Source organism: Paenibacillus sp. ISL-20 (assembly GCF_018613005.1).
Lineage (GTDB): Bacteria > Bacillota > Bacilli > Paenibacillales > Paenibacillaceae > Paenibacillus_AQ.
On record NZ_JAGGRD010000009.1, the window covers coordinates 230,687 to 288,357 of the forward strand.

51 protein-coding genes (2 of these 51 running past the window's edge) are annotated in these 57,671 nt (G+C 50.5%); 17 read left to right on the plus strand and 34 right to left on the minus strand.

Going from position 1 to position 57,671, the window contains the following annotated elements:
• Positions 1-365, plus strand: partial view of a YhgE/Pip family protein gene (locus tag J7E85_RS06565; protein ID WP_215156114.1) — the 3' end only. 1,783 nt of this gene lie to the left of the window's left edge; 365 of the gene's 2,148 nt are visible here — the last part of the coding sequence; its start codon lies beyond the left edge, outside the window; its stop codon occupies positions 363-365.
• 128 nt (positions 366-493) lie between these two features.
• On the opposite strand, the gene J7E85_RS06570 is transcribed toward J7E85_RS06565, so the two are convergent.
• The 12 genes from J7E85_RS06570 to J7E85_RS06625 form a co-directional block, all read right to left on the minus strand.
• Entirely contained in the window at positions 494-1,582 is a 1,089-nt protein-coding gene (locus J7E85_RS06570; RefSeq protein WP_215156116.1) for a glycosyl hydrolase family 18 protein, read from the minus strand.
• 29 nt (positions 1,583-1,611) lie between these two features.
• The gene (locus J7E85_RS06575; RefSeq protein ID WP_215156118.1) at positions 1,612-3,369 is read right to left on the minus strand and encodes a polysaccharide deacetylase family protein; all 1,758 of its coding nucleotides are present in this window, start codon (positions 3,367-3,369) and stop codon (positions 1,612-1,614) included.
• 32 nt (positions 3,370-3,401) lie between these two features.
• Positions 3,402-5,273 carry a glycosyltransferase family 2 protein gene (locus J7E85_RS06580; RefSeq protein ID WP_215156120.1) on the minus strand — a complete coding sequence of 624 codons (1,872 nt, stop codon included), beginning with the start codon at positions 5,271-5,273 and terminating at the stop codon, positions 3,402-3,404.
• 19 nt (positions 5,274-5,292) lie between these two features.
• Positions 5,293-6,606 carry a nucleotide sugar dehydrogenase gene (locus tag J7E85_RS06585; protein WP_215156122.1) on the minus strand — a complete coding sequence of 438 codons (1,314 nt, stop codon included), beginning with the start codon at positions 6,604-6,606 and terminating at the stop codon, positions 5,293-5,295.
• A gap of 1 nt (position 6,607) precedes the next feature.
• Positions 6,608-8,059 carry a polysaccharide deacetylase family protein gene (locus tag J7E85_RS06590; RefSeq protein WP_215156256.1) on the minus strand — a complete coding sequence of 484 codons (1,452 nt, stop codon included), beginning with the start codon at positions 8,057-8,059 and terminating at the stop codon, positions 6,608-6,610.
• Positions 8,060-8,511: 452 nt separating this feature from the next.
• The gene (locus tag J7E85_RS06595; protein ID WP_076320819.1) at positions 8,512-9,438 is read right to left on the minus strand and encodes a hypothetical protein; all 927 of its coding nucleotides are present in this window, start codon (positions 9,436-9,438) and stop codon (positions 8,512-8,514) included.
• Positions 9,438-10,799 (minus strand): nucleotide sugar dehydrogenase, encoded by a 1,362-nt coding sequence (locus J7E85_RS06600; protein WP_098742906.1) that lies wholly within the window; start codon positions 10,797-10,799, stop codon positions 9,438-9,440. Before J7E85_RS06600 ends, J7E85_RS06595 begins: the two co-directional genes overlap by 1 nt.
• Before the next feature lie 176 nt (positions 10,800-10,975).
• Complete coding sequence (locus J7E85_RS06605) at positions 10,976-11,782, minus strand: response regulator transcription factor (RefSeq protein WP_215156124.1); 807 nt, start codon at positions 11,780-11,782, stop codon at positions 10,976-10,978.
• Between the two features lie 61 nt (positions 11,783-11,843).
• A complete protein-coding gene (locus tag J7E85_RS06610; RefSeq protein WP_251035523.1) occupies positions 11,844-13,211 on the minus strand; it encodes a glycosyltransferase family 2 protein in 1,368 nt (455 codons plus the stop codon).
• Between the two features lie 43 nt (positions 13,212-13,254).
• The gene (locus J7E85_RS06615) at positions 13,255-14,448 is read right to left on the minus strand and encodes a HEAT repeat domain-containing protein (RefSeq protein WP_215156128.1); all 1,194 of its coding nucleotides are present in this window, start codon (positions 14,446-14,448) and stop codon (positions 13,255-13,257) included.
• A gap of 18 nt (positions 14,449-14,466) precedes the next feature.
• Positions 14,467-16,725 (minus strand): hypothetical protein, encoded by a 2,259-nt coding sequence (locus J7E85_RS06620; RefSeq protein ID WP_215156130.1) that lies wholly within the window; start codon positions 16,723-16,725, stop codon positions 14,467-14,469.
• Between the two features lie 771 nt (positions 16,726-17,496).
• Positions 17,497-18,018, minus strand: a complete 522-nt coding sequence (locus J7E85_RS06625) for an HPP family protein (protein WP_215156132.1) — start codon at positions 18,016-18,018, stop codon at positions 17,497-17,499.
• A 148-nt stretch (positions 18,019-18,166) separates the two neighbouring features.
• Here J7E85_RS06625 and J7E85_RS06630 point away from each other — a divergent pair, with 148 nt between their 5' ends.
• Positions 18,167-19,123, plus strand: a complete 957-nt coding sequence (locus J7E85_RS06630) for a GntR family transcriptional regulator (protein ID WP_215156134.1) — start codon at positions 18,167-18,169, stop codon at positions 19,121-19,123.
• Positions 19,124-19,273: 150 nt separating this feature from the next.
• Here J7E85_RS06630 and J7E85_RS06635 read toward each other — a convergent pair whose 3' ends face one another.
• From J7E85_RS06635 to J7E85_RS06675, 9 genes are all read right to left on the minus strand, one after another.
• Positions 19,274-20,296 (minus strand): potassium channel family protein, encoded by a 1,023-nt coding sequence (locus J7E85_RS06635; RefSeq protein WP_215156136.1) that lies wholly within the window; start codon positions 20,294-20,296, stop codon positions 19,274-19,276.
• Positions 20,297-20,332: 36 nt separating this feature from the next.
• A complete protein-coding gene (locus J7E85_RS06640; RefSeq protein WP_215156138.1) occupies positions 20,333-20,725 on the minus strand; it encodes a DUF350 domain-containing protein in 393 nt (130 codons plus the stop codon).
• Positions 20,722-21,393 (minus strand): hypothetical protein, encoded by a 672-nt coding sequence (locus J7E85_RS06645; RefSeq protein WP_215156140.1) that lies wholly within the window; start codon positions 21,391-21,393, stop codon positions 20,722-20,724. The genes J7E85_RS06640 and J7E85_RS06645 overlap by 4 nt, the downstream gene beginning before the upstream one ends.
• Positions 21,394-22,593, minus strand: a complete 1,200-nt coding sequence (locus J7E85_RS06650; RefSeq protein WP_215156142.1) for a glutathionylspermidine synthase family protein — start codon at positions 22,591-22,593, stop codon at positions 21,394-21,396. It abuts the gene before it with no gap.
• Positions 22,590-23,270: a hypothetical protein gene (locus tag J7E85_RS06655; protein ID WP_215156144.1), complete on the minus strand. Its 681-nt coding sequence runs from the start codon at positions 23,268-23,270 to the stop codon at positions 22,590-22,592. The genes J7E85_RS06650 and J7E85_RS06655 overlap by 4 nt, the downstream gene beginning before the upstream one ends.
• A 24-nt stretch (positions 23,271-23,294) precedes the next feature.
• Positions 23,295-23,510 (minus strand): hypothetical protein, encoded by a 216-nt coding sequence (locus J7E85_RS06660; RefSeq protein WP_144023399.1) that lies wholly within the window; start codon positions 23,508-23,510, stop codon positions 23,295-23,297.
• Between the two features lie 379 nt (positions 23,511-23,889).
• Entirely contained in the window at positions 23,890-24,129 is a 240-nt protein-coding gene (locus tag J7E85_RS06665; RefSeq protein WP_215156146.1) for a glutaredoxin family protein, read from the minus strand.
• Positions 24,130-24,152: 23 nt separating this feature from the next.
• Positions 24,153-25,025 carry a hypothetical protein gene (locus tag J7E85_RS06670; RefSeq protein ID WP_215156148.1) on the minus strand — a complete coding sequence of 291 codons (873 nt, stop codon included), beginning with the start codon at positions 25,023-25,025 and terminating at the stop codon, positions 24,153-24,155.
• A 192-nt stretch (positions 25,026-25,217) separates the two neighbouring features.
• Complete coding sequence (locus tag J7E85_RS06675) at positions 25,218-26,849, minus strand: cobyric acid synthase (RefSeq protein ID WP_215156150.1); 1,632 nt, start codon at positions 26,847-26,849, stop codon at positions 25,218-25,220.
• 191 nt (positions 26,850-27,040) lie between these two features.
• Between J7E85_RS06675 and J7E85_RS06680 the strand changes: the two genes are divergently transcribed.
• From J7E85_RS06680 to J7E85_RS06690, 3 genes are all read left to right on the plus strand, one after another.
• Positions 27,041-27,709 carry a Crp/Fnr family transcriptional regulator gene (locus J7E85_RS06680; protein WP_215156152.1) on the plus strand — a complete coding sequence of 223 codons (669 nt, stop codon included), beginning with the start codon at positions 27,041-27,043 and terminating at the stop codon, positions 27,707-27,709.
• Positions 27,710-27,795: 86 nt separating this feature from the next.
• Entirely contained in the window at positions 27,796-28,353 is a 558-nt protein-coding gene (locus tag J7E85_RS06685) for a redoxin domain-containing protein (protein ID WP_215156154.1), read from the plus strand.
• A gap of 426 nt (positions 28,354-28,779) precedes the next feature.
• A complete protein-coding gene (locus J7E85_RS06690) occupies positions 28,780-29,754 on the plus strand; it encodes a hypothetical protein (RefSeq protein WP_215156156.1) in 975 nt (324 codons plus the stop codon).
• On the opposite strand, the gene J7E85_RS06695 is transcribed toward J7E85_RS06690, so the two are convergent.
• The 4 genes from J7E85_RS06695 to J7E85_RS06710 form a co-directional block, all read right to left on the minus strand.
• Entirely contained in the window at positions 29,749-30,831 is a 1,083-nt protein-coding gene (locus J7E85_RS06695; protein WP_215156158.1) for a Gfo/Idh/MocA family protein, read from the minus strand. The two genes, J7E85_RS06690 and J7E85_RS06695, sit on opposite strands and share 6 nt — an antisense overlap.
• Positions 30,832-31,035: 204 nt before the next feature.
• Positions 31,036-32,655 (minus strand): extracellular solute-binding protein, encoded by a 1,620-nt coding sequence (locus J7E85_RS06700; RefSeq protein ID WP_215156160.1) that lies wholly within the window; start codon positions 32,653-32,655, stop codon positions 31,036-31,038.
• Between the two features lie 45 nt (positions 32,656-32,700).
• Positions 32,701-33,621 (minus strand): carbohydrate ABC transporter permease, encoded by a 921-nt coding sequence (locus J7E85_RS06705; RefSeq protein WP_215156162.1) that lies wholly within the window; start codon positions 33,619-33,621, stop codon positions 32,701-32,703.
• Between the two features lie 20 nt (positions 33,622-33,641).
• Positions 33,642-34,571: an ABC transporter permease gene (locus J7E85_RS06710; RefSeq protein ID WP_215156164.1), complete on the minus strand. Its 930-nt coding sequence runs from the start codon at positions 34,569-34,571 to the stop codon at positions 33,642-33,644.
• A gap of 39 nt (positions 34,572-34,610) precedes the next feature.
• Between J7E85_RS06710 and J7E85_RS06715 the strand changes: the two genes are divergently transcribed.
• The 3 genes from J7E85_RS06715 to J7E85_RS06725 are packed head-to-tail and all read left to right on the plus strand — an operon-like array spanning position 34,611 to position 38,242.
• On the plus strand, positions 34,611-34,841 hold the full coding sequence (locus J7E85_RS06715; RefSeq protein ID WP_215156166.1) for a hypothetical protein: 231 nt from the start codon (positions 34,611-34,613) through the stop codon (positions 34,839-34,841).
• 45 nt (positions 34,842-34,886) lie between these two features.
• Complete coding sequence (locus J7E85_RS06720) at positions 34,887-36,623, plus strand: sensor histidine kinase (RefSeq protein WP_215156168.1); 1,737 nt, start codon at positions 34,887-34,889, stop codon at positions 36,621-36,623.
• Positions 36,620-38,242: a response regulator gene (locus J7E85_RS06725; protein WP_215156170.1), complete on the plus strand. Its 1,623-nt coding sequence runs from the start codon at positions 36,620-36,622 to the stop codon at positions 38,240-38,242. Before J7E85_RS06720 ends, J7E85_RS06725 begins: the two co-directional genes overlap by 4 nt.
• 140 nt (positions 38,243-38,382) lie before the next feature.
• On the opposite strand, the gene J7E85_RS06730 is transcribed toward J7E85_RS06725, so the two are convergent.
• From J7E85_RS06730 to J7E85_RS06760, 7 genes are all read right to left on the minus strand, one after another.
• On the minus strand, positions 38,383-39,459 hold the full coding sequence (locus J7E85_RS06730; RefSeq protein WP_215156172.1) for a Gfo/Idh/MocA family protein: 1,077 nt from the start codon (positions 39,457-39,459) through the stop codon (positions 38,383-38,385).
• Positions 39,460-39,683: 224 nt separating this feature from the next.
• On the minus strand, positions 39,684-40,601 hold the full coding sequence (gene rbsB, locus J7E85_RS06735; RefSeq protein WP_215156174.1) for a ribose ABC transporter substrate-binding protein RbsB: 918 nt from the start codon (positions 40,599-40,601) through the stop codon (positions 39,684-39,686).
• Positions 40,602-40,616: 15 nt separating this feature from the next.
• Positions 40,617-41,585, minus strand: a complete 969-nt coding sequence (gene rbsC, locus J7E85_RS06740) for an ABC transporter permease subunit (RefSeq protein WP_215156176.1) — start codon at positions 41,583-41,585, stop codon at positions 40,617-40,619.
• 1 nt (position 41,586) lies between these two features.
• Entirely contained in the window at positions 41,587-43,068 is a 1,482-nt protein-coding gene (locus J7E85_RS06745; RefSeq protein WP_215156178.1) for a sugar ABC transporter ATP-binding protein, read from the minus strand.
• Positions 43,069-43,083: 15 nt separating this feature from the next.
• Positions 43,084-43,482, minus strand: coding sequence for a D-ribose pyranase (gene rbsD / locus J7E85_RS06750; RefSeq protein WP_215156180.1), 399 nt, complete (start codon positions 43,480-43,482; stop codon positions 43,084-43,086).
• Positions 43,483-43,484: 2 nt separating this feature from the next.
• Positions 43,485-44,363, minus strand: a complete 879-nt coding sequence (gene rbsK, locus J7E85_RS06755; RefSeq protein ID WP_215156182.1) for a ribokinase — start codon at positions 44,361-44,363, stop codon at positions 43,485-43,487.
• Complete coding sequence (locus J7E85_RS06760; RefSeq protein ID WP_215156184.1) at positions 44,363-45,346, minus strand: LacI family DNA-binding transcriptional regulator; 984 nt, start codon at positions 45,344-45,346, stop codon at positions 44,363-44,365. The genes rbsK and J7E85_RS06760 overlap by 1 nt, the downstream gene beginning before the upstream one ends.
• A 235-nt stretch (positions 45,347-45,581) precedes the next feature.
• Here J7E85_RS06760 and J7E85_RS06765 point away from each other — a divergent pair, with 235 nt between their 5' ends.
• From J7E85_RS06765 to J7E85_RS06785, 5 genes are all read left to right on the plus strand, one after another.
• Entirely contained in the window at positions 45,582-46,562 is a 981-nt protein-coding gene (locus tag J7E85_RS06765) for a carbohydrate ABC transporter permease (RefSeq protein WP_215156186.1), read from the plus strand.
• Entirely contained in the window at positions 46,559-47,383 is an 825-nt protein-coding gene (locus J7E85_RS06770) for a carbohydrate ABC transporter permease (RefSeq protein WP_215156188.1), read from the plus strand. The genes J7E85_RS06765 and J7E85_RS06770 overlap by 4 nt, the downstream gene beginning before the upstream one ends.
• A 124-nt stretch (positions 47,384-47,507) precedes the next feature.
• A complete protein-coding gene (locus J7E85_RS06775) occupies positions 47,508-48,869 on the plus strand; it encodes an ABC transporter substrate-binding protein (protein WP_215156190.1) in 1,362 nt (453 codons plus the stop codon).
• A gap of 243 nt (positions 48,870-49,112) precedes the next feature.
• Positions 49,113-50,018 carry an arginase gene (gene rocF / locus J7E85_RS06780; protein WP_483311303.1) on the plus strand — a complete coding sequence of 302 codons (906 nt, stop codon included), beginning with the start codon at positions 49,113-49,115 and terminating at the stop codon, positions 50,016-50,018.
• A gap of 95 nt (positions 50,019-50,113) precedes the next feature.
• The gene (locus J7E85_RS06785; protein WP_215156194.1) at positions 50,114-51,304 is read left to right on the plus strand and encodes an ornithine--oxo-acid transaminase; all 1,191 of its coding nucleotides are present in this window, start codon (positions 50,114-50,116) and stop codon (positions 51,302-51,304) included.
• 164 nt (positions 51,305-51,468) lie between these two features.
• Here the strand turns inward: J7E85_RS06785 and J7E85_RS06790 are convergent, their stop codons facing one another.
• Positions 51,469-52,434: an arsenic resistance protein gene (locus J7E85_RS06790; RefSeq protein ID WP_215156195.1), complete on the minus strand. Its 966-nt coding sequence runs from the start codon at positions 52,432-52,434 to the stop codon at positions 51,469-51,471.
• Between the two features lie 192 nt (positions 52,435-52,626).
• On the opposite strand from J7E85_RS06790, the gene J7E85_RS06795 reads away from it, so the two are divergent.
• Positions 52,627-53,535: a TIGR01777 family oxidoreductase gene (locus J7E85_RS06795; protein ID WP_215156196.1), complete on the plus strand. Its 909-nt coding sequence runs from the start codon at positions 52,627-52,629 to the stop codon at positions 53,533-53,535.
• Positions 53,536-53,611: 76 nt separating this feature from the next.
• Here the strand turns inward: J7E85_RS06795 and J7E85_RS06800 are convergent, their stop codons facing one another.
• Positions 53,612-54,202 (minus strand): YdhK family protein, encoded by a 591-nt coding sequence (locus tag J7E85_RS06800; protein ID WP_215156197.1) that lies wholly within the window; start codon positions 54,200-54,202, stop codon positions 53,612-53,614.
• A 206-nt stretch (positions 54,203-54,408) separates the two neighbouring features.
• On the opposite strand from J7E85_RS06800, the gene J7E85_RS06805 reads away from it, so the two are divergent.
• From J7E85_RS06805 to J7E85_RS06815, 3 genes are all read left to right on the plus strand, one after another.
• Positions 54,409-55,341 (plus strand): helix-turn-helix domain-containing protein, encoded by a 933-nt coding sequence (locus J7E85_RS06805; protein WP_215156198.1) that lies wholly within the window; start codon positions 54,409-54,411, stop codon positions 55,339-55,341.
• 123 nt (positions 55,342-55,464) lie between these two features.
• On the plus strand, positions 55,465-57,342 hold the full coding sequence (locus tag J7E85_RS06810; RefSeq protein ID WP_215156199.1) for a class I mannose-6-phosphate isomerase: 1,878 nt from the start codon (positions 55,465-55,467) through the stop codon (positions 57,340-57,342).
• Positions 57,339-57,671 carry the beginning of an ROK family protein gene (locus tag J7E85_RS06815; protein ID WP_215156200.1) on the plus strand. The gene runs 672 nt beyond the window's last position, so the window shows 333 of its 1,005 coding nt (coding positions 1-333); its start codon is at positions 57,339-57,341; its stop codon lies off the right edge, out of view. Before J7E85_RS06810 ends, J7E85_RS06815 begins: the two co-directional genes overlap by 4 nt.

Here is a 57,671-nt window from a genome sequence, read left to right on the forward strand (position 1 = left end):
TGCTGATCAGCACCATCTTCATGCTGATTGTATATACGCTGGTGTCCGTATTCGGTAATGTCGGAAAAGCGATGGCCATCGTACTGCTTGTGCTGCAGCTTGCAGGCGCAGGCGGAACGTTTCCGATCCAGATGACACCGCCGTTCTTCCAAGCATTGCATCCGTATCTGCCATTCACCTACGCTATTAGCATGATGCGGGAAGCCGTTGGCGGCATTCTATGGGATATTATCGTCCGGGATGTCCTGTTCATGCTGATCTTCGCGGCAATTGCGCTGATGATCGGGATTGCACTCAAGAAGCCGATCAACCGGGCCAGCGGCGGTCTCGTCCGCAAAGCGAAAGCCTCGAAGCTCATCCATTAACCCAGCCTCCTTTCGGTCCGTATACTCGTACAGAAAGACTGTTTGACTACAACATAAGTCATTTTACGCAAAAGGACACCCCAAGCGGCTTCTTGGAGCCATGGGATGTCCTTACTTTTCGTATACATTCACTTATGTTGGGATTGCTGATGATATGCCTTCAACTGTTTCAACGTATCTTCTTCCATATCCCCAAGCCGCCAGATCGCAATCTTCGAAATACCAGCGTCTCTCGCCGTATCTATCCAGCCGGCAATAGTCATTCCATCCGCATACCATACGGTATGGCCGAAACCTTGGTCGTCCGTATATTCAAAATACAGGGCACCGCTTGACGGATCCCGCTTCGGCACTTCCGAGATGGAACGCGCCAGCTCCACCGCACGCTTTTCCGTTAATGAGACAATCTTGCCGTTCTTCGCCCAGTCAAACCCGCCAACTGACAATGCGATGGCATGGTCTCCCGGAATCCCGTGCAATTTGTCTGCCAGCTTCCTAATCATGGCGTGATCCGCCTTTGGCCCCGGTCCGCTATGCCCTCCGTACAAGTTATATGCCATCAGGACATAATCCGGACCTACCGGCAACAACTCCATGGATGACTGGGAAATCCCCGGCTCCAGCACGATACGAAGTGAGAACCCGTCCGCTTGCAAACGTTCATACAGCTCCTTGTACAGAGCGCAAAGATTCGCCCAATCTTCCTTGCGTACCCTCTCGTAATCCAGTTCCACACCGCTAAAGCCATGCTGGGATACCACAGCCAGAATGTGCCCGATATGCAGGTTGCGGCTTTCCGGAGTAGCCACGATCCGGGAGATGAGCTCAGGATCCTTCTGGTCCGCCGTCCCATCAGTATCAAAGCGATCGTTTACGATGGTCAGGACCCGGCGAAGCTGCTTCCCTTTCCGGGAAATCTCCAGAAACCCAGGCAGCCCCTCCCGAAAATCCGAAGTAAAATGGAGTTCATCTTTATGATTGAAGTAAGCTGCAAAAAAATGAATTTCTTCAAGCTCACTACCAAGCTGCTTCAGATCCGTAACGCCCGTTCTCCACTGCCAATCGGTAATCCAGGCAGACAGCTTCACTCCTGTTTGCGGTAACTGAACCTGCAGCGCTTTCTCCTGCTCTTCGGTGCGCAGCCACCAGAAGGAGACTGCAGCGCACACAGCCATCAGTACCACAGCTCCTGCCCACTTCCTCCTGCGATTCTTCATTCTTGTTCACGTCCTACGCCATCCGAATTTTAAAAAGTCTCCACAGCCCAGTCAACCGCCCGGCTCAAACTTCTCTGCACGCCTGTCAGGACACCGGTCAGTCCGGACGGCTTGTTCGTAAACAGCAGCTTCATATCACCGCTCGCAGGCTCGGATGCAATGGCGACATCTTCAAAAATAGCGTCATAAATATCATCTTTCTCATTCTGCTCATGATATTGCGATTCAAACGCCACGCCCCCTGCACCAATCGAAACATCCACAGGCTGCTGATCCAGAATCAACTGTTGATCGACACTCACGGACAGGGAATGGCCTTTCACCGAAACCTCCAGCCAACGGTTGCCAAGTATGTTGACCGGATACTCATTCTCATCATCCCGGTCTCCGGACTGCGTCTGCTCCTTGGTATATATCGATGCCTTATCGAATTGCAGGTCCTCTTCCCCCCACTCGACCTTCGGCAAGGTATAGGTGAACAGCTCCTCGGGTGCTTGACCCGCTTTCTTCTGTTCTACCACCACGTTATTGTTCTCCAGAAGAAGCCTTAAGTAAGAGCCCTTCGTCCGGTCGTAACGGACATAGATGGACTGCCGTCCTACCACATTACCGAGTGCCTTCGCCGAGACGGTTATGTCAGACTCTTCGCTGCCCTTCAAATAAACGATCCCTGCCTGGGCCGGGGGCGATGTGACCACGAAACGGTTATCCGCAAATTCAGCCGCTCCGCCAAGCAGCTCCCACTTATCGGCCTGCTGCTTGTCCCCTCGCACAAACTGCATAGGTTGTCCTTGGTCCTTGTGCAGCTTCATCAACAGGTGATTGGTAGACCAGTAAGGAGCAGGCTGAACCCGAGTCAGATTATAAAGATCGCTATCCTTCGAGTTAAAGGCCATTCCTTCCCGGTTGAAATTCATCCCAAACAACTGCCGAATCTGCGCCGTATTGGCATTGGCTACAAGCTGATTCATGCCTCCGCCCAGCGCATTGGCGTGCATGATCATATACGTGCCTGGAACGTAACCAAGCGCTTTCGTGTAAACCTGATTCATCGCTTCATAGTCCGCTTGGATCCGTTCTTCCATCTCCGCGCGGTTCTCGAGCGGAATCATATTCCCATCACGTATGAAATCCATCAAATAGTGGTTGTAATACTCCACGTTGGATTTGCTGGTCAGTTCACTTTCGTCCTTAACGCCGATATAACGGCCTTCATGATCAAAAATATTAATATAAGTCAGCCGGTTGCCGTTGGTCCCAAGCTCCCAATAACCGGTGCGGGCCATCTTCAGCATATCCTTCGGCTGCAGAAATTTCCGTTCACTGTTGCCCATTTTGTTGGCATAAGACAGGAAGGTGGCCTTATAGTTGTATTTCTCCAGCAACGGCTGCGCGAACAGCGCGGAGTCATTCCGTCCATCTTCAAAGGACAGGTACAGCGCTTTATCCGGCAGCTTCTTGCCATTACGATAATAATCCATAATATCTTGCTGCGAAATCGTGGTGTAGCCCTGTTCATATAAAGCCCTCAACTGGGCGTCCAGCTGGCTCTTGGATACGAGCTTGGATGTCCCGGTGCGACCGACTCCAAAATAGGATAGCGCAATAAAGCCCTGATCCTGACGCCAGGCTGATTTGTCCGGCTCCTTATAGGTGCGAAAATCGAAAATTGCATTCGCCAGCAGGACGACAACTACGGCCAATACAACAACCTGTGCCGTAACTTTGATGATTTTGCGGCGATTTTTTCGCTGAACATTGAGGGCTGTATTTCGTTTTTTACCCATTTGTCATCCTCACTTCAACCGCTTTGACACGATCAGAACGGTAATCCGAATTTTTTGCCTTTGCGCTTGCGTGCTTCCTTCTTCTCTCTCGCTTCAATATCCTGCGGCGTTTCCCGGGTTCCCCATGTCGACTTCCAGAAGGTAAACCAGGCCACCGGCATCTGCCATAACAGGACAAATTCATAGAACAGACAGAACACGAAGCCGAACACCCAGAGCCTGCTCTTGCGAAACAGCAGGTGGGCAAGACTCATCAGCAGCGCCATCAGCAGCAAGCCCATCAGGAAGGTCCCGGGGAAAATGCCATGAACGATCGGCACGTACATCAAGTTATAGGCAACCACAACAGGCGCGGCAATCGGCACGATCAGGCCTATGTAGAAAAACAATGCCATAAACGGCTCTTTGCGCCAAATAAAGCTTCCGGCCCGGAGCGACTCGCGCAGCCAGGAGCGCTTCCAGCGCATCTGCTGCTTCAGGAACACCTTCATCTGTGAAGGGACAATTGTCGAGCATATGGCGGAATCCTGGTAACCGGTACGATGTGTTTTCAAAATAAAGTTTGTCATGCTTCGGTCATCCCCGAAGGTGGCGGGTCTGCCCAGAAACTTCTGATTCAGCCAGGCGTCCGCATGCTGCATAATCAGCTCTTTCCGGTAGCAGGATAACGGGCCCGACAGGCAGGTCACGCTATCAAACCAAGACTCTGCCGCTTTCATGATCCGGAATGCAATATAATAACGGACCGTCTGCAGCTTCGTCATGTTATTGGTATATTTATTCTCGACGTCTGTCCGGCCGGCAACGCCGCCCATATTAGGGTCCTGAAAAGGCTGAACGAGGTGGCGAATCGCCATCGGGTCCAGAAAGCTGTCGGAATCCACAAAGACCACCAAATCATGCTTCGCCATCTCCACACCTTTGACAAGGGCGACCCGCTTGCCCGCATTCTCCGGCAGCACCGTATAGGACAAGCGCTCGCGGGTAGCGTAACGCTCCGCCTCGGAGTGAATCACTTCGATCATATCCTTGATCTGCTGTACCGATTGGTCTGTCGATCGGTCATCCACGACAATGACCTCCAGCTTATCTACCGGATAGTCCTGATTAATACAGCTGAGAATCGTACGTTTGATCCAATCTGCTTCATTGAAGCAGGGGATAATAATCGAAACCCCCGGTGTATAATCCGGATTGATCGGCACATCGCGATACAACGCCCCGAACAGGTAGCGTGTCAGCAGAAACAGAGCTGCGATTAAGCTGTACAAATACAGCACCATGTTGTATTTGAAATAAATAATGCTCTCGGCCCGCATCAGCATGATGAAGAGCACCGCCATGAACATCAACGCGCTGGCAGAATACACGGAATAGCCCCACCGTTTGCGCTGAAAATATTCCGTCAGCGGCTTCTCAAATTCTAAGGCCAGCATATGCTCTTCACCGGATTCTGCCGAATTCGTGGCCCGACGAACGACGCTTGCATCCATCCTTACGGCGGATTCGAAACCCTCGGGCATGGAGCCCGGCGGGATACGGAATCGGGCCTTCACTGTGTCACCCACTTCAAGGCCTGAAGCGTCGTCCGGCAGCCTGAGCAGCAGGCCGGTGGCCGAAATATCGGCAGCCTGTCCCTTAATTCCCGCTTTTTTCTTTTTCCCCTTGGGAACGATCCATACTTCAAATTCCGCTTCATAACGCAAGCTGAGCATACGCAGCTTATTTAAATATTCAGAGCTGGACACATCATCCCCAGGCTGCTGTTCTCGGTTGCCTCTTCGGTCCGCGTTCAAACGGATCTGCTCCGGATCGGGTACATAGGAAAGAGTACGTCTATCTGTACGCGGAACCGCAAGAACTTCCTTGGTGCTCTTCGGTTGCTTTCTTTTTATAATCCTCATTGCTTTCTCCCATCGTTATCTACAAACTCCAATAATGAAAGCCATTCGCTTCATATTCGGTTTTTGGATAAGCTCCCTTCACGTCGATCAGAAGCTTCGCCTCTTCAGAGCTGAACATGTCCTTGAATTCGGCAACCCCAAGCTGCTTGAACTCCCGGTGAGCAACGGCAACAACCGCAATCTGGATGTCTCTCAGTTCACTCATGTCCGACAGCTCGATACCATATTCCTCATACGCCTGATGTCGGTCCACGTGCGGGTCCGCCACCATCGGCTGGATCCCATAGTCTTGCAGCTCCCGGATAATATCGATGACCTTGGAGTTGCGGATATCCCGGCAGTCCTCCTTAAACGCCAGACCCATTACCGCCACCTTCGCCCTCATCAGATCAATACCATGGCGAACCGCAAGTTTAATGACATGCTGGGCGATGTATTTCCCCATTCCGTCATTGATATGCCGCCCGGCCAAAATAATCTTGGAATGATATCCCGTGTCCTCGGCCTTATACGTCAGATAATAAGGATCAATTCCGATGCAATGACCACCAACGAGCCCCGGCCGGAACGGGAGGAAATTCCACTTCGTTTCCGCTGCCCGCAGCACGGCATTCGTATCGATATCCATCTGATTGAACAGCATGGAAAGCTCATTCATGAAGGCGATATTGATATCGCGCTGGGCATTCTCGATAACCTTGGCCGCTTCCGCCACCCGGATGCTTTCCGCCCGGTGGACCCCCGCATCAATGATCAGCTCATATAGACTGGAAACCATTTCCAATGCCTCCGGATCATTGCCGGACACAATTTTCACGATGGTCTCGAGCCGGTGCACCTGATCTCCGGGATTGATCCGTTCCGGGGAATACCCCACCTTGAAATCCTCGCCCAAGCGTAGGCCGGACTCCTCTTCGAGAATCGGAATGCACACTTCCTCCGTAACGCCCGGATACACCGTCGACTCATACACAACAACCGCTCCCCGGGTTAATGCGCGGCCGACCAAACGGCTGGCATTGCGCACGAATTTCAGGTCCGGGACATTTCCGCTTTTCACGGGTGTCGGAACGGCCACAATAAAACAGCGAGCCTCCTTAAGCTTGTCCTGATCCGAAGTGAAGGCAGCCGTGCAGTTCGTAAGCAAAGCATCTCCGATCTCACCAGTAGCATCGAATCCGCTGCGATACTGCTGCACCTTGGCCTCGCTCAGATCGAAGCCGATGACATCCAGCTTTCTTGAGAATGCGACCGCCAGCGGCAGGCCTACATATCCAAGACCGACGACCGCCAGTCTGTCTACACGGTCCAGCATGTTTTCATATAATTCCATCTTATTCCATCTCCATTGCGGCTTTGTCCTGCAGTTGCATCATGTCCGCCATTTTTACAAACGTATATCCTTTATTCTTCAGCCCTTCCAGTACACTTGGCAGAGCTTCAATGGTATGAATGTCATCCAGCATATGCAGCAAAATGACGCTTCCCCGTTGTGTCTTTGTCATTACCCCGTTCACAATATCGTCGGCACTATTGGAAACATCCCAATCCAGCGTCGTCACATCATACATCGCAATGACCGGGTAACCGGTAGCCGCCAGCGCTTTGGCCCGTTCATCATCAACCACGCCGGTCGGCGGACGAAACAGCATGACAGGCTGCTGCTGTATGGCCTCCGTAATGACCTGGTGGGCCTTGACGACATCCTTCTGCAGCTCTTCGGGCGTTAGCGATGTCACGACGGGATGACTGTAGGAATGATTAGCCACATCATGTCCGCCCTCCACCATCGCCCGCGCCAAATTCGGGTTGCTTTCAACTCCTTTGGCCCGCAGGAAGAAGGTGGCTTTCACATCATGCTCCGCCAAAATATCAAGGATGCGGGTAACCGTTTTGTCACTTCCGAAATCATCAAACGTCAGGGCAATTTCTTTTTTATTGGTATTGACTTTATAAACCAGTTCATATTTCGCCTGTTGATAATCCGGGTTCATTCTCGCAGCGTCGTATCCCGGAATTAACTCGAGCGGTTTTCGCTCTCCGCCATTTCGCACCAGCTCATCCAGCGTGACCAATCGATATCCGATATCGTCCACGGCCTGGGCGATGTATTTAATAGAAGATATCACTTCCGGATTGACGTCGGTATTCATGGAAATAATGCCGCCTCTGGAGATGAACCTGGTCACATACTCTCCAATCTCTTCAGCACTCTGCATACTGCGATCCTTGGGATTAATGTTATAACTTACAACAGCCTTCATCCCGAGATGCGCGGCTGCCAGTGGCACTTCTTCCGGATAATCGCCGGAGCGTGTCCGAACATAGCGGGGCTGGGCGCCCGTTTCCCGCTCAATGACATCGTTCGCAAGCTTGATCTCCTTATAGATCTGATCGTAATCAAGCTGATTCATATCGAGCTGATTGAGCGTATTGTTCTCAATTTCATGACCTCTGGACAAAATGGCTTCAGCAATGTCCGGTTCCTCCGCTACTCGGATGCCCGGAAGAAAGAAGGTCGCCTTGATTCCGTACGCATCCAGCTCATCGATCAGTGCCATCATGGTCGCTTTATCGCCCATGCCATTAAAGGTAAGCGCTAATTCTTTCCTGGCCGTATAAACAAACGGGATTTCCCTGCTCTTCTCCCCCGTATACCGTTCCACTTGTTGAACAGTCGCTGTCGAACCGCCCGTCTCATCACTGGGAGCTTGCTTACCTCCAAAAAGACCGCAGCCACCCAATAACGTCAGGGATAACAACAGTCCGGTCATTCTCGTAAGCATGTATAACATTCGGGTTTTACTAAAATCTCTTTTCATCTGGATACTCCTTTTAAATTTCAAACAGGGTTTTTCTTAAAGCCCTTCCTGAATAAACCAATAGAATATAACACCAACATATCATAATTGCTATTACTTTTTTGAAAAATTCATGAATTTTCATCATTTTCATATCTTTGAATTACAATAACGAACCCCGGTCGTCCAGCTTATGTAATCCGTTGTCCCATGTTTTTTCAAAACCGACTCTTACCCCTTGCCGCTTGATGATTCACATTATAGAATTCAGTTCTATACAATTTCTAAACAATTTCCGTTTCCACCACCCTTATCAGACAAAAAAAACACCTCCGAAAGTCTCTAAAGACCTTCGAAGGTATGTTGAATAGTGAATGATTCATGTTGTTCATGCTGTTACCATTTAACCTGGAAATCGTAATGGAATCTCATGCAAATCAAGGCTCTTCCCCAGCCATCGCGGTTCGTTTGTGAACCCAAGCCTGGTAGTGATGGACGGCCATTCCCGCAAAGGAGGAATGGTCACTGCCAAGTTTGGCGGCACGCAGGGCTTCGTCCTCCATCTCCTGTTCGCTCTTGGCAAAGAAGGTCAGATGCTCGCCTTCCTCCGTATCCCCGAGCTCCATGCCGATCCAGACGGACTTGCCGAGTTCATCCGCCTGCTCCAGCTCTTCCTTGGACAACTCATACATCTGCTCCCCGCTGTCCCGGTACGCCATAACGGCAATCGCGTCCGTGTTCTGGATCATCCAGCGGCTGAAGGAGTCGGCATCCGCGCTGCGCGGTCCAGGTACCTTGTCCAGCCAGAATGGAACGGCGGCACTGAACGAGAGCCCCTGACGCTTCGCCTCCTGCACCCAAACCTCCATGTTCGCGCTCCATTCTTCCACCACCTGTGCCTGTTCGCGGCCCCATCTCCGGAGCACATAGGGCTCGACATCGAACTGCACGCCCTCGAATTTCTCCTCAGGCGCAGCCGTACGATTGTACGCTTCCAGCCAGGTCAGCAGCTCCATCCCTTTTCGCCGGCCTTCTTCATAAGCCCAATCCGGCTGACCGTTCAAGGCGTGAACACTGATCCCCTGCTGATGTGCTGCGGCCACAAAATGGCGGTACTCCTCGTCCGTCACCTCTTGTTGAATCTGCAAAAAGATCGTTGTAATGCCTTCCCTGCCGCTAAAGGCTACAATCTCCTCCGTTTCACTTCGGATCAGACTTGCATCCCACAGCCATGTAGCCTTGTTCTGATTCACCTTGCCTGACGGGAGAAGAAAAAGGATCAGCAGCAAAAGACAGATGCCGGCAACCAGGATGATCCACTTCGCTTTTGCATGTATAGGCCTCATTCTTCTCGTCCATTTCATTAGATCAAGACAGCCTCACCCGGCTCAGCTACATGCTGAACAGAATGGCCGATCTTGTAAATATGAGGTTCGGCGAACGCTTTAAATGCATTTCGCGTATCTAAGATCGGCACGCCGGTCGAAGCGATTGAATGATAATCCAGATTGCTGTGGTTTGTGATGAGGACGATGCAATCGTAACGGCTGAATTTCGCAAGATCATACTCCACGCTGTGAATCGTCCCGCCTTGCTTATCCACAAAACTGTGGGCATACGGATCGTAATAATCCACATAGGCACCATTTTCCTTGAACTGTTCATATACTTCAAGACCCGGAGATTCACGCAAATCGCTGATATCCGGTTTGTAAGCCATGCCTAACAGCAGGATATTGGAGCGCTTGATCGATTTGGCATATTCATTCAGAATCGTAGCCGTCTTGTTGATCACGTAGTAAGGCATATTATCGTTGGTGGACTGTGCCAGCTCAATGAATTTGCTATAGAAGCGGAAGCCCTTGGCCTTCCAGGACAGATACATGGGATCCAGCGGGATGCAATGGCCGCCGATGCCCGGTCCCGGATAGAACGGCATGAATCCGAACGGCTTGGTTGCCGCTGCATTGATCACTTCCCATACATCAATGCCCATGCGGTCACACATCATGGCCATCTCGTTGACAAAGGCAATATTCACGCTGCGGAACGTATTCTCCAGCAGCTTGGACATTTCCGCCACTTTCGGGTTGCTGACGGGTACCACCGTCTCCACGTATTGCTTGTACAACGCTTCGCCCAGCTTTAGGCAGGCTTCCGTCGTTCCGCCGATGACCTTCGGCGTATTCCGTGTATTGAACCGGCTGTTGGATGGATCGACCCGTTCCGGCGAGAAGCACAGATAAAAGTTTTGGCCAACCTTATAACCGAGCTTCTCAATCGGCTGTTGAATCAGTTCCTCCGTGGTTCCCGGATAAGTCGTGCTTTCCAGCGTAATTAACAGATTAGGTTTCATAAAGCGTTTGAGCTGATCGACCACCATTGTAATGTAGGAAGTATCCGGGTCCTGATTCTCACTGAGCGGAGTTGGCACGCAGATGCTGACCGCGTCAATCACAGCAATCATGCTGTAATCCGTTGTCGGTTTAAAGCGTCCGGTTTCCATGCATGCCGCAAGCTCTTCGGACGAGATGTCCGTAATATAGGACTCGCCGCGGTAAATACGGTCAATTTTGTCAGAATCCAGATCGATACCGATGACCGTGAATCCCTGTCTTACCATTTCTACAGCCAGCGGCAATCCTACATAGCCCAGTCCCACAACACCCAGAACAGCTTTCTTATTCTCAATGGCACTCAATAAAGTTTCATATTCCTCATTCACAAGTATTCAACCTCCATCGGATGTATAGTCTATTTGTCTATTTCTTTTGCCTATTCGCCAAAAGACAGACCTCGTTTTGTTGAACTCTCTCCTTGCGATTAAAGAACCTCTCAGCTCAACTAATCACGTATCATTCATCAATTCTGATCAAACTAAAAGCGTTAATAACGATGTGTTTAATGAAGGCAGCGGCGGATGCGGGCATCCAGCTCCACCGGCGAGAACGGTTTGGTTACGTAATCATCCACCCCGTTTTGGAAACATTGGCTGATCGTTTGCTCCACACGTTTTTCGGTTAATACCACAATTTTCGGCGGTTCCTTCACATCCAGCTGCTGGATATGATGAATGAAAGGCAGTCCATCGATGCCATGCAGATTGAGCTCGGTCAGCACAAGATCCGGCTCCCATTTCGGGATGAGATCCAGCGCCTCCAAACCATCTACCGCTTCAAGTGTTTCATAACCTTGCATGGTCAAGCGGATCTGTAAAAACTCCCTCACCGTAGCATCTTGATCCACGATGAGAATGCGGTTTTGACCGCTGTCTGCTTCCTCCTGCGTAAATATATGAATATCCGAAGAGGTGCTGAGCTTGGCCGCTTCCGCCATCTGCTTCAACGTCAGCGCTGACGGCGCTTCAGTAAGCGCTGCAAGCGTAATACGCGGATCTGCTTGCTCCAAACGGCCTTGCAGATGCTGCTTCAGGAGCAGCGCCTGATAATGGACGGCATCCAGCGAATATCCAGGCAAGGTAACGGCCAATACACCGGTATTGGTGTCTTGCAGTACCTCACCATTCACGCCGGACAGCTGGTCCACAAAGCTTTGAACCTCCATCAGCCCAGCCTCCATCTCGGACGGATTGCCTGCACAGTACAGGAACAGCAATGCTGTCCCATGGCTATGGTTTCTCACTTCCTCCTCCAGGCGGCCGTAAAAATCAACGGCCTGCACGCGTTGCAATGTTGCGGATTGAGACATAACTGTAGGTCCCACCTCTCTTTATATTTTGATGCTGTTTCATATGAACCGGGCCTTGAAGTCAGGCAGCCTTGTTCTTATCTTTCCAGCTCTGCCGGGTCATGGTACCCCATGAATTGTTGTTTTGCAGATATTGAATATGCCCCTGCACTCTCCACAGCACACCTAACTGGTGGTAACCCACGAATTTGAGTGCCGAGAAGAGGAGCATCTTCACCAGATCGGACAATTTGGTATACCGGCGGAAGGCCATCTCCTCCAGGATGAGAGCGCCCACGCTGAGCAGGTACCCACTTAAAAAATTGACGAGTCCAAACACGACCAGCACATGCCAATTTGTCATATCCAGCAATACATATCCAAGCAGAGCCAGAAGGCCCGTAATTCTGAAGTAAGGGTTTAGCGCTTCAAAAATAACGTTGTAAGGCATCGTCAACAAGCCCATGACCTTATATTTCGGATTGAATAACATATCGCGGTTCTCGATCATGTTCTTCAAGTTTCCCCGTCCCCAGCGCTTGCGCTGATTGGACAAAATGTTGTAGCTGTCCGGCGCTTGCGTCCAGCACACCGCTTCCGGGCAAAAGGAAACGCGATATTTAATTTTATTTTCCAGCATATAGCGGTGCAGCTTGATAATGATGTTCATATCTTCGCCGGGATAACCTCCCCGATAGCCGCCCACCGCAATGACATAATCTTTGCGGAACAAGCCGAAGGCTCCCGACACGATGATGAGCCCGTTGAAATGACTCCACCCGATTCGTCCTCCCAGGAAAGCTTTCATATATTCGATTGATTGGAACATCGGCCATATCCGGCGCGGCAAGGATACGTCCTTAACCTCTCCGTTCTCAATCACGCAGCCATTGGCGATTCGAACATCCCCGCCGATGGCCACCGTTTCCTCGGGATTCTCCATATACATGCGGGCCATCCGAATCAGCGCATCCTTCTCCAGCAATGAATCGGCATCGATGGAAGAAATCAGCGGATAACGGGACAGGTTAATGCCCGCGTTCAATGAATCCGCCTTACCGCCGTTCTCTTTGTCAATGAGGTAAAGCTGCGGGTACTGCGGATTATAATAAATGCCGCGAACCTTGTTCGTATTGATGTTGCCGCGGACCTCCGGATTGGGCAGCAGTGTCAAACCGTACTCCTCAATCAGCACCTTCAGGGTCTCGTCGGAGGACCCGTCATTGATGACGATGACCTCGTAGGTTGGATAGTTCAGTGTCATCAGACAGCGGACATTCTCCGCAATGGTCAGCTCTTCGTTATAGGCCGGAACCAGCAAAGATACCGATGGAACCAGTTCCGAACCCGAGAGCGTATTGTATTTGGAATACGTCGCGCGTCTGAAAATATCTTTAATATTTCTGAAAGAAAACATCAGAATTACAAAATAAAGCGCGCTAACGATCATGACGTAATATATCGCCACCATACCGTAAGTGAGCAGGATATCTCTAAGCAGTGTAATCTCCTCCTACTCCTGCAACTGTGCCGATCCGTTTGTTCGTTTGAACACCGAAATAACGATCGTACACCAGTTTCTTTTTATTAAAGGCCACCATTTGCTCAACTTGCTCGTATTCGCCTTCGTTGGACATGATCCGTTCGATCCGGTACAAGGCCGTTTCCCTGGCCGGACCTTCTCCTGTCAGCGCGGCTTGGCACAATGTCTCGAAGCCTTGTTCTCCCAACATGGCCAGGCTCTCCGCGCTGTTGTTGCGTACATGCCAATTCTCGTCCTTTAAGGCGGAAGCCAGAATCGGAATGCTGCCTGCGGCATGAAGCCGTCCCAGCGCTTTTGCCGCTGCTGCGCGTACTTCCCACTCATGATCATTCATGAGTTCCGCAATGGTATCATCCTTCAGGGCCGGGTAGGAGCCAAGATACAGCTTGACCGCCTCCGCACGCACGTCCTTTTCCTCGGATCCGACCAATCGATCGAGTGCCGGCACGACAGCCGGAATGGCCTGCCCCCACATGGCTACAAGCGAAACCTTGACCAATCCAGGATCGGGATCATCCAAGAGCTTGCGCATAAGGCTGGCCGAATCCAGCCGGGTTTCAAGCAAAATATCGGCAGCCATATGATGAATGGCTTTATCGTAGGACAGCAGCTTGGACAACATTTCTCGAATTTGTTGTGACTGAACTGCGCTTTTGGCAATCGCACGTGCAATGATGATGGTCATCGGACCATATTTCGTACGGTTCATCAGATGCTGAAGCTGCGGCACGGCCTCTTCCGCACGCATCCCCCCAAGGCGGTAGACCGCTTCAATACGGCGGTCTTTCCGCAGGCTGGATAATGCCCGAATCTCCTCTTCCACAAATCCGGCTTCCCGGCATAAGCGCAGGAGCTTCTCTCTGGCGTCCCCTTTGAATTGCTCGATCCATTCCATAAATTTGGCTTGAATGACCCGGCGCTCTGCCGATGTCAATTTGCCCGGAGGAAGCTCCAGCGTCGTATCGTCATGCAGATGACTCTGCACATACACAAAATAATCATGATGTTTTTCTGTTAAGCGTTCCGTTTCTCTTTGTATGGCATTGTGCTTGATCTTCATTTGGAACAACAGGATAATGCCGGCTGCAATAAGGCCGAGACATACATAGGCAAAGACGTATGCCATTTCTAAATTTGAAAACATATCCGATGGCTCCTCCTTTTATTTAGCATCTGGTTCCCGCTCCGTTTCGGGCAGACGGGTGAATATGTCCTGCATATCATAATAGCTTTGTTTTAATCGTTCACTGTACTTGGTTGCTTCCCACAGCTCCCAAGTATAGGGTTCGATCTCCTCCAGGTTGATGGATTCTTCCGATCCTGACGCTGACTTCCCGTTATTCTCAGATCGCTGTGCGATCCACGGAGCCAGCCGAATCCCTTCCGCTGTGATCGTGCTGAATGTACGCTTGTCTTGAAGCGGACTGTAATCCAGCACCTGCAGCGAACTCGGATCCCCGAATCCGAGCAGCATCCATGGGATCCTCATCTCAACAAACCTGTCTTGATACTGCCAGGCCGTAAGCGAATTAAAATCCGGAGATTGCGGATCACTGGTCCCCCGTTTCAGCATCCCTACTCTCTCATCCACAAACGGATGGGAGAAGCGGGTATCCGGCGGATTCATCAGCAGGCTGATGGCCAGCTTCCAGGCATGAAACGAACCTCCAGGCACCACAGGATCATCCTTGGTTCCCTTGGCTTCCTCTCCTGGCAGCATCCAATATCCCTCTTTACCGTACAACCGGCTGTGGAAATCGTATGACGGTGCTATGGTGACCTGGGACTCATCCTCTTGACCTAACTGAATCAACGTTTCCAAAGCTCCACCTTTGAGCGTTCGTCCCGCCAGTTCTTTCTTGGGGATGTCGCCGCCAGGGATCGTGTCTGCTCCGATAAAGAGCTTGGAACGATCGGGATCAAATGCTTCTCCCAGTTCCATGCCGATATATAGGTAGGCTTCATCATGCGTCAGCTTCATGCTCTTGACGCCCGGAGCCGTTCCGGACCAGGTCTTGATTTCCTCTTCGGGAACTTTATCCCAATCGCTGAGATCCCCGTCGATCGTGATCTGCTCGACCTTGCCCGGCTGCATAGCGAGAACGCCGAACATCTTCTCATTCGTCAGCACATTCAACCAGAATGCCCGGCGGTCTGCCGGTATTTCAAAAGGCATCGTATTCCATGTCTTCTTGAACCATTCGTCCTGCCACATGAACAAGATGGCCCCAGAATAACCTTCGTCGTAAATATCCTGGGTCAGCGAGACGTTGACCGAGCCTTGCTCAGCTTCGTCATGTCCCCCTTGATCCTTCCCTCCAGGACCATGGTGTGAAATACCAATGGATGACGGTACGCCGTATTCGGTGACCATAATCGGCATATCCTCGAATTCTGCCTTCAATTTTCGCAAGTAGGCTTTGTACGTGTTGTAACCCCCATTCCCGTCAGGAAGGGTCTGTAGCTTTTTGTCCGTCCGGAAAAAATCCGGGTAGTACGGATACACATGGTATGCGGCAAAATATCCTGCATCCCAGTTCACCGGTTCTACATGCCTCGCATCAACAGACACCAGGTCTTCTTCAAACAGCGGTTCCCCCGGATGCTCAAGCACATCCGTTGTGACCCAATTGGTAAATGTCATCGGATGCTGCCATCCGTACTTCTGCTCCTCGGCAGCCGTATAGTCCAATAAAGATGCCAGCCAATTCTCAAAGGGACTTGCGTCCTTCGTCCCCGAGAAATAGGACCCCTCATACTGAGGAACATCCTTATGTACCGTGTTGGTGTTATCGACCATGGTTGGGTCCCACTCGGTTCCCACATGCCAGGCCATAAGGTACTTGCCTGCATTGACCTTATACTTGCCACTCGACTGTCCATGCTTGGGCTCAACGTTGATATCGCCGTAGACTGCAGCAACAGCCTTCGATATCTCCGCTTTGAACGTTTGGATGATTTCTTCGTCATACGCATCCTTACGCTCGATTAGCTGCTCCTCCGGAGACCAAATGCCCTGCATGAAGTACAAGGAGTCATCGCCTTTATCCCGGTTATATTTCACAAGTGCAGAATAAAAGACCGGATTATGCACGGTGTAGACCCTGATTACGTTCGCTCCCATGTCATCAATCTGTTTAAACCAGCGAAGGTAATCTTCCTCCGTTGCCGGAAGCTCACCGGGATAATGTCCAGGTACGGTTGCCCCAAGATTCACTCCTTTGGCAAAAACCTCTTTCCAAACTTCGTCATCCTCATATACCAGAAAGGAGGTTCCCTCTGTTTTGAATTTCATTTTCACGCCGTCCGCATCCGCATACGTTTTTAATGACGGTCGTAGATATCCTTGAATTACAGCGGCACCGCAGAGAAGCGCTATAGTGAAAAGTGCTGCGATCACCCACCATTTTCGTCTGCTCATCGTCTTCGTTGCTCACCTGCCCTTTCTTTGACATGCTTGTTTGCTGCACCGACTTATGACGACTGAGCCATACTCGTCATTCTATAGCCGATGCGTTCCCGATACCATATTCCTTCTTTACCAACTTTTCCGATATCGATAGTAGTCAAAAAGAAGTAAAACAAACCTCTTCCACATTTTTCCCCCGATAACACTCGCCGCTGCCTCCTCGTCCCTGTCATTTGACAACTTCACAGCCTGATGTTAGTTGTGTGCAGTGAAAAGCATCGCTGTCCGAATAAGGCTGGAACCGCATGACTTCATTTCATCAGAGAAATGCAGCGAGATGACGAAGATTTTCAGAAAATTTTCGTGAATCATAAGGTTAAACGCATAAAAATTGCTAAAGTTCCGGTCATTTTTACATCATTATCCATAGTTATTACAAAATTGATACCAAAGTCGTATAAAAAATCGGCTGAGAACCGCATTCTGTAAAGGTTTGGGAATATTAACCTTTTATGCAAAATAAGAATAGAGTCCTGTACCGGGATTGTGTAATATTCTATAGATTTGACACCCGGGATCAAGTGGTAAGTATCGCCTATTTTTTATGATTTCGGTTTGGATTTCCACGCATCGTGGTATTTAAATTAGTTTGGGAAATTTCAGATCCGCGGCCAAACAACATAAATTAGACCCGGTCCCTTGTAGATCCGAGTCTGTTGTTGACGATATAAGATTGAAGATATTACCATGATTACCGTTTATTCATCAAAGAAAAAACTGCCTTCACCACCAAAATGTCGGATATCTTCGCTCCTTTACCGCATTATTGACGAGCAGAGCCACAACCACGATCATGACCGACCCGGCAAGCACCGGCGTAAATAAGAATGACCAGCCGCTGCCAGCCATAATGACAACCAAGGGATCTGCACCAGCTGGAGGATGGGTCGTTTTGGTGATCCCCATCAAGCTGATCGCCGCTCCCACACCAATGGCCATAGCCCAGATTCCGTCCCCCAGAACCTCAAGCGTTACAAGTCCCGTGAATGTGGAAATCAGATGCCCTCCAATGAGGTTCCTTGGCTGTGATAGCGGCGCATCCCAAACCGCAAACGCAAGCACACAGCTCGCACCAAAAGGTGCCATGATCCAAATACTCTCTGCGAGCGACGTCAGAAGAGCTAATAACCCGATGGAAATAGCGCCGCCGATAAAACCAATGGCAATATTCATGGGGCGAACGGTCAACGGACTTCTAGCCCCACCTTTCATTTTTTGTACATATGCTGCTGCCTGATCCTTCATCGTAACCCTCCTATATTCATAATTAACTAGTTATTTAGTTATATATAAGATAATGACTTATAGCCATATATGTCAATACTTTTCTTGATAATTAACGAATAATTATGTATAGTTAAATTACTAGTTGACTAGGAAAGGAGGTTTCGTTATGCCGCATAAACTCATGCTTCGAGTCGACCCGCACGCCACCCTTAATGTCAGCACACAGGTCAAAGAGCAATTAAAGTGGTTGATTGGGATTGGACAGATCGAACCCTTTGACATGCTGCCTCCGGCCGGTGCGCTGGCGGATCTGCTGGGACTGAACCGCAACACCGTAAATCTGGTCTACAACCAGTTGAAGGATGAGGGGATCGTCTCGATGCATAAAGGTAAAGGAACGCAGGTATTAAACAACGCACAGGTAGAAGAGCTCAGAACTCGCAGAAAGCTCATGCATGAGCTGGTAAAGCGAACGACGGAGGAGCTTAGCTCCGTTAACATCCCCGCGAGCGAGTTCTTTGCCGCATCCCTCGCCTATACGCTGCTGCAGGAGCCTGTCCTGAACACGAAACAGCGGATTTTGTTCATCGAATGTAAGGAACATGATTATCCCTTTTATCAGAAAGCCATTGAACAAATGACGGGTGCCGAAGTGAAAACGGTATTTCTGGAGGATCTGTTGACGGGGAAGGAAGCCTTATTCGAGGCGCTGGAGTACTCAAACCTCATGGTCACGACATTGAATCACGATGCCGAAGTAAAGGCTCTGTGCAGCAAATATGACAAAAAAGTAACTGTCATTGGCGCCAGCGTGGAAACATCGGTCCTGCTTGATATTGCCCGGCTTACACCGGGAAGCGATATCAGCTTTGTCTGCTTGGGTAAGGCAGGTGCACAATGGATGGCCAGCCGCATGGAAGAGGCCGGCATTGAGGGGGTTCGCGCCAGCTTGGCCGGGCTGGATAATCTAGAGGACCTACTGCAGAGGATCGAGGAATCCGACCAGGTCTATGCATCTGCAGCCGCATATGAAGAGGTTCGAGCCCTATTCCCTGAAAAAGTGAAACTGTTTCCCATGAAGCTGGAGAAGAGCAGCGAGAGCATGCTAAGAGAGATGGTCTGAATCCTATAAAAAAACGCCCACTGTTATGAACAGGGGCGTTTTGGGGGCTGGATGTTGCTATCTGTGCCGAATATTCAACATCTGGATACCGATATCACTAATTCCGAAGGTCCCATGTAGTTCCACGGGCATCGAATCGATGGCCCAACTTCAGGCAAGCTTGCCGGTAATCCGCTTATAGGTCGCCTCGTCCGAAACCACATACAATCTCGCATCCCGCGGAATCGGCACATCGAGCTTGCGGTTGATGCTGAGGTCGTTGCGATCGGATATAAGCGTCGCTCCTTGCCGCAGCAGATCCTGAAAGGCATCGCCGTAAGTATTCCATGCAGGATTTAAAGCCACTTCGTAAATATCATCGCCATGCTGGCGGCTCAACAGCTGCATCAGCACATCTGAGTTTCCTTCCTGCAGGGCCGCGCGTACGGCTAATCGGGACACGGCATCGTGCGAGAGCACAAACTCGTTCACATGATTGTAGCGGAAATTCTGAACATGCTTCTCCTGCACGATCTCCACCGTGGTATGTACATTTGGCGCAATCCGTTCAATGCTGGAAACAATCAGCAGCGACTTGCCGTCCACGAGAGCCGATTCGTCAATCCGAGCATCCGCAAAGACTATGGCCGATTTGGCCTCCAGGATGTTGGCTCTTATCAGCACGTCATCCGCTGCAGGATCGCCGCTTACAAAATGAACCTGTTCGAGATGTTCGACAGGATGCTGACTGGTATCATCAATGACCACAATCTCGGACTTCGGCGAATACGACAAAATCTCATCGATCGCGGACATTGCTTTTTTGCTCCAATTGATTATGATGACATGACCACTACCTTTAAAATTCAACCTGCCCGCTCCTCTCTGCCGCTTCATGCTTCCAAACGATTCGATCACCTTACCGATCACCAAACTCAACAGCCCGATGCCAAAGATATAGATGAATATCGTTAATATCTTGCCTGGCACGGTAGCTGCATAGTAATCGCCATAACCTACGGTTGCCATCGTGGTAAGCACCCAATAAAGGGCGTTAAACCAATGGTGAAAGGTTTCGGGCTCCAGCAGAAATGCCAGGGTCGAGCACAGCACCACGAACAGTACCACAATTACGCTGATCGTTGTTTTACGCAGACGCATCATTTTCAAAGATAATCTTAGAAAAAAGTGCACGTTTCTGCTCCTCTCCCGAAAATGGTGCGATTTGACCTAAATAATCAGGCTGCTGATTGCAAAGGCCGTCCCGATAAACACCATCGCAAGCAGAATGCCGATCGCTACGTTCCCCTTTTGCAGGTGCTCGGAAAGTTTAAGACCCGGCGTAGCCAGCTCAAATACCCAATAGGCAACGATCAAGCATACATACCCGACGGTAAACCACAGTATCATGTGCCAGATCGATGAATTCGTATACGCCGATATGCCCAGAATAATGGCTGTTGCCATAAACTTGCCGCCAAAGGCAAGACCAACCGCGACATTGCCTTTCTTTAGCTCTTCCATGTCGTTAAACCGGGTCATCCAGCTGAAAATCAACATACCCAGTAATTGAAGCACGATAATGCAGATTACACTTACTACAATATTAATGACGACCGTCAATCCGCCCACCCCCGAAATTTTGCATAGGCCAAGTCGTAATCGGCGAAATCATGCACTTCCTCCAATACAACATCAACCTTGTCCTTCTTTTCCATTGCGGCATAACGCTTCTCATCGATCGGCTGCTTGATCCGATTGCCCGTCGGCAGTTCGATGACAGCAAAATGCCTGGTGTCTTTTTTATACGTTGTTTTATAAACCCCAACCAGCTTCACGTCAGTTTTGACCGTGACTTTCAGGTTGGTCAAATCCGATTCTGCCGTCTTTTTGTCCTTGAACGACTTAAGGGTCTGCCAAGACGATAACCGGATATCATTACGTTGATTCGCATCCGTGGTAAGCTCCGCATCCATGAATTGAAGCGTCCAAATTTTGTCCCCGGTAGCATAGTTGTTATCGTTCGGCAGGAGCTCGTTATCCGGCAGCACGGTCATATCGCCGCCAATCAAATCACCGACGGTTCCTTCAATGATCCGGTAGTCCCAAGGCACGCGAGCAGAGGTTGAAGATACTTCCTCCGATCCGGTATGAAATACCGTGGACCCATTGGAGCATGCACTCAGCGCCAAGACCATGAGGGATAATAGTAGTACCGCCAGAACGACCGGAGGTTTCCTCTTTCCCTTAGGAGCACCGCTATGCTGCCTTCTATCTTGTTTCAACTGCATTTATTTCACTCCCATTGCGATAAAATGGCTGGAATTACCCGTAATCAAACCGCCCGCACGTCCCAGCAAACCGCAAGGGGTGCCATTCAGGACGAACAATCCTGTCAGTAAATGAAAATGGCCCTCCGCCGTCTCGATGCGAGCCAGGTCTGCCCTCCGCTGATAGACCGTCGGAAACATGACACTTGTATCATATCCGTCCTGATCCTCTACCTCGAGTTGTCCGGCCTGGTCGTACAGCTTGACAGAACCACCCTCGCGGCCGAACATCGACTTGGACACAAAATCACCGGAGAATACCGGTTTGTTGTAAGTGGGCAGCATATAATTGACGATGGCTTCCCGTTCTGTCTCATCGAACAAAAGGCCCAGCTCATACATCCCCCACATGGCGGCAAGCAGTCCTTTGGATTGCAGTAAAATGCTGTGCGGCGAGTTGAACAGCTGCAGGCGTCCCGTCTCGATGGCAAAGGCAAGCGCATCTCCGCCATCATCGACGGACATCCACTCCTTCGGATATAGGGCGAACATCCGGTGAATCTCCCGGCCATCGCCGTCCTTCAGCATACCTTCATCCACCCACAGATCAAGACAATCCACCAGTCGGATATCCAGCCCGCTGTGCCGAACCAACGCTTCGATCGTACCGGAGTCCTCTTTATGTTCGCCATAAGCGATGCAGGCAGCCGTATCCGGACGCTCTGCTCCCCACGCTTGTGCGACGAGCTCCTGCATCCGTTCGTTGGGAGAGACAATACCGACCTGACGGCACATCCACGGCGTTGCAATGGAAGCCTCAACATAACCTGTAGGCGTGTCCGCATTCAGCTCCAGCAGCTTGATGCTGCCATCATGGGCAATAGCGAAATCAAACCTGGCATACCGGCTGATCAATCCCTCTTTTGGCAGCGGACATTCGTCCAGCATCTGCCACAGGATAGGCGGAATGCCAATCAAGCTGTATATATGATGATTGCGATGAATATAACGAACGGTTTTGTCCAACATGGCCCATAATATCGCGGCTGCTTCTTCCAGCTCACGATAGGTCTCTTGACTTATGGTGACGATCTGGTCTATCCAGTAGGCTTCCCCTTCCAGATCCGCCCAGGTAAAGCCGAGCTCCGCGAGCTCCGATACCCGCCCATCCCGATTAGGGTCAGGCTGTCCCGATACGGTGAATACGCTGTCGTGACTCATCCTCCAAAACCGCCGGATCTGGAGCTGGATTTCGAACCCGAGGAACTGAACCCGCTGGAATTGCCGCCGATGCCACCAGACTTGGACGACGTGGAGCGGCGCGTAATCGTACCCGACGATGAAGTGGAGGTTTTCGGGCGAACATTGGAGTTCACCACCGGTTTATTCTGGAACGTACCACTCGAATACGTGCGGGGTTTATAAGGTTTACCGTTATTCGCATAATAACCGCGATGATTGTTGTACCATCTGCTGGATGAATAATAGGAACCATTGTTAAACAACATGTGATAGAGCAGCAAGTCATCCCAGCCGAAACCGGAATTGTACCCGCCATAGTTGTTGACGATCGTTGTTCCGCCGCCCGAACCCGATCCTGCAGCGGCTCCTTCTACCGGCTCTTCCTGGAATTTTTCCTCACTAGGAAACGGAATGTTCCAATCCACATTCTTGTCAAAATACTTCTTCACTTCTTCTGTCGACCAGGACACCAGCTGCGGCTCTTCGGATGAAGTAACCGCTTCCGAAGCAAGGTCTTTCGCTGCCGCGCCCGATACCAGAAATGCGTTCGCTAACAAGGCAATGCCCAGCGAGCTCGACAGGACCCGAATCGGTTTGCCTTCCGGCGTCAGCCATTTGGATGTTGGCTGATCTTTTTTGTCTTTTTCATTACTCAAGATGGTTTCTCCTTTCGGACAAGATTAATCGTTCCGCATCGGAACGAGCAGAAGCTCAAGTTTGCCCGTGTCTACATTTAATCTGCCTTCAATCGTTTCGTATTCCCGGCCGCCAACAACGATATAATTCACATGCTCCAGTGCAGCAACCATGTTCATCGTCCATGACCGTTCTTCGATCTGCACCAGCTCACCGTCCGGCTTCTTTTCAAACAAAATAACGTTCATTCCATTATCCACTGTGTGTCTACCCCTTCCATCTAAGCAGTGAGTATTGATACGTGTTATATTCCGAATCGTTTCAAGAAATTTCAATGGGCTATCAACGCTTGCCACAATGATCTTTTCCAAAAGACGCAACCCATATAATAACACCGCTACTGATTATTTACACCTGCGAATTACCATTAAAAAATTGATGAAAACGAACATTCTGACCGTACAGTACCTGATTATTTACGTTTTATATGGTGTAGCATCAAATTTCATGAACATCGTCTCCGAGTCGCACCGCATTAAGGTCATTGGCGCGGTGTGAACATAGACGAACGTTAAAAGAAGCATGGATCATCCCTAGGGGTACGATCCATGCTTCTTCTTCACTTCCATGAACACTTATTTATTTAATCAATTCCCAAATTTCCTGAAAGTTATCGGCAAATCCGATAAATACGTTGTCACCCATAACGATCGTAGGCACAATCTGTTTTCCCGTCAGACGCCTCACTTCTTCCGGATATTCCGGGTTCTGTGTGCAATCATACTCCGTATACGGAACCTCCTGCTCCTTGAAGTAACGCTTGGCATGATGGCAATCGCTGCAAGTCGGGATGGTGTAGATTTTCAATGGCTCTGTCATATCGTTCACTCCTTAAACTGAAATTATTGTATCTCAACGACAAAAGGCACGGTCATCACTTCACCCTGATGCTGAAATTGTCCCCAGATTTTGTAGATACCGCTGTGGGGGAAGGTAGTAGCAAATTCCGCTTGGGGTCCTGTACTCTGCTCGTCTAGAGGATGCACATGGATGTACTGCTCAGCGTCTGCGGACAGAATAACAACGTGCCCAACTGCGCCCAGGTAAGGCTCCAGGTTGCTGATGCCTTGCTTCGTCTGCGCATCCTGAATATGATAGGTGAGCACAACCTCTTCGTTCGATAAAGTATTGCTTAAACTCAGCTCAATTTCCTTGCCGTTTACTTGTTTGATCAGGCTGGAATCCGGTTGAATCGCCGAAGGTTTCCCCGCTTCTCCCTCAATCTGAACCCATTCGCTAAGCGTGGTCCCTCCAGCACCCTTAGGCACAAAATCTGCGAACAATTTATATTCGCCGCCAGCCGGGAATGTCGTGTTCACGGTAAATACGCCATTCTCCTTGTAATCCGGATGAATATGGTGGAAGAAAGACAAATCGCGATTCACTATGATCAGATGCAGCAGCTTCTCATGATTGACGTCAAAATCCTGGACAGGTCCACCGTCTTTATCCATAATTTGGATCGTCAGCTCAGATTCGGCACCTGCTCTTGCCGGTTCATTCCAGGTAAATGCAGCATTGTAATGATCTGAGGCAGTTTCATCACCGCCAGCGTGTTCACTGTGCCCATTCGTTTCCTGGCTTTCACTTTCCTTTTCATGGTTTCCGCCATGACCGCCCGTATCAGGAGCTTGCTTCGCATTATCGCATGCTGTCAACAATCCAAAAGCAAGTATGCCCGTTAAGGTTAGTATCGTGCCCTTCCTATTCAACATGGGCTATCACTCCAATCATGGGATATAATGCAAGATGAATTTTCATTCGCTCCTATATTTAGTATACCCCCCTATCCTATAATTAAACAACTTTTTTCTTTTCGCTCCACGCAAATAACACCATGCCGTGTGCATGGTGTTATCTTCCTATTCATCATTATTACCCGAATGGCCGGGAGCATTCCTTATATCTCAATGCGTATACCCGATGATTTCATATATTTTTTTCATATCCACATGATTACGAACGATGTCCGCTACACGGTTAAATTCCGCGAATTTGCGCTCTTCTGCTTTGAACGTTTCCGGAATTGGAATCAGCCCCTTCTTCATCCGAATGCCGTTCAGCCAGGACCTACGGAAGACATCGTTGTCAAACAAGCCATGCAAATAGCTTCCCCATATACGGCCATCAGAGGTAGCAATCCCTTCAATGTGCGGCTGAATATCTTCTATTGCCTTTAAAGAATCTGTGCCATCTGCTTCAATCGAAAAAAGCGGGCGGTGTCCTGAGCCGTCAGACACGGCGCTCCATTCGGTCACGCCCATATGGATTTCATAGGCCGTAATCGTAGAATCGACCTCCGTATCCGATATAACGAACCTCAGCGGATGTTGCTGTAACAATTCCCCTTTCACCCGAACCGTCCTTTTATGCTTTAAAAAAGAAGTCCGAATCGGCAGTAGGCCGAGCCCCTTCGCTTCCCGAACGCTCCCTTCGACCGCATGCGGATCCGACAGCTGCTCGCCCAGCATTTGATATCCTCCGCAGATGCCAACCAACTGCACATCTCGCTGCTGCGTCTGCCTCAAGATCGCATCGGCCAGGCCCCGATCCTGAAGGAACCCGAGATCACTGATCGTATCCTTGGTGCCCGGCAAAATAATGACGTCCGGCGTGCCAAGTTCATCCACCGATTGAACGAAACGAACGACAACATCCGGCTCCCAGCGCAGCGTTTCAACATCCGTAAAATTCGAAATACGCGGATACCGGATCACGACAATATCGAGGTCGCGTTGTTCCTGTCTTTGATATTGAAGCTCATCCAGTACAACCGAATCCTCGGCCTCGATTCGCATGTCCTGAATATAGGGGAGTACGCCGAGCACGGGAATGCCTGTCCGCTCTTCAAGCCAGTCCAGTCCCGGCTGAAGCAGTGCCAGATCCCCACGGAACTTGTTAATGATAAACCCTTTGACCCTGGCCGCCTCATGGGGCTCAAGCAGTTCAAGCGTACCAACAATGGAAGCGAACACGCCGCCACGATCGATATCCGCAACCAGAATAACCGGCGAATCCGCCCATCCCGCCAAATTCATGTTAACAATGTCCCGATCCTTAAGATTGATCTCCGCCGGACTTCCCGCGCCCTCCATGACAACGATATCGTAGCTCTCCCGTAGACGATCCAGTGCATCCAGCACAATCTCTTTGGCCTTCGGCAGGAACTGCGTCCTGTAATCCATCGCACTCATCTGCATGTGTGGAACGCCGTGGATCACAATTTGCGAAAACATGTCCTTTATCGGCTTGATCAGGATCGGATTCATGTCCGTTGTTGCGGCAATGCCGCAGGCCTCAGCCTGTACACCCTGTGCTCTGCCGATCTCTTTGCCATCCAACGTCACGTAGGAATTAAGAGCCATATTTTGCGATTTGTATGGAGCCGTACGATAACCATCCTGTAGAAATATGCGGCATAGAGCCGTCGTTACGATGCTCTTGCCTACATCCGAAGCGGTGCCCTGCAGCATGAGCACCGCTCCCTGTCCTTTCCTGATCTTCGTGGGTGTATCCCTTATGTATTGTGTTTCATTCATCTTCTTCACCCTTTTCCCTGACTTTAATCGCTTGCTCACATCATTATAGCAAAACCATCGCATCGCTAAAGGAGTTCTTCCCGCATGAAATCCAGATAAATTCTCTTGAACTTTGTCAGCCCGAAATGTTAACAATATAGAATAGCAGTTTCGCATGTCCGTGCATGATTACCGAAAGGCGGAAACCAACCATGAAACCTGAACTGAATGAGAAGCAGATAACCGACATCTTTCCTTATTTGAAAGTCGTACCGCCAGAAGAATGGATCCATGCTAAAGCTTTTACAAAACATTTTGATGCCAAATCGAGAATCTTTCATCGAGAGGATGCCACGATGTATGGCATGTTCCTGATCAGCGGATCGGCCCGTATCACAATCATCAACGAAGATGGCAACGAATCGGTGTTAAACATACTATCAGCCGGTGAAGTCTGTTCGCTCCTCGTGCTTAGCGGGCTTAGCGGGCAGGATTATCCTGGGACTCTCATTGCCGAGTCCGAGGTAGAGGTCTTGTATGTATTGAAAAGCAGCTTTCTCCGTTGGCTGCAGATATATGAACCCATCCGTAGCGCTATATTTGGTGGGCTGCTTGATGGAACACTGCGGATGGCAAATATGCTGCAGGAGAGACAGTCATTACCGCTGGAGCAGCGCCTTGCCAGGACTCTTCTGCGCATCACCTCGGAAGAACATCCGTTAGTGCACACAACCCACCAAGAGCTTGCTGATGAAATTGGCTCCGTAAGAGAGGTCGTCTCCCGTACGCTGGGCCATTTCCAAAAGAAAGGATGGCTGGAAACAGGAAGAGGCTGGGTGAAAATTATAAACCGGGGCTGTCTAACAGAAACTGCTCTGTGACCTAGTCACAGAGCAATGTAGTCCTCCCTGCTACATTGGTAACAGGCCTCACGCCTATATACCGTTAACCCAGGAGGAAATCCAAAATGAACAATGTGCTCCAACCCGGAGATTATGCTCCGTTATTCCAAAGCGTAGATCAAAATGGAAATATCATTTCACTAGAAAACCATCGCGGACGTAAATTACTTCTCGCTTTTTTCCGTAACGCAGCCTGTGCACTATGCAATCTGAGGGTGCACCAGTTTATTCAGCGATATCCTCAGTGGCAGCAGCAGTATCATCTCGATGTCATTTGCGTTTTCGAATCACCGGAAGCGGCACTTCATCAGCATGTCGGTCAGCAGAATGCTCCATTTCCTCTTATTGCCGATTCGAATGCGGAGCTCTACACTCGTTATGGAGTCGAGACTTCGGTAGCCAAGACACAAGCCACCTTAGCACAACCGAATGTGCATCAATTCACGGATGAAGCAGAAGCAGCAGGTTTCAAGCTGACGCCGGAAGAAGGTTCAAATTTTAATCGGATTCCGGCAGAGTTTGTGTTGGATGAGGATGGCATCATACGGATTGCGCATTACGGTCGTCTTATTACCGATCATCTGCCTTATGAAACCATTGAACGTTATGCTGCCGGAACATAGCTTCCTTAGTAGCGGGTTGAGCCAGTCATTAGGTCGCATTCAGCGGTAAAAGGAAATCCAGATCCATTGGCAGATAGAGTTGGTCCATGGTATATTGAATGTACAAAAGAAACCGTTCCTTTCGTAAATGGTTTGGGTCGCACCTCCATCTTACCAAAGAACGGTTTCTTTGCGTCTAAAAAAGTAAGCAATCCGCACGGAGCATCTTCTAACAGCAAGAAGGGGGCCTCCCGCAAGATCTAAGATCTTTGGGACACCCTCTGTTTAGTGATGCTATGACTGTAAAGTCAAACGCTGCCTATGAACGCTCTTAAGGGATAATATTTTCAAAATGAGGGGTATATTCATCCAACAATATACTTTTTTATCTAATATTGTATTATCTTGGATAGGTGACTAGAGTTGGTTAAGGGAGGAGCTGATTGAATGGTAATGCATTTCTCCAAGATTAGCAACATCTATATTCATGTCAAATGGTTCACGGACAACTTTGAATGGGTCCCCCTGCCCTTTCCCCGTATCGTTACACTGACGTTCCTGTTTTGGTTAGCGTTTACATTGTTGATCCTATTACTCACCTGTGCCTTTCACGATCCCTTGGGTAAGATGAGGCCCGTCATGAAAATTCACCAATGGCTGCACAGGCTAAGGCCCCATACCGAAGTCATTCTGCGTATAGGGCTGGCCATCGGCCTGGTGCTGCAGCTTCTGAGCGGCTCGTACCTGGCACCTGAGTTCAAAACCAATTCCATGTGGATTATCCTCGGCCTCGCCGCCGCAGCAGCCTGCCTGCTCTATAAACGCACATTGCCGGTGAGCGGTGCCATCCTATTCTTGCTCTATCTACAAGCTTCATTAACCTACGGCATTTTTCATTCCATCGATTATTTAATCTATCTCGGTATTGTATATTATCTGTTTGTGTGTGGCACTCCAATAAAAAGAACGGCTCCTCCCGTCATGTATATATGCACCGGCATGTCCCTTGCTTGGCTTGCTATGGAAAAGCTGACCATCCCCGAGCTTGCTTGCACCGTAATGGGCAGCTACGGACTTCCTACCTTCGGATTTACCATTGAGCACTTCGTTATGATCAGCGCTTTTATCGAAATAGGGCTAGCGTGGGCATTTATCGTAGGCATCATGAGCCGATTCACCGCCCTGCTGGTATCTGGCATTTTTATTATGACAAGCCTTGTATTCGGTTACAAGGAAGTCATTGGCCATACGATCATTCACACGGTACTGATCCTGTTCCTGATCGAAGGTACGGGTGAGCTTAAAACTCCATTTCAATTCCACCGCTCCGCTTTACTTCGCGGATTATTTGTAAGCGTTAACTTTTGCCTGTTTCTGTTCACTTTGATGGCGCTGTATATCTGGATGGGCAAGACGTTATGACAAACTCTGGATTCGTTGGCCCGTATTTCGGAGCTCTACCACCGCCTTGGTCTCGCTTGCTCTAACGACCGCATCCAGCACCTCTTGATTCCGGTATCCGTCCATAAACCCGGGGACTCCATCGGCAGGCGTCCCCCGCAATATCGCGGCAAAATCGGCATACTGCTTGACCTTGCAATGCTGCGGCACTTCCATAGTCGTTCTAGCGAGCTGTACGGGCTCTTCTTCGCGAATCCATACCACCCGTTCCGGATCCAATGTGCTGGCGTGGACCGTGCCATGATCGCCGTAAATGGACACCTCATGCTGGTTGCCTGAACCGAACGCATTGCGTGATGTCTGGAACACGCCCATCATGCCATCGGCCATCCGTGCCTGAAAGCTGGCAAAATCATCAACTTCGATCTTGGCCATCGCTCCCGTTACGGGGTCCCTACGTTCTGGAATGATGGTATGTAACTGGGCGGTAATTTCTTCAAATTCTCCAAACAGAAATCGGGCCATATCGATCATATGCGAGCCCAAGTCTCCCAGCGTCCCCGTCCCTGTGATGGCTTTGTTGTATCTCCACATGTAGGGAACCTGCTGGTTCGGCACGCCAAACCCTTGCAAATACTGAATAGAGAAGTGACGGATCGTCCCGAGTTTGCCTGTACGGATGAGTTCCCTGGCATAACGAAAAGCAGGGGTGTAACGGTATGTAAAGCCAATCATGGCCGGAACGGGCAATTTCTCATATAACTCCAGTAAGGGGATTGCCTCTTCGAACACTCGCGTAAATGGTTTTTCCGTCAAAAAAGGTTTACCCGCTTGCAAGCATGCGCTGATGATATCCGCGTGCACGTTGTTAGGCGTAACCGAAATGACGGCATCGACGTCAGGATCCTCAATTAAATCCTTAAAGTCGGCATAGCGCTTGCCGTCCTCAATCCCCAGTTGATGGCCTACTCTTTCCACGGCTTCGCCATTGACGTCACTCACGGCCACAAATTGATACGTGTTCTCTTCATTCATCCAGCGGATGTGCTCCTGAGCCATCCCGCCCAAACCAATTAAGCCGATTCGAAATTTATTCATCATCGAAACACTCCTTGTTTATAAATCTATCTATCACTAGGATTGAATATGCTGTTCGGATATAGGCTGGCTACCTGTTCGTTATGTTTCTCATGATTGCCTCCTGTGCTCGCTAGAATGCTATTCAAAAGCTTAATCATCATTACGCATGATGCCCCGCAGCATTTCGATCTGCGGGGCAGCCCGGACGGATGCAGGCAATCCTTATTTCACGCTGATATACCGCTGATAGGCTTCCTTGCGGATTTGTACCAGTCGCTCAAGGCCCATATCGTTCAGCTGCTTGACGTATGCATCCCATTCCGCATCGATATTGCCTTCGGATATCCACTTTGCGCGGGTGGTGCCGACATAACCGTCGATATCCGTTGTCAGCGTAGGCAGCTCCTGGAATTCTTCGGCGCTGTACATCACGTTCGGGAACGGCGTCGTTACGTATTCGCTGCCCAGCTTATCGATGACCAGCTTCAAGCCGTCGCCCGTGGTCTCATCCAGAATGATATTTTTCTCAAAGCTGGGGCTTACGTACTTGGGACCGAAATCCCTTACGGATTGCTCCCAGTACCACGCATCCGCACTCGTGCCTTTCGGCGGACTCATGAGCGTAAACGTCCCATCGTCGTTCTTCTGAATCACCGTGCCGATGGCGCCCCAGAAATTCTGGATGCTCGCTTCATTGGTGTAGAACTGGTCCGCCCATCGAGCCGAAATTTCCGGATACTTGTTCGACGTGGTGATAAGGAACTCGTTTCTCCGCAGGCTCATGCCTTGCGGCTCGCCGCCCTGATACCTTTTTCCGTCAGGTCCGGCGATGGACGGAATCGCAATATATTGATCCTTCCATTTCCCAAACACCGCATCCGGCACCCATTGGTTGGAGAAACCGATCAGCGCCGCATCCGGATTCTGATGCTTCGCCGTGGACATGGTGCTGTCCTGCGTGAAGATCTCCTGGTCGATCAGGCCTTCCGAATACAGCTTATGCGCCCACTTGATCGCTTCCTTGTAGTTCTCCGTCACCGGGTAGAACACTGGCTCGTTATCGATGACCATCATGCTGTTGCCGTTAATGTCCGTGATGCCGAACGGATTCAGCAGGTCGATGCTGATGTTCCCCGATCCGCTGACCGGAATCTCATCGGCCTTGCCATTGCCGTTTGGATCCTGTTCTTTAAACGCTTTGAACACCTCGTACAGCTCGTCTGTGTTGTCCGGAATATCCAGTCCGAGCTGGTCGAGCCATGTTTTGTTAATGATCGGCTGGATTGATGCTTTCGGCCTTGACGGCAGCCGCGCCGGCAAGGAGTAGATTTTCCCGTCCGGGAATGTGCTCATCTTCTTCATCTCGGGCGTTTCTTCCAGCGCCGCTTTCAGGTTCGGCATGTATTGATCGATGTAGTCATCCAGCGGGCGGAAATACGACAGGTTGTTCACGATATCAGAATCGCTGAATACGATATCGCCGAAAATAATATCCGGCAGCGTACCGCTGGCCAGCATGATCGATTTTTGCTCTCCCCAATCATTAGAGGACATGATTTGCCAATTGATTTTGACATTGGTCTCCTTCTCTAAATCCTTGAGCCACAGGTTCTGGAGGAATGTATCTCCCATGTTGCCCCAGCGAACGGTCAGCACATCCAGCGTTATCGGCTCATTGACAATCGGCAGACCTTCTTTGTTAAAAGCCGATTCGGCATCCGTCTTGGTATCATTACTCTTACCGCCGCTGCAGCCCGCCAGGTTTAACAGCAGGATTGCGGCCAACATGATGGCGGCAGCCAGCTTCAGACGATGTCTCCTCATTGCATTATTTGTTCCCATTCAACCATTCCCCCAATTATTATTTTTAATAAGATCCATCCGGCTTTACGACTTCACGGCTCCGATCATCACCCCCTGATTGAAATACTTCTGCACGAACGGGTAGATGCACATGATCGGCACCGTTGCGACGATAATGACCGCGTAGCGCATAATATTGGCCAGTCGCAGCGCTATGGCCGCGGCTTCTCCGGTACCCATGGCGGACTGCATCTGGTTGGTAACCAGAATATTTCGCAGGATGAGCTGCAGCGGGTACAGGTTCGTATCTTTTAGATAGATCAGGGCATTGAAATAGGAGTTCCAATGACCCACGGCCGTCCACAAGGCAATGACCGAGATGACTGCTTTCGATAGCGGAATTACGATGGTCATGAAATATCTCAGATTTCCGCAGCCATCCAGTTGAGCCGCCTCCCATAAATCCTCCGGAATGCTGCTCTGGAAAAAAGTCCGTGCCACAATGATGTTAAAGGCGGCAACCGAGAATGGCAACACCATGACAAGAAACGTATCGTACAGCTGGAAATCGCGGATCGTCATAAAGGTTGGAATCAAACCGCCATTAAAGAACATCGTAAAAATAAAGAGCAGCGATATATATTTGCGACCAATGAGGTCTTTTCGCGAGAGCGCGTAAGCTGCGGAAATGTTAACCACCAAGCCGATGGCGGTACCTACAATCGTATACAGAATCGTATTTCGGTACCCAATCCATATATTAGAGTGCTTCAGCAATTCTTGATAGCCTGCCAGCGTAAAATCCTTGGGCCAAAGCCATACCTGTCCATTCGCAACCGCCGCCGGCTCGCTGAATGAAGCAATGATGATGAAGTACAGGGGATAAATTAACACGATCAGCATCAAGACAGCGAATACATACAGGCCGATCTCCAGCACCCTGTCGGAAGATCGGGTATTCCTCTGCCTTGGCGCTGTCTTCTCTCTTATTTCCACAACGCCCATAGAACCCTTCCTCTCCTGTGTTACCACAAACTGTTTTCGCTGTATTTTTTCGAAATCTGGTTAACCAGAATCAACAGAACAAAATTAATAACCGTATTAAACAGATTGATCGCCGACGAGAAGCTGTATTGGCTGCTCAGCATGCCGATTTTGTACACATACGTGGAGATGACCTCGCTGGAGGTAATATTGAGACTGTTTTGCATAAGGTAGACCTTCTCAAAGCCGACGCCAAGCAAACTGCCGATCCGCAATATAAGCAAGGTCACGACCGTAGGCATCAACATCGGGATATCGATAAACCGGATTTTCTGCCACCGGCTTGCCCCGTCCATCGTGGCCGCTTCGTACAAGCTGGGGCTCACCGCAGATAACGCCGCGATATAGATAATGCTGTCCCAGCCCGTATGCTGCCACACATCCGACCATACGTACACACTGCTGAACAAGCCGGCCGATCCCATCAGGTTCGGCGCTTCCGCACCGAAGAGCCGGAAGATATTCCCGATCAATCCCGAGCCCGGCGAGAACAGAATCAGCATGAGTCCCACCATCACGACCGTGGATATAAAATGCGGCATATAGGTTACCGTCTGGAAGAAACGCTTGAACCAATTCTGGCGCATTTGATTGACCATCAAGGCAAGCATGATCGGAATCGGGAACGTCGCAACGCTGTATAAGCTGATTACAATCGTGTTGGTGATCGTTGTCGAGAATTGATAGGAGTTAAAAAACTTCTCAAAATACTTTAGACCCGCCCATGGACTGTCCATAATCCCGAGGGCGGGACTGTAGTCCTTGAATGCGATCAAGATGCCGTACATCGGTACGTAAGAAAACAACAAAACCAGCACAACCGCAGGCAGCAGCAGCAGATACAGGCCCCAATTCTTTTTAATCCGCTCGAGGGTTGGGTGCGTGGTTCTATTCAGTTGGCCTGCTTTCAAATCGATTCCCCTTTCTGTTCGCGTCGTCGTGGATCCGGCATGTCGCGTAAGCAACTCAAGTATACTTCCGCCCGGCATTGTTATTTGGACCTCATCATGCGCTATTCGGACCTTCGCCTTGTCCCCCTTCAAGGAATCCTCGATTTCCATATACAAGCATGCTATTATCCGGACTTTACGATGTGGTATCCGGACTTTATGGAAGATGCCCGAGCGTTCGCTCCTGATTTTTTCGTCTTTTCCCTTTATAATGATCAGTACCACTATTAAAACGCTTTCATGACCAGGCGAATTGAAAGGAATCACGGTATCCCTATGGTTAAAGCACTGAATAACAAGCCATATCCCATCCGTCACTATGTGAAAATCATGCTCTTTATCTCAATCTTTGCCCTCGTGGTGGATCTCGTGATCAGTTTCGCTTCCATCTTCATCGTGAAGCAGCAATCGACCCGATATTTGCAGGATACGGCGAATCTGTACATCAGGCAGATCAATCATGACTTCTCCTACATCAACCACTATATGGGCTGGACGCTGGCGAATGATGAGAGCGTTAAGATCATGGATACCCCCGGCACCGATTACGTGGATTACATCAAGTCAAGCGAAAGAGTGCATAAACGGTTTAACGAGCTTCAAAAAAACTACGGCCAGGAATACAACTTCTTCTTCTATTTAAAGGAACAGGATTTTTTTCAGAACTATGCACCCATGTCCCTGTCGTATACAGAGTTCCTGGAACTCAAGGAACAGATCGTCTCCCTCACGGATTCTAAAAACGTATACGAAACGTTCTACTCCAACTGGAATCCGATCCTTGTTCAGAACACGCATTACATTATCAACATCGTTCCTTACCACAACCGGTATCTGATCTGTCTCATCTCCGCTGACGATCTGATCCGGCCACTCCAACAGTTGGATTTGGGCGAGGACGGTTACGTCTCTCTTGTAGATCATCAAGGGGCAGCCCTTTCGAGCGCCGGTACCGGCGAGCCGGGAGCCAAGATCGAATCTGCCAAGGCTTCCCCCTTTAGCCTGCCACAGCCGCGGACAACGGTCACGGAGGGATTCTCGAACGCCTCCTTCAACGTGCAGCTGGTCATCCAATTCGGCATATTTGAGACCATTATGATCGCCCAGCTCCTCATTATGCTGCTGTTTGTTATACTCACGTGTACGCTCAGCCTGGTGATGCTGTATTTCAAGAAGAAAGTGTTAAAGCCGATTCAGAATTTCTCGGAAAACGTAAGGCGCATCCATGAGGATAGCGAGAATCTGGATTTCATGAGCAGCGAGATCATCGAGCTCGAGCAGGTCAACTCCCAATTCAAACATCTGATCGAACAGATCAAAAAGTTTAAAATCGATATTTATGAGCAGCAGCTGGATAAACAGAGAATCCAGCTGGATTATATGAAGCTGCAGATCAACCCCCATTTTTTCCTGAACTGCTTGACGAACATCTACAGCATGGCGCAAATGCAGATGTTTAAGGAAATCGAATATATGTCGCTGTCCACATCCAAATACTTTCGTTACATCTTTCATAGCGGAGATAATGTCGTACGGCTGGAAGACGAAATCGAGCATGTCCGGATTTACCTGGAGATTCAGAAGCACCGCTACCGCGATGCCTTTTCTTATCGTATTGATTTCGAAGAGGAGTTGACCGGTCTTACCATTCCGCCCCTCGTGCTCCAGACCTTTATTGAAAACGCGGTGAAATACGCCGTATCCCGAGATCATGAGCTGCAAATCCGATTGTCCGTTAGCCTGCGGATGGAGGAGGAGAAACCTTCTATGGTCATCCGGATATCCGATACCGGACCCGGGTTTCCCGCAGAAGTATTGGACAAATTGACAACCGGCAAACCGCTCGATCAAAGCGAAGGGAAACACATCGGGATTATGAACACCCTTCAACGGCTCGAGCTGCTCTATCATCGCCGGGCGCATGTGGAATTTTCGAACCCGGAAGAGGGCGGCGCTTGCGTCACATTAACGCTTCCACAGCCCGTGCAGGAATGGAGAGGAGAAATTCAATGAACGTATTGCTAGTTGATGATGATTATTTTGTCGTGGCTGCGCTGGAGAAAAAAATTGATTGGAAGGCACTCTCGATCGAACAGGTCTATACCGCTTACAGCGTTGCGCAGGCAAGGGATATACTGCAGCAGCATTCGGTGCAGATCCTCATCTGCGATATCGAAATGCCGCAGGGCAGCGGACTCGAGCTTCTCGCCTGGATACGCGAGGAACAATACAGCGTTCAGACGATATTTCTGACGAATTACGCTGATTTCAACTATGCGCAGAAAGCCATTGAGCTGCAAAGCTTTGACTATTTCCTGAAACCGATTGAATTCGATAAGCTTAGCCTTATCATCTCCAAGGCCGTCTATAAAGCAAAGGAACAGCAAAGCGATCAGGAAGCGATACAGGACGGGCAGCTGTGGAAAAAAAATCAAAAAAAGCTCCAGGAGCATTTTTGGAGCAAGCTGATAAAGGAACGGAAAGCTTCTTCAGACCGGGCCGCCATCGCAGGATATATCACGGAACAGAAACTCTCCTATGAGATGTCGGATCTATTTCTTCCTGTGCTCATCACCATTTTTCCGCATGATCAAAGTTTGGGTAAAGAAGACAAAGACCTGTTTGATTATGCGTTTCTCAACGTGCTGTCCGAATTGTTCCAGGACCCGCTCTTCACGGTTGAAGCCGCTATGGAATATAAGGATTACAATTGGATGGTCATGCTGAAATGGAATCATCCTCCGGATTCCGGCGTCATGGAAAACATCTGCACGTCATTTATTGAAAAAGCCAATCAATTTCTCCGAAGCGATGCTTCCTGCAGCGTATCCATTTCGGTGGCGTTGGAGGAGATCAACAAGTCCATTCGGATGCTGCTGCAAATGAATGAGGATATGATCAAAAAGCGGAATCAAATTGTTTTTCTGGAACACCATTCTCTGCAAGAAGCCACGTACACCCCTCCCCCGCTGCAAGACTGGGAAGTCCTTCTCAGCGGGAACAATCCGGTTGGGTTTCTGGAGGAAACCCGCAAATACTTGCAAAACCTAGCCAAGAATGGCGTCTACAACGCCTCGGTGCTGCGTTTATTCCGCTTGGATATCGTGCAGCTGGTGTATTCTTATCTGAAGGGCAAAGAGATCCAGGCTCATAAGCTGTATACCGGCAAAACCAATGACCAGCTGTTCCAGCAATCCTTGAACTCGATTGAAGATATGGAGAAATATACGGAATATCTCGTCAGCACGGCAGCAGAATATCATGCCTACGCCGACCATTCGCATACCGTGGTGGAGGAGATCAAGCATTATATTCATTGCCATTATGGGGATGAGCTGACGCGAATGAGCCTAGCGGAAATCGTTTATCTCAACCCGGATTATTTGGCCCGCGTGTTCAAGAAAGAAACGGGTGTCTCTTTGGGTACATACATCATTCAGTCCCGCATCAAGGCGGCGAAACATCTGTTGGAGTCGACTCCATTGTCGGTGTACCAGATTGCGGCTAAGGTGGGGTACGCCAACTATTCCTATTTCTCGAAGCTGTTCAAGCAGGATACGGGCTGGTCGCCTAGTGACTACAGGCGGGTGCTGCAAGCCGGGAGTTCCGTAAAGGTCGATCATGCAAAATAACGTTACACTTTCGACGAGTTTCGCGAATGAGCTGACAGCAACCACAATATGAAAATAAAAAGCACCGCAGCCTCAAGCCTAATTTGCTTGGCAGCCGCGGTACTTTTTTTATGATAATAATGAGTGCTAATCTGAATAGATTACGCAGGGTAAATATCAAAATCCTTCAATGTTTCTCCCGTTCTGGCCGATTCAAATACTGCCTCGATCAGATTCAGGACACGTAGTACTTCCTCGTTCTTCACAATCGGTTCTGCCTCGCCTTGGATCACGGCCGCAAAGTTATCGAAGAAGCTGCTGGATTGACGGTATGGCTCTGGCAGAGCTCCAGTAATGGTAGCTTCTTCGGAAGGAGGGGCCATCGTTTTGGTCAAGCCTACCCCGGCTTGAATCGGTTTCGGCTCCACTTTCACGGCATCCTGGTTCCGGGTAACAACTCGGCCGTTTAACGACCAGTCCTCAATAATACCGGTTCCCTCGGTTCCTTTAACGTACCAGCGAGGCAGCGTTATGAAATTGGTCGTTCCCACTTCAATCAGAACGGATACGCCGTTCTCGAATTCAATGATCGATTCAAAACCGTCATCGACCTCATCGCCAAGAATAAAGCTCAAGCGGCTGCTCAGGCTGGTTATTCGGCTGTCCACCATGAACAGGACCTGGTCAAGAAGATGCACGCCCCAGTCCAGCAGCATGCCGCCGCCGTGGGCTTCCAGATGACGCCAGTCGCCCGGTATGCCATTCGCCCCGTGCACCCTGGATTCAATTCGGAACAGGTCGCCTATCGTTTTCTCATTGTACACTTGTTTAATGGTCAGGAAATCCTCATCCCAGCGGCGGTTTTGGTGAACCATCAGTACCCGGCCAGCAGCATCGGCCGCAGCCACCATCTCTTTGAAGTCACTGACGGACAATGTTACCGGCTTCTCGCAGATGACATGCTTGCCGGCTTTAAATGCCTGAAGTGCTAATTCCTTGTGCACGTCATTAGGCGTAGCAATGAGCACCACGTCAACCGCAGCATCGTTTAGTACCTGCTCATAGCTTTCGTAGGCAGGATACCCGTCTTGATGAGATACCTCCCGGCGATCTTCCAAAATATCGTAGGTTCCCGTAACCTCAAGAAATGCATTGTCCTTAATCAGCTTGGCATGGTAGCTGCCCATTCCGCCATAACCTACGATCACGATTGCATGTTTTCTTTTCTCCATCGTCATAGTTACATAGCTCCTTTTATCACATCTAAGAAGTAAACGCATACACATTCATTATAATATAATATGCGAAATAACTGTCCTCTTTTAACGATATTGTATTCCCGCCGTTATCGCAAGGCTGTGAGTTACTTCGCATCCCGGAAGAAATGTTCCATATATGTCCCGGAAAAAAAAGCGTTACCCTGCTTCTATCCCAAAAGGTAACGCTTCTAAAGCATACTAGATTACTCCTTCACCACCAATTTCAGTGGTGCGGCGATATTCTCTTCCACCTCTTTGCCCTGGAGCACGTCCTTGGCTGCGCCGACGGCAAGCTGACCGATCAGCTCCGGCTGCTGGGCTACAGTAGCCGTCAGGTTGCCGGCTTCGATGGACTTCAGCGCATCGTCGTTACCGTCAAAACCGATGACCATAATGTCTTTGCCCGAGCTTTGGATCGCTTCGATTGCGCCCAAGGCCATTTCGTCATTGTGGGCAAAAATCGCTTTGGTGTCCGGATTGCCCTGCAGCAGATTTTCCGTCACGGTAAGACCCTTCGTCCGGTCAAAATCCGCTGCCTGCTTCGCCACCACGTTCAACTGCTTATCTGCGATATCATGGAATCCCTTGCCGCGTTCGCGGGTCGCGGAAGCACCCGGAACCCCTTCGAGCTCAATGACCTTCGTATCTTTGCCCAGTTGATCCACGATATACTCGGCTGCCATCTGGCCGCCTTTGACGTTATCGGAGGCAACCAGCGCAGCGACCTCACCCTGATCCGCCGAACGGTCAAGTGTAATGACCGGAATGCCCAAGCTATTCGCCGTTTGCACCACGGTGGAAATCGCGGACGAATCCGTTGGGTTAATCAGCAGTGCATTGACGCCCTGTTGAATCAGATCATCAACGTCGTTGCTCTGCTTGGCCGAGTCGTTCTGTGCGTCTACGACAACGACCTCCATCCCTTGTTTGGTCGCTTCGGCGACGACGCCGTCCTTCAGGGATACAAAGAACGGGTTATTCAAGGTCGAGATGGAAAGACCTATTTTGATGCCTTTGACATCCCCGCCAGCCTTGGGCTTCGCCCATTCCGGCGGCTCCAGAGAACAGCCTGTTATAAAGATCAGCATAAGTGATACGAGCAGCAAAGTTGTTTTTTTCATCGTTCATTCTCCCCCTTAAGCCGATTTTCTACGGTCGAGCAGTACGGCAATCGCAATCACGACGCCTTTGACAACCATCTGATAGAAAGAGTTCACACCGAGCAGGTTGAGTCCGTTATTCAGTATACCAATGATCAACACACCGATTAACGTACCGACGATTCGGCCGCGACCGCCAGTCAGGCTTGTACCACCAAGAACAACGGCTGCAATGGCATCCAATTCATAGGATGTTCCTGCTGTCGGCTGTGCGGAATTCAAACGGGAGGTCAGAATCGCGCCTGCAAGCGCGGACAGCATTCCTGCCAGGGAATAGATCATGATCTTGACTCGCGGTACTTTAATACCGGATACAAGCGATGCTTTTTCGTTACCGCCGATGGCATACGTCTTGCGGCCAAATGACGTTTTATGCAGGATGACCCACAGCACGGCAAACGTGATGATCATCGTAATAGCAGGTACCGGAATACCAAGCAGGTACCCACGACCGAACAATTGGAATGCAAGGCTGTCGCCCAGACCCGTAATCGGGTTACCGTTCGTATAGACGAGCGTAAGTCCTCGGAATATCGTCATGGTAGCCAAGGTGGCGATAAACGGCGCCATTTCCCCCTTGGTAATCATGAGACCATTGATCATCCCCATGACACCGCCAAGCGCAACGCCGATAATGATCGATAGGATCGGGTCAAACCCGGCCACCATCATATTGGCGACAAATGCGCTGGAGAGTGCGAGAATCGAACCGACCGACAGGTCAATGCCGCCTGTCAGGATAACAAACGTCATACCGAATGCAATCAATGCATTAATCGATACCTGACGCAGCAGGTTCAGAATGTTAAGCGGTTCCAAGAAGCTTGGATTCAGGACGGATACGATAACGATAAGAATAATCAGTCCGAGCAGCGGGCCGAGCTTTTGCGTCAAACCTGATACCTTAAACCCTTTTTCCGCCTTGGCATCGTTAATAGTTGTCATATTACTGACCTCCTGTAGCTAGAGTCATGATATGTTCCTCCGTGGCTTGTTCACGATCCAATTCACCGGAAATCCTGCCTTCGTGAACAACGAGAATCCGGTCGCTCATTCCGAGCACCTCCGGCAGCTCCGACGACACCATCAGAATCGCCACGCCGCGTTCGGTCAGTTCATTCATCAGCTGATAAATTTCCCGCTTCGCACCAACGTCCACGCCGCGTGTCGGCTCATCCAGGATGAGCACGCTCGGTCCAATGCCGATCCACTTGGCAATAACGACCTTCTGTTGGTTACCGCCCGACAGATTGCGTGCCAGCGTCTCGGATGTATGCGTCTTGATCTGCAGTCGCTTCGTCAAGGTGTCCACGAAATCCTGCTCCTTCTTCCCGGAGATAAACCCTTTGGAAGAGAAGCTGAACAGATTGGGCAGTGCCATATTTTCACGGACCGAGAAATCCAGGACCAACCCTTCATCCTTGCGGTCCTCTGTTATGAATCCAATGCCGTGTTTCACGGCATCATCCGGCTTCTTGATCGAAACTTTCTTTCCGCGTACCCAGATTTCGCCGCTATCCAGCGGGTCCAATCCGAAGATCGCTCTCATCATCTCGGTGCGCCCTGCCCCCATCAGGCCGGATACACCAACAATCTCGCCGGCACGAACCGTGAAGCTTACATTCTCGAACCGGCCTTTACTGCTAATATTCTTCACTTCCAGCACGGGCTTACCCAGAGATGGATGACGTGCCGGATATCGCTCGGTCAGCTCCCGGCCGACCATCTTTTTGACGACCTCATCAAAATTCGTGTCCGGAATGGCTTTCGTATCGACGGATTTACCATCCCGCATAACCGTAATCCGGTCGCAGATCGTAAAGATCTCCTCCATCCGGTGGGAAATGTAAACGACGGATACGCCTTGTTTTTTCAATGAACGGATGACATCAAACAGCTTCTCAATTTCCCTTTCGGTGAGCGCCGCCGTCGGTTCATCCATAATGATGATTTTCGCTTTTGTCATAAGCGCTTTGGCGATCTCAATCATCTGCTGCTGGCCGACGGAGCATTCTCCTGCCTCCTGCGATAATGGTATCGTCACCGCTAATTTGCTGAACTGTTCCTTCGCAAGCGCCTTCATTTGTTTCATATTGAGGAAACCAAGGCCGGACGTCATCTCCTTGCCGATAAACAAGTTATCCAAAACCGTCATCTCCGGCCAGATGTTAAGCTCCTGATGGATGAAGGCAACACCTCTCTCTTCCGCTTCCTTCGGATTAGCAAAATAGGTTTCCTTACCGTCGATGACAATCTTGCCTTCATCCCGGCTGTGAAGACCGGTTAATATATTCATCAGCGTCGATTTACCTGCGCCGTTCTCTCCCATCAGGGCATGAACCTCTCCTTCCCGGAGATCAAAGTCCACGCCTGCCAACACCCGGTTCGTGCCAAAAGATTTATGGATATTCGTCATCTCAATGTTCATGGTGCTTCCTCCTTTTTAACCGAAATGAACACCGGCCTGCAAAATGCAGTTCGCATAGGGCTTGGCTTCGCCTGTACGGATAACCGCCTTGGCGTTTCGAGTCCGTGCTTTGAACTGCTCGTGTGAGCAAGCTTCAATCTCGCAATCCTGAAAAGACTCCTGTATATAATGCAGTGTTTCCTTATTATCGAGCATCATTTCTTCAGCGATGACGATTTTTTCGATTACCATATCGTCAGCGATCGCCTCCACCACCTCGGTAAAACTTGGTGTCCCCAGCGTTAACGCCAAGTCAATTTTGGGAACGCCGGGAGGAATCGGAAGGCCCACGTCGCCAACAACGATGGTATCGGTGTGTCCCAGATCTGCCAGCACTTTCGCGATGTGACTGTTCAGCATGCCGTTCTTCTTCATGATCAAAGACTCCCTTCCACTTCGAGGCGAGACGGCATTCCGCCCTGCGCTCCGAACTTCATGACCGACAAGGAAGCTGCACGGTTCGCAAATCTCAGGCTGTCGGCCATGCTCATGCCTTCGGACAGTGCCACGGCAAAGGCACCGTTGAATGTATCGCCGGCTCCCGTCGTATCCACGGCTTCAACCTTGTAGCCGGGAACCACAACCTCTTCATTGCCGTCAAAATAACGAACTCCCCGTTTGCCTTCCGTCACGATCAGTTTGTTCGGATAACGGCGCAGCACGTCGCCTAATGGCTCATCTCCGAACAGGATAGCCGCTTCATGTTCGTTCGGCGTCATGTAAGCCGCCCGTTCAATAACGACGCTCGGCACCGGGCGGGCCGGAGCCGGATTCAGCATCAACGGCACCTGATATCTTGCGCATAATTCACTGACATGCACCACCGTTTCCTCCGGAATCTCCTGCTGAATCAACACGATATCCGCCGCCTGGATAACCTCCGCTGCCTGATCAACATAATCCGGGGTGATCCGATCGTTGGCCGCCTTCACCACCACGATGCTGTTGTCTCCTTCAGCCAATATGATGTGTGCGGTTCCGCTTTCCATACCTGTAACCGGTTCCACATATTCCGTAATAACACCATTCGCCTGCAAATTACTCAAAATCGTTTCCCCGAAGGAATCTTCACCTACACAGCCAATCATCGTTACCTCTGCACCCAGTCTCGCCGCCGCGACGGCCTGGTTGGCTCCCTTCCCTCCGGGTACCGTCTTAAAGCTGTCGCCTAGCACCGTCTCTCCAGCGCCGGGGCGCTTGGTGGAGGTGACCACCAAGTCCATCGACGCGCTTCCGATTACCACGATCTTCGCCATTATGATTCCACCTTTCTCGTTGTCTGCCGCTCAATAAATTCTACCGAGAATTCGATACTGCTTCTCTCGATGTGCTGCCCTTCAATAAGTCCGATAAGCAATCTGGCCGCTTCCCGGCCCATTTCATATGCCGGCTGATGAATCGTGGACAGGGGCGGGGCCAGCAGTCGGCTGAGCAGAATATCGTCAAATCCTATAATCTGTACGTCTTCCGGCACCCTTTTCCCCAGCCGATACGCTTCCTTGACTACGGCGGATGCCATAATATCGTTACTGGCGATGACGCCGTCCGTGTCCGGATGCTCAATGAACACTTGCTGGGCAAATCCTTCCGCGTCGGTTAAAGAAAACGATGTCGTCTTCAGCACTTGATACGCAGCCGCCTGTTTTTCCAGAACCTCAACAGCTCCTTCAAAACGCTCCTGGGCAGGACGGACATCCGCCGGGCCTTGAATCACGGTTATAGCTTTACTGCCTCGCCTAACCATCTCCTGTGCCGCGATTCTACCTCCCTGCCGACCATCCGCAAATACGGAAGGACGATCCGATGAGGTGCGATCCAGAAATACAACCGGGATCTTAAGCCCTGCATATATGTCGGCATCCGGATCATTGGTCGATGATATGACACCAACCACATTATTTTGGACAAAGGTTTGGATGTACTCCATTTCCTTCTTCTTGCTCTCGTCGCTGTTCCCGAATATCAGCCGATAATCATTTTCCTGCATCTCATCCTCAACTCCGCGGGCAAGCTGCGGGAAATAAGGGTTCATAATATCCGGAAGCAAAAGTCCTATCAATTTGGATTTTCTTTTATATAAAGAACGTGCTACTTCATTCGGCGTATAATTCAGCTCGCGAATGCTTTGTTCTACCTTGGACCTGGTGTCCTCATGCACGTAACCGTTTCCATTTAAAACCCGTGAAACCGTGGCCACGGACACGCCGGCCCGGTTTGCTACATCCTTGATCGTTGCCATTACCGTCATCACCTCATTCATGTGTAACCGGTTACAGATATACCATATCACATCTTTTTTTAACCTGCAAGCTTTTGAGGATTGGAATATTTTTGTACCGGGTACTGGCAACCCCACCTTCAGTAAATAACATGGCCAGCAATAAATTACGGTATTCTTACAAAAACCTTTACTGGAGTTTACATCCGGTTCCTATACTCAATCCTGTAAGGCCAAGCAGGAAAGTGAGGTAAACATGATGATGGAAAAAGAATTTATGCTTCCTTCTCCGGGTCATTCTCTGACACCGCCGGTCAGCGAAGCTGAGCCTTCGACGGCCGCGAAACCGATCTCTATCAAGAAAACAAGACGCAGGGAAATCATGCTCGCTTATGCATGTCTAGCACCTTCGCTGCTCATTTTCGGTCTATTTCTGTTCTATCCGCTGTTCAAATCCGTCTATCTGAGCTTGTTCCTGACCGATCCTCAAGGCCGGGTAGCCGAATTCGTAGGGTTCGATAATTTCAAGGAGATACTGGCCTCCGAGATGTTTTATACCAGCTTCGGCAACACGCTGCTGTTTATCGTACTGACGGTCCCGACCGGCATGGCAGCCGCCATACTGCTCGCAGCCCTGACGCATAATAAACTGAAAGGTATGAAAATATTCCGCTTTATATTCTCGCTGCCCATGGCCGTGTCCGTCGGCACCGGCTCGATGATCTGGATGATTCTCTACCATCCGACTATGGGCATGCTGAATTATTTCCTGTCGCAACTCGGCACGCAGCCCATCCAATGGCTGACCGATCCGAAATGGGCCATGATCTCCGTTGCCATCATGACTGTCTGGATGAATCTTGGGTTTAATTACATCCTGATGCTGAGCGGCATGCAGGGCGTATCCGAGGATATCTACGACAGCACCAAGATTGACGGCTCCGGTCCGTTAAGAACCTTCTTCCAGATTACGATGCCGCTGATCTCCCCTACGTTATTCTTCACATCCGTCGTGTCAGTTATTGGCGCCTTCCAAGCGTTTGGACAGATCAACATCCTGACCAAGGGCGGTCCGATGAACAGCACCAACGTCATCGTGTTCAATATCTATCAGGATGCATTCGTCAACTTCCGCTTCGGCATCGGCAGTGCGCAAGCACTCATCCTGTTTGCGATCATTCTGCTGCTGACCGTTTTTCAATTTAAATTCGTGGAGAAGAAGGTGCATTACCAATGAACATGCGTCTCATACCCAAAACCTTCATCTACTTCGCGCTGCTGCTCTGTTCGCTGGTCGTTGCCTTTCCGCTTCTATACACCTTGTCGACATCGCTTATGAGCGAGGCTGAATCGGCCGTTTATCCGCCGCCTCTGCTTCCGGAAGCCATCAATCTGTCCAATTTCGCCAAGGTGATTGATACGATCCCTGTCCTTACCTTTATCGGGAACAGCCTGGTCGTCTCCATTGCCATCATGGTCGGGCAGATCGTGACCGCAAGCCTGGCGGCATACGCCTTTGCCTTCCTCCGATTCCCGGGAAAAACACTGCTGTTCAGCCTCTTTCTCGCCACCATGATGATCCCGTGGGAAGTGATCATGATCCCGAACTATCTGACGGTCAAAAGCTTGAATTGGCTCGATACCTACCAAGGGCTTATCGTTCCATTTCTGGCAACCGCCTTCGGAACCTTCCTGCTCAGACAAGCCTTTTTGCAACTGCCGAAGGAGCTGTTTGAAGCAGCTCGCGTGGACGGCTGCGGCCATGTCCGGATATTTCTGAGCATGGTGGTGCCGTTATCCATACCTGGAATTGCCACGCTGGGCGTGTACTCGTTCCTAAACAATTGGAACATGTACCTGTGGCCGCTCTTGACCACCAACCGCGTCGAGATGCGTACCGTTCAGATCGGGATTGGCATGCTGCAGTTCGAAGAGATGAATTCGTGGAATTTGATTCTGTCCGGCGTACTCCTTCTGCTGCTTCCTTCCCTGCTGCTGCTTGCACTCGGTTTGAAGCCGCTTGTCCGTGGCATCACGGCAGGTGCATTGAAGGGCTAATCGCTATTTTAGTCGGACTATAATGGATCAGCCTTGCGTGCCGGTTATCGATAAGAAACGGGCCGCGCAATTTCTGATAGATCAAACCATACTTTATTTTCAAAAAGGGAGAGATTAACCGATCATGAAACGTTTTGGTAAAAGGTCCTTCGCGCTGCTCCTGCTTTCCTGCTTTATGCTGATCAGCGCCGCTTGCAGCAATGCGCCAGCCGCTGGAGAAACGACCGTTGCTGCCGGCAGCGAGCCAGCCAAAGATCCTGTTAAGGTTGTGTGGTGGCATTCCATGAGCGGAGAGCTCGGGACCGTCGCGGACAAACTGATCTCCGATTTTAATGCGGCCCACAAGGATATTCAGGTTGAGGGCGTGTTTCAAGGAACGTACGATGAAAGCTTGAACAAGCTGAAGGCCTCCTTGGGATCGAAGAGCGGTCCAAGCATGATCCAGGTGTACGAAATCGGCAGTCGTTTCATGATGGATACCAAGGCCATCCGTCCGGTTCAGGACTTCATGGATGCTGAGGCATACGACATTTCCTCCTTGGAACCGAATATCAAAAATTACTATACATTCGACAACAAATTGTACTCCATGCCGTTTAACTCCTCCAACCCGATTCTTTACTACAACAAGGACGCCTTTAAAACGGCGGGTCTCGACCCGGAAAATCCTCCAAAAACCTACGAAGAGGTAGCGGAAGCGGCAAAAGCCCTGACAAAAGGCGGCCAAACCGGCGCATCCTTCGCCATCTATAGCTGGCTCATTGAACAATTCCTTGCGAACCAAGGCGTTGAACTGCTGAACAACGGTAATGGACGCACTTCTCCGGCAACCGCTTCGCAGGTCAACAACGGCGCTGCCGTGAAGACGCTGGAATGGTGGAAGCAAATGCTGGACGATAAGGTCCTCCTGAACTTGGGACGTAAAACGGATGATACCAAAAAAGCATTTGCAGCAGGTCAAATCGCCATGACGCTGGACTCGACGGCTTCCCTCCGCGGGATCGTCAGCGCAGCGGAAGGCAAATTCGATGTCGGTACGGCTTTCCTGCCAAAGCCGGCTGACGGCGGCGACGGCGGCGTTATTATCGGCGGTGCAAGCCTGTGGCTGATGAACAATAAGTCGGAAGAAGAGCAGCAGGCAGCCTGGGAATTCATGAAATATTTAGCCGAGCCGCAAACGCAAGCCTACTGGCATGTCAACACGGGTTACTTCCCGGTAACGACAAAAGCTTACGAAGAGGCCCTCGTGAAAGAAAATCTGGAGAAATATCCGCAATTCCAGACGGCCGTGGACCAATTGCATCAAACGAAAGCCAATCTGGCAACACAGGGCGCTGTCATGGGCGTATTCCCTGAAGCCCGCCAGCTGACGGAAACAGCAATCGAAGAAGTGCTGAACGGCCAAAAAACAGCGCAGGAAGCACTGGACAAAGCTGCTCAGGAGATTAGCTCCAAGATCGAAACCTATAATAAAACGGTGAAATAAACGTCGATCGACGTACTTTCTCGGAAGACAGACCGCATATACTGCCATATATGAACGAATTGCAACCCTTGATCCAGGATCATAAGGACCCCCCGCGGTGCCCTGTGAATCATGCATCAGGGGTATTTTTCTGATGGCAGCTTCACCTCAACTTTCCATATTGGATCAGCTTGTATAGGGGTTTGCCCAAGTCACTCAGCCGGGCTCCTGAATACACTGTTACAAAGTGGAGGTGAGCCTATGATGAGAAATCTTCCGTCCACCGTAACCATCGTCCCGGTGCCGTTTGACCGGGGTGCTACCCGCCGCGGCGCAAGCCAGGGACCGAATGCGATTTTCGGAGCCGGCTTGAAACGCAAGCTTGACACGCTCGGTGTATCCTACCAGGTCGATGACCTTGCTGGACTCCCCGAACACAAAGATGAAACACACGATCCTCAATTAAAACATCTGAAAGAAGTCATAACGATTAACGAGCAGCTCGCAGCTCATGTGTCTGCCCTGGCACAATCGGGTGTCTTCCCGCTTATCCTTGGCGGTGACCATAGCATTGCAATCGGCACGCTAGCCGGGCTTACCCGGCACTATCAAAGCCTGGGCGTCATCTGGATTGATGCCCACTCCGATCTCAATACGCCGGATACAACTCCAAGCGGCAATATCCACGGCATGTCGCTGGCTGTCTGCTTGGGAAGAGGCGATGCACGGCTAACATCGATCGGCGGCGTAAAATCAACGATCAAGCCGGAGCATGTGGTGCTGATTGGCGCGCGTTCCCTCGATCAGGGCGAACGGGATTTCATCCGCCGGGAAGGCATTACCTGCTTCACGATGCAGGACATCGACCGCATGGGCATGTTTCGGATCATGAAGGAAGCCATCCGCATAGCGTCAACGGGCACGGATGGCGTTCACCTCTCCTTCGATATCGATAGTGTGGATCCGAAAATCGCGCCCGGAACGGGAACGCCGGTTCAGGGCGGACTCAGTTACCGGGAAGCGCATCTGGCCATGGAGATGCTGTCGGAATCCGCTATTCTGACCTCGGCCGAATTCGTGGAGAACAACCCGCTGCTGGACCGCGGACAGACAACGTCCCGGCTGCTTGTCGGCTTAATCGGCTCCATGCTGGGCGAAAGCATCTTGTGACGCGTCCTCATACTTGATTATGAGAGGCTTTTTTGGCGCGGTATCCGGTGCCAGCCGCCGGCTAGGTTTCTTAAGACTCCCAAGGAGGTTACACTATGGACCCTTCAAACCCACATATCGAGAAAGCCGAAAGGTACGGTGCGAGAAACTACCACCCGCTACCCATTGTCATTGCCAAAGCTGCAGGCATCCATGTGACGGATTCGGACGGCAAGCGGTACATCGATATGTTAAGCGCCTACTCGGCGCTGAATGCAGGTCATTGTCATCCCCGAATAATCGGCGCTTTAAAGGAACAAGCAGATAAGGTGACACTGACTTCGCGCGCATTCCATCATGATCAACTGGGCGAGTTTTACGAGAAGCTGTCTGCTTTCACCCACAAAGACATGATCCTTCCCATGAATACGGGGGCCGAGGCTGTTGAGACGGCGCTCAAGGCAGCACGCCGCTATGCTTACCGGAAGAAAGGCATACTGGCCAATCAGGCTGAAATCATCGTCTGCGAAGGTAATTTTCACGGCCGCACGATCACCGTTACCTCCTTCTCCTCATCCAGCGAATATCGGGAAGACTTCGGCCCGTTCACGCCGGGCTTCAAAGTCATCCCCTATGGTGACCTGGAAGCGCTGAAGCAGGCCATCTCACCGAATACGGCCGCCTTTCTTGTAGAGCCGATCCAGGGAGAATCCGGTATCGTCATCCCTCCTGACGGATACCTTAGCGGCGCAATGGAGCTGTGCAAGCAGCATCGCGTTCTTCTGCTCGCGGACGAAATCCAGACCGGCTTCGGCAGGACAGGAAAACGTTTTGCCTGCGACTGGGAGGATGTTGTGCCAGATATGTACATCCTTGGAAAAGCGCTGGGCGGCGGCGTTTTCCCAGTCTCTGCCGTGGCGGCGGACGCCGATATTCTCGGTGTATTCGAGCCGGGGTCCCACGGCTCCACCTTCGGCGGGAATCCGCTCGGCTGCGCGGTGGCCATCGCCTCCATGGATGTATTCCTAGAGGAAGGGCTGGAAGGCAACTCTGAAGAACTCGGCGAATATTTTCTTCAGCAGCTTCGATCCATCCGGCATCCCGATATTCAGGAGGTGCGCGGCAGGGGCCTATTCATCGGCATGGAACTGAAGGTACCAGCCAGAACCTACTGCGAGAAACTAAAGGATCTCGGTTTGCTCTGCAAAGAAACTCATGAATCCATTATCCGCTTCGCCCCTCCGCTCATCATCACCCAAGCGGAACTGGAACAGGCCGTTGGGATCGTAAGGCAGGCGTTTGCGTGACGATCCGCTGCCGTGCTTGCACAAAAAAACAGTTTGTTCACCCCCTGGCTCCAAGGAAACGGGTGCGGCAAACTGTTTTTCCGGTTCCTCTCTCACTCAAGCTTTGCAGCTTATCCTGATACTGCGATTCACCGTGCCACTTTCATCAAAGGGCCTGAGCACAGTTATTTAATCGACTTCTCTCTCATTCTTCTTGATAGAAGCAGCACCTGAGAGACAACAGCTAGCACGGGCAGTTCGATCAGCGGTCCGATAACCAGAGCAAGGGCAATGACCGGCTGTTCCGGAAAGGCCGTCACGGCGATCGCGAGAGCTACCGGGGAGTTCCGGGCAATGATTGTTAAACGGAGGCTAACCGAATCCTCGTAGGAGAAACGCAGCACTCTGCCCACTACGCTGCCCAGCATGTAATTCATCATAAAATAAATCAGGATCGGAACAATGAGAATATAAATCATGTCCATATGGTTCAATAAGTATGACCCTTGAGACGCAAACATCGCGACAATGGCAAGACATAGAAAGACAATCTGTGCCCGGCCAAAAAATGGCATCACCTTGTGCTCCAGCACCTCTTTCTTCGCTCTCAGCAAGAAACGGGTGAGATGTGCAAGAGTGAACGGAACTACAAGCACAAGCAGCACGCTTTCGATCAGTGTTCCCATCGATATCGTTTCGATCGTGCCGGAGAACAAGAGCAAATATAGCGGAAGCAGCAGCACCTGGAGGATCAGATTAATGGGCAGCACCGATGTTGACAAGGGCACGTTCCCCTTGGCAATCGAGGTAAACACCAAATACCAGTCGGTACATGGGGTCACCATCAGCATAATGAATCCGATCCAAAGCGCCGGGTGATCCGATAGAAAGACAGCGCCGAGTCCCCAAGCAAGCAGCGGCGTCCAGATAAAATTAATGACGGTGCTCGCCCCCAGAAACTTGATGTTCTTGAACGCCTCTCTTAACTGCTGCAGCGGTATCGTCAAGAACAATCCATACAACATCAGCAGCAAAAGAGGAACGATCCCGTAGTCTGCATATTCCGCAACAACCGGAAGCTGCCCCAATAACAGCCCGATCGCCACCGCGCCCATGATGATCAAAGTTTGAAGTTTCTCTATAAGTCCCATCCCGCACCCCTTACCATTTAAATTATGGACAAAATGAAGTAATGACCGAAAAATCATATAACGGAATCATACCGCATTTTTTGTATAATGGATTGTATAATATTACCTTCTCCGCTCATTTCAACGTTTTACGGGTAATCATTCTCAGCAATATTTTGTCAGGGCAAATTATAAGTTTTAGGAGGTTCATATATGAGAATAGCCATTTGCGGAGGCACCGGTTTCATTGGGCAGGCATTGTGCTCGCGTTGGCAGCGCGAAGGACATGACGTTATCATCGTCACCAGATCGAAGCCGGACATTCCTCCCCATCGCCAACAAGACGGGCCTATATCCTATCTGACCTGGGATGAGATGAAGTCCCATCCCGAGCGGTTTGAGGATTTGGATGCCCTCGTTAACCTTGCAGGCTCTTCCCTTAGTCAGCGCTGGACGCAAGCAGGCAAGCAGAGAATCCTTCAGTCAAGACAACGAACTGTCTCCTCCGTAGCCGAACTGATGGACCGCCTGGAGCATAAACCTCCGGTCGTAATTCAAGCTTCGGCGATGGCCATTTACGGCACATCCGCGTTTGAAACGTTTGATGAGGAAAGCCCTGCCACGGTTATGGACTTCCCTTCCGAGGTTGTGTTGCAATGGGAGCAAGCGGCCGACCGCATCCCGGTTGACCGCTTGATCAAGCTGCGCATCAGCGTTGTTCTGGGCGGAAATGGCGGAGCCCTACCCAAAATGCTGCTGCCCTATAAACTAGGCGTAGGCGGCAAGATCGGCAGCGGCAAGCAATGGCTCTCCTGGATACATATCGATGATATCGTGGATTTGATCGATTATTGCATCCGGCACGAGGACATATCCGGAGCCGTGAATGCGGCTTCCCCGCATGCGGTCACGAACGATGAATTCGGCAGGAGCATCGCCAAGGTCTACCACCGTCCGCACTGGCTCCCCCTGCCTGCTTTCATGCTCCAAGCCATCCTTGGTGAAATGTCGCTCATTCTGCTAAAGGGGCAGCGAATCCTTCCGGCCAAAGCGCTGCGTCATGGCTTCCAGTTTCGATACCCGGAAGTGACGGACGCACTGCAGCAGATCAAAGAAAGCTGAACCTTACCGTCATATGCAAAAAAACAATCCCTCTCTTGATATAGAGAACGATTGTTTTCTTTTTTCCATAAAACTTCTATTGTACGGGGGCCAGCTCGCTTTCTGTCACCCACTTATGGTTCTTGACTTCTTCGCCGGTTGTTGTCGTGAAATCCACCATATAGACCGTCGTTTGTTCGGCCGAATCGATAACGGCAGTGGCTCCTTTCATTCCCTCCATATGATCCGCATTCACAACGACTTCTGTTCCGGGTTTCAAGGGTTCCTTCCCGGTATCCTTCAGCTCCTCATGAATCACCCATTTATGATCCTTTACTTCGGGTCCGCCGCTCGTCGGCGTATACGATATCGTGTACACCGTCGTATCGTACGCCCCGACGATCGTTGCCTTTGCCCCCTTCATTCCGGGCATGTGATCAGATTCAATGACCGCTTGGGTGCCCACCGCATAGGTTGGATTCTCTGCCGACTTCAACCCTTCCGGAACCTCACCCGAGCCGGAATGGTTCATGCTGCCATGATCCATGTCATCCATGTTCCCAGTGGCCTCCGTGTTTTCCTTGTTATCGGGGTTTGCGCTCTTCGTATTTCCGCAGGCTCCCAGTATGAGAATGAGAGATGCTAACGCAACCAGAATAAGCGGCTTCCATCGTTTCTTGGCTGACATATAATGAACTCCTCTCTTATATTGAATGTTCATAGCATAGCAACTACTTATGAAGAACTTGTGTAGCTGTCCATGCATTACATCACTATACCCATTTTTTCAATAAACTTATCTATGATATACAATAGAGAAGGATCATAAGTCCCATTTAACCCTATATTCTTGGCACAGATATCTGCCAATTTTGAGAAGGAGCTCCATCTCCCATGCAAATCGATGACGAAACTTTCATCCCGTTATTTAAACGGGCCAATTCCATATTAAACCGAACCTTAAACCGTGTTGATCAGCAGGAACTGAGCATCCGGATCCACTACTGGGGATTTATGCCGCGCCACTACGACAATACAGAGCATAAACATTCTTTTTTTGAAGCCTGTTACGTGTTGACAGGCTGCGGCTCCTATATCGAAAACGAAACAGAGTTCCATCTTCATCCAGGCACCCTGTTTCTCTCAAGGCCGGGGGTCCAGCACCAAATTAAGAGCAGGGAAGGCTTGGCCTTATGTTATGTTGCCTTTGAGCTGGATGAATCGGCAAACAACGATCTCCATACGGCTGCTTTCCGAAGGTTAGCCAGCCAAGGCATTCCGGTGCTTCAGGAAGGTGCCGGGCAAGCGCCCGGACTCTTGTGGCTTTCGCTGTTATCCGTGTTTCAGTCGGGCTCTGGCGGTAAGCAGCACCCGCCGCATATGCTGAACAGCATGGCTATTTCACTCATATTATCGATTCTGGCTGCCCACGGCCCCGGTCTCTACCAAGAACCTTCCGAAGTTGAAGCAAACGAAGAAGGAGCTTCGATGTTTCATCAGGCCGAATTGTTTATCAAGGATAATCTGGGCGAGTCGCTCTCGCTGGAGCGGGTGGCTGGCCATCTTCACGTTACGACCCGTCATTTGACAAGACTGTTCCGGAAATACGGACATCAATCCTTTGTTCATTATGTGCAGGAGCAGCGCGTGCAGCAGGCTAAACACCTGCTTCTGAATACAGACCGGCAGATCAAAGAGATTGCCGTCTCTTGCGGATTCGAGTCCGTGCACTACTTCACCCGGGTGTTTACGTCCAAGCTTGGCGTAACTCCGGCCCGCTTCCGGCGCTCGCAGTTTTCGGAAGGTCGTTACGACTCCGAGCTTTAGCGGCTAAAGACGTCGATGTCCTGATCGTACAAAAACACTTCCTCTTTTTATAAAGACGGATCCTCCCTTGCCTTCTACAATGAAGTCGTAACAGACATTCCGGAAGGGAGGATCCATCTATCCATGAAACCTGCAACGGCCTTTCAATCACACCCGATCAACCACTTGGACTTTCGAAGCGGACCCCAATTCATGAGGAATGGGATCGACTCATGGTGCTCTTTAATCCTATCGACCTACAAACAAAAATCCCAGCATGAAGCACAAGAAAAGCGCAGTATCTTCATTACGCTTGACGGAACACACGGCGCGGATTTCGGTAAACTGCTGGCAAAGCTTCAGCAAACTTGTGAGCAAGAAGGGATCACCTTCTCATGCGATTCCACGTCCGATTACGTCAAACCCGAAGCCGAACTCCGGGCCGAGATGGCTCCTTATCTGACTGATAACCGGGCATTCGGCTATAAAGCAACCGATGTCCGCCCCATCCAATATTTTCAGCAGGACGCACGGCTTACTTTGAAAAAGAGCTCCCTTGAATTTGAATCAATGTGCGGCATATACGTACTGCACGGGCCCGGCGCTTCGCTGCTTGAAGGCCGGACCCCTGACCTTCGCTTCTACGCCGATTATTCCCGCGAAAACCAGCAGCGGCGCCATGCCCAGCATATGGGCAGCTTCGGCTTGGGCGTCTCCCACGACAAGGTTGAGACTTACAAGAATTGTTTATTTCTCGAATGGCCCGTCTGGGAGACTTATCGTCGTGACTGGTTAGCCCATTATACCTATACCGATCACTCGGACAATAAAGCGTTCTACATGGACTTCAATCGTCCGGAAGAGCCGGTGTGGCTCCCGGCAGCAGCCTTGGCAAACGTACTGCATAAAGCCAGTCAGCAGCCATTTCGGGTCAAGCCGTTTTTTGCCCCGGGAATATGGGGTGGTCAATACCTTAAGGAATTATGCGGCCTTCCCGACGAATGGCCGAACTGCGCCTGGAGCTTTGAGCCTATCGCTCCCGAGAATACGCTTCTGCTGCGCGTGCAGGGCATCACCTTCGAGATTCCGTTCACATTGCTGATGGAGGCAGCGCCTCAAGAGATCATGGGAACGCGTAATGTCCGGCTGTTCGGCGATTATTTCCCGATCCGGTTTGATTATCTGGATACGATGCAGGGCGGCGAGCTATCGCTGCAGGTGCATCCGCTGCAAGAATATGCCGAGTCGCGGTTCAATGAACATATGACGCAGCAAGAGTCGTACTACATCATGCGGAATGCCCCGGGAGCCAAGGTGTATCTCGGGCTGAAGGAAGGAATCAGCGGCGGACGGCTGCTTGAAGCAGTGGAAGATGCCCAGCTTCGGGAAGAGCCGCTTCAGCTCTCCGACTACGTTAACGAGTACGATTCGCAAACAGGGGATCTTTATCTCATTCCACCAGGCACGGTCCACTGCTCTGGCAGGGATAATCTGGTGCTGGAAATCTCCTCAACCACCTGGTGGTTCACGTTCAAGATCTACGATTACTTACGGATGGACGCGGATGGCAAGCCGCGCCCGATGAACCCTGAGCATGCACGCCACAATATCCATGACGCCATGAATACGTCAGCGGTAGAAAGCGGACTTATCGCCCGGCCAACCGTCATAAGCCGTCAAGGCAGCAGTTCGGAGGAACTGCTCGGTCAACGGGATGATCTGCTATTCCAGGTCTGCAGGCTGACCCTGCATGAAACATGGAATGCGGACACACAAGGAGAATTCGTCATGTACAATCTCGTGGAAGGGGAACGTGTCCGCCTTGTTCCGGCAGCAGACGAGAGTGCGGCGGTTGAATGGGGTTATGCGGAATCCTACATCGTCCCGGCATGTGTGGGAGAATACCGTCTGGAGAACCTGTCCGGCTCCCCGTGCACCTTGATCGCCGCCCGAGTCAATCCGGAGTGGAATCTTCCGCTTCTTCCGCCTCACTGGGCAACCGAAAGCGGGGAGTTTCAATGAGCCGCAATGATAGCAGCGATCCAGAAAGCGTGCCTTCCCCTGCCCCTATTACGATCGCGCTCGATGCTGGCGGCACCGCGTTGAAGGGAGCGCTCATCGTGAACGGGCAGCTAATCCCCGGCTCTTTCCTAACCCGGCCTTCAGAATCCCAAGGAGCCGCGGCGGATACAATCGCCAGCTTTGCTCAAGCCTGTCATGATCTGATCACCTATTACGCTTCTGCCATCCGGCCATTGGATTATTACGATTCGATCCGAATCGGCTTTGCTTTTCCGGGGCCCTTTGATTATGCAAAAGGCATCGCGCTTCTTCAAGGCATCGGCAAATAT

Bases quoted from the DNA above. Each gene is read 5' to 3' on its own strand.
- J7E85_RS06570 (WP_215156116.1), bottom strand. From the start codon at position 1,582: ATGAAGAATCGCAGGAGGAAGTGGGCAGGAGCTGTGGTACTGATGGCT.
- J7E85_RS06575 (WP_215156118.1), bottom strand. From the start codon at position 3,369: ATGGGTAAAAAACGAAATACAGCCCTCAATGTTCAGCGAAAAAATCGC.
- J7E85_RS06580 (WP_215156120.1), bottom strand. From the start codon at position 5,273: ATGAGGATTATAAAAAGAAAGCAACCGAAGAGCACCAAGGAAGTTCTT.
- J7E85_RS06585 (WP_215156122.1), bottom strand. From the start codon at position 6,606: ATGGAATTATATGAAAACATGCTGGACCGTGTAGACAGACTGGCGGTC.
- J7E85_RS06590 (WP_215156256.1), bottom strand. From the start codon at position 8,059: ATGCTTACGAGAATGACCGGACTGTTGTTATCCCTGACGTTATTGGGT.
- J7E85_RS06595 (WP_076320819.1), bottom strand. From the start codon at position 9,438: ATGAAATGGACGAGAAGAATGAGGCCTATACATGCAAAAGCGAAGTGG.
- J7E85_RS06605 (WP_215156124.1), bottom strand. From the start codon at position 11,782: ATGTCTCAATCCGCAACATTGCAACGCGTGCAGGCCGTTGATTTTTAC.
- J7E85_RS06610 (WP_251035523.1), bottom strand. From the start codon at position 13,211: ATGATCGTTAGCGCGCTTTATTTTGTAATTCTGATGTTTTCTTTCAGA.
- J7E85_RS06615 (WP_215156128.1), bottom strand. From the start codon at position 14,448: ATGTTTTCAAATTTAGAAATGGCATACGTCTTTGCCTATGTATGTCTC.
- J7E85_RS06620 (WP_215156130.1), bottom strand. From the start codon at position 16,725: ATGAGCAGACGAAAATGGTGGGTGATCGCAGCACTTTTCACTATAGCG.
- J7E85_RS06625 (WP_215156132.1), bottom strand. From the start codon at position 18,018: ATGAAGGATCAGGCAGCAGCATATGTACAAAAAATGAAAGGTGGGGCT.
- J7E85_RS06630 (WP_215156134.1), top strand. From the start codon at position 18,167: ATGCCGCATAAACTCATGCTTCGAGTCGACCCGCACGCCACCCTTAAT.
- J7E85_RS06645 (WP_215156140.1), bottom strand. From the start codon at position 21,393: ATGCAGTTGAAACAAGATAGAAGGCAGCATAGCGGTGCTCCTAAGGGA.
- J7E85_RS06650 (WP_215156142.1), bottom strand. From the start codon at position 22,593: ATGAGTCACGACAGCGTATTCACCGTATCGGGACAGCCTGACCCTAAT.
- J7E85_RS06665 (WP_215156146.1), bottom strand. From the start codon at position 24,129: ATGACAGAGCCATTGAAAATCTACACCATCCCGACTTGCAGCGATTGC.
- J7E85_RS06670 (WP_215156148.1), bottom strand. From the start codon at position 25,025: ATGTTGAATAGGAAGGGCACGATACTAACCTTAACGGGCATACTTGCT.
- J7E85_RS06675 (WP_215156150.1), bottom strand. From the start codon at position 26,849: ATGAATGAAACACAATACATAAGGGATACACCCACGAAGATCAGGAAA.
- J7E85_RS06680 (WP_215156152.1), top strand. From the start codon at position 27,041: ATGAAACCTGAACTGAATGAGAAGCAGATAACCGACATCTTTCCTTAT.
- J7E85_RS06685 (WP_215156154.1), top strand. From the start codon at position 27,796: ATGAACAATGTGCTCCAACCCGGAGATTATGCTCCGTTATTCCAAAGC.
- J7E85_RS06690 (WP_215156156.1), top strand. From the start codon at position 28,780: ATGGTAATGCATTTCTCCAAGATTAGCAACATCTATATTCATGTCAAA.
- J7E85_RS06695 (WP_215156158.1), bottom strand. From the start codon at position 30,831: ATGAATAAATTTCGAATCGGCTTAATTGGTTTGGGCGGGATGGCTCAG.
- J7E85_RS06700 (WP_215156160.1), bottom strand. From the start codon at position 32,655: ATGGGAACAAATAATGCAATGAGGAGACATCGTCTGAAGCTGGCTGCC.
- J7E85_RS06705 (WP_215156162.1), bottom strand. From the start codon at position 33,621: ATGGGCGTTGTGGAAATAAGAGAGAAGACAGCGCCAAGGCAGAGGAAT.
- J7E85_RS06715 (WP_215156166.1), top strand. From the start codon at position 34,611: ATGTCGCGTAAGCAACTCAAGTATACTTCCGCCCGGCATTGTTATTTG.
- J7E85_RS06720 (WP_215156168.1), top strand. From the start codon at position 34,887: ATGGTTAAAGCACTGAATAACAAGCCATATCCCATCCGTCACTATGTG.
- J7E85_RS06725 (WP_215156170.1), top strand. From the start codon at position 36,620: ATGAACGTATTGCTAGTTGATGATGATTATTTTGTCGTGGCTGCGCTG.
- J7E85_RS06730 (WP_215156172.1), bottom strand. From the start codon at position 39,459: ATGACGATGGAGAAAAGAAAACATGCAATCGTGATCGTAGGTTATGGC.
- rbsB (WP_215156174.1), bottom strand. From the start codon at position 40,601: ATGAAAAAAACAACTTTGCTGCTCGTATCACTTATGCTGATCTTTATA.
- rbsC (WP_215156176.1), bottom strand. From the start codon at position 41,585: ATGACAACTATTAACGATGCCAAGGCGGAAAAAGGGTTTAAGGTATCA.
- J7E85_RS06745 (WP_215156178.1), bottom strand. From the start codon at position 43,068: ATGAACATTGAGATGACGAATATCCATAAATCTTTTGGCACGAACCGG.
- rbsD (WP_215156180.1), bottom strand. From the start codon at position 43,482: ATGAAGAAGAACGGCATGCTGAACAGTCACATCGCGAAAGTGCTGGCA.
- rbsK (WP_215156182.1), bottom strand. From the start codon at position 44,363: ATGGCGAAGATCGTGGTAATCGGAAGCGCGTCGATGGACTTGGTGGTC.
- J7E85_RS06760 (WP_215156184.1), bottom strand. From the start codon at position 45,346: ATGGCAACGATCAAGGATGTAGCAAACCGGGCCGGCGTGTCCGTGGCC.
- J7E85_RS06765 (WP_215156186.1), top strand. From the start codon at position 45,582: ATGATGATGGAAAAAGAATTTATGCTTCCTTCTCCGGGTCATTCTCTG.
- J7E85_RS06770 (WP_215156188.1), top strand. From the start codon at position 46,559: ATGAACATGCGTCTCATACCCAAAACCTTCATCTACTTCGCGCTGCTG.
- J7E85_RS06775 (WP_215156190.1), top strand. From the start codon at position 47,508: ATGAAACGTTTTGGTAAAAGGTCCTTCGCGCTGCTCCTGCTTTCCTGC.
- rocF (WP_483311303.1), top strand. From the start codon at position 49,113: ATGAGAAATCTTCCGTCCACCGTAACCATCGTCCCGGTGCCGTTTGAC.
- J7E85_RS06785 (WP_215156194.1), top strand. From the start codon at position 50,114: ATGGACCCTTCAAACCCACATATCGAGAAAGCCGAAAGGTACGGTGCG.
- J7E85_RS06790 (WP_215156195.1), bottom strand. From the start codon at position 52,434: ATGGGACTTATAGAGAAACTTCAAACTTTGATCATCATGGGCGCGGTG.
- J7E85_RS06795 (WP_215156196.1), top strand. From the start codon at position 52,627: ATGAGAATAGCCATTTGCGGAGGCACCGGTTTCATTGGGCAGGCATTG.
- J7E85_RS06800 (WP_215156197.1), bottom strand. From the start codon at position 54,202: ATGTCAGCCAAGAAACGATGGAAGCCGCTTATTCTGGTTGCGTTAGCA.
- J7E85_RS06805 (WP_215156198.1), top strand. From the start codon at position 54,409: ATGCAAATCGATGACGAAACTTTCATCCCGTTATTTAAACGGGCCAAT.
- J7E85_RS06810 (WP_215156199.1), top strand. From the start codon at position 55,465: ATGAAACCTGCAACGGCCTTTCAATCACACCCGATCAACCACTTGGAC.